52 protein-coding genes, 4 tRNA genes and 2 pseudogenes (2 of these 58 only partly in view) are annotated in these 56,923 nt (G+C 57.2%); 31 read left to right on the forward strand and 27 right to left on the reverse strand.

Translation table 11 applies throughout. The features are described from left to right. Positions 1-546, reverse strand: a pseudogene (locus D8779_RS21085) (PDC sensor domain-containing protein) (its annotated part extends 741 nt beyond the left edge of the window); the annotation flags it as partial. A 278-nt stretch (positions 547-824) separates the two neighbouring features. Here D8779_RS21085 and D8779_RS11460 point away from each other — a divergent pair. The 4 genes and pseudogenes from D8779_RS11460 (at position 825) to D8779_RS11470 (ending at position 5,709) form a co-directional block, all read left to right on the forward strand. Then, on the forward strand, positions 825-2,144 hold the full coding sequence (locus D8779_RS11460) for a Na+/H+ antiporter family protein (RefSeq protein WP_136664617.1): 1,320 nt from the start codon (positions 825-827) through the stop codon (positions 2,142-2,144). Between the two features lie 118 nt (positions 2,145-2,262). Beyond that, positions 2,263-3,039: pseudogene (locus D8779_RS21090) on the forward strand (cache domain-containing protein); the annotation flags it as partial. A gap of 201 nt (positions 3,040-3,240) precedes the next feature. Then, positions 3,241-3,945: a methyl-accepting chemotaxis protein gene (locus D8779_RS21095; RefSeq protein ID WP_420875605.1), complete on the forward strand. Its 705-nt coding sequence runs from the start codon at positions 3,241-3,243 to the stop codon at positions 3,943-3,945. A 369-nt stretch (positions 3,946-4,314) separates the two neighbouring features. Then, the gene (locus D8779_RS11470) at positions 4,315-5,709 is read left to right on the forward strand and encodes a pectin acetylesterase-family hydrolase (RefSeq protein ID WP_136664619.1); all 1,395 of its coding nucleotides are present in this window, start codon (positions 4,315-4,317) and stop codon (positions 5,707-5,709) included. A 36-nt stretch (positions 5,710-5,745) separates the two neighbouring features. On the opposite strand, the gene D8779_RS11475 is transcribed toward D8779_RS11470, so the two are convergent. From D8779_RS11475 to D8779_RS11495, 4 genes are all read right to left on the reverse strand, one after another. After that, complete coding sequence (locus D8779_RS11475; RefSeq protein ID WP_136664620.1) at positions 5,746-6,384, reverse strand: hypothetical protein; 639 nt, start codon at positions 6,382-6,384, stop codon at positions 5,746-5,748. Between the two features lie 83 nt (positions 6,385-6,467). Then, the gene (locus D8779_RS11480; RefSeq protein ID WP_136664621.1) at positions 6,468-6,956 is read right to left on the reverse strand and encodes a DUF4442 domain-containing protein; all 489 of its coding nucleotides are present in this window, start codon (positions 6,954-6,956) and stop codon (positions 6,468-6,470) included. Positions 6,957-7,047: 91 nt separating this feature from the next. After that, complete coding sequence (locus D8779_RS11485) at positions 7,048-9,048, reverse strand: PhoX family protein (protein WP_136664622.1); 2,001 nt, start codon at positions 9,046-9,048, stop codon at positions 7,048-7,050. Between the two features lie 265 nt (positions 9,049-9,313). Then, positions 9,314-10,909, reverse strand: coding sequence for an isocitrate lyase (locus D8779_RS11495; protein WP_136664623.1), 1,596 nt, complete (start codon positions 10,907-10,909; stop codon positions 9,314-9,316). A gap of 171 nt (positions 10,910-11,080) precedes the next feature. On the opposite strand from D8779_RS11495, the gene D8779_RS11500 reads away from it, so the two are divergent. Continuing rightward, on the forward strand, positions 11,081-11,365 hold the full coding sequence (locus D8779_RS11500; RefSeq protein ID WP_136664624.1) for a hypothetical protein: 285 nt from the start codon (positions 11,081-11,083) through the stop codon (positions 11,363-11,365). A 178-nt stretch (positions 11,366-11,543) separates the two neighbouring features. Here D8779_RS11500 and D8779_RS11505 read toward each other — a convergent pair whose 3' ends face one another. The 9 genes from D8779_RS11505 to D8779_RS11545 form a co-directional block, all read right to left on the reverse strand. Next, positions 11,544-12,353: a secretin N-terminal domain-containing protein gene (locus D8779_RS11505; RefSeq protein WP_136664625.1), complete on the reverse strand. Its 810-nt coding sequence runs from the start codon at positions 12,351-12,353 to the stop codon at positions 11,544-11,546. After that, positions 12,350-12,991 (reverse strand): DUF7931 domain-containing protein, encoded by a 642-nt coding sequence (locus tag D8779_RS11510; RefSeq protein WP_136664626.1) that lies wholly within the window; start codon positions 12,989-12,991, stop codon positions 12,350-12,352. The genes D8779_RS11505 and D8779_RS11510 overlap by 4 nt, the downstream gene beginning before the upstream one ends. An 8-nt stretch (positions 12,992-12,999) precedes the next feature. Beyond that, positions 13,000-13,425 (reverse strand): GNAT family N-acetyltransferase, encoded by a 426-nt coding sequence (locus D8779_RS11515; RefSeq protein WP_136664627.1) that lies wholly within the window; start codon positions 13,423-13,425, stop codon positions 13,000-13,002. Then, complete coding sequence (locus tag D8779_RS11520) at positions 13,418-14,584, reverse strand: ribosomal protein uL16 3-hydroxylase (RefSeq protein ID WP_136664628.1); 1,167 nt, start codon at positions 14,582-14,584, stop codon at positions 13,418-13,420. The genes D8779_RS11515 and D8779_RS11520 overlap by 8 nt, the downstream gene beginning before the upstream one ends. Positions 14,585-14,662: 78 nt before the next feature. Then, entirely contained in the window at positions 14,663-16,033 is a 1,371-nt protein-coding gene (gene purB, locus D8779_RS11525) for an adenylosuccinate lyase (protein ID WP_136664629.1), read from the reverse strand. A gap of 86 nt (positions 16,034-16,119) precedes the next feature. Further along, entirely contained in the window at positions 16,120-16,980 is an 861-nt protein-coding gene (locus D8779_RS11530; RefSeq protein WP_136664630.1) for a DMT family transporter, read from the reverse strand. A 3-nt stretch (positions 16,981-16,983) separates the two neighbouring features. Further along, a complete protein-coding gene (gene hflD / locus D8779_RS11535; protein ID WP_136664631.1) occupies positions 16,984-17,604 on the reverse strand; it encodes a high frequency lysogenization protein HflD in 621 nt (206 codons plus the stop codon). Beyond that, positions 17,601-18,719 (reverse strand): tRNA 2-thiouridine(34) synthase MnmA, encoded by a 1,119-nt coding sequence (mnmA, locus tag D8779_RS11540; protein ID WP_136664632.1) that lies wholly within the window; start codon positions 18,717-18,719, stop codon positions 17,601-17,603. The genes hflD and mnmA overlap by 4 nt, the downstream gene beginning before the upstream one ends. Before the next feature lie 60 nt (positions 18,720-18,779). Beyond that, positions 18,780-19,220, reverse strand: coding sequence for an NUDIX hydrolase (locus D8779_RS11545; RefSeq protein ID WP_136664633.1), 441 nt, complete (start codon positions 19,218-19,220; stop codon positions 18,780-18,782). A gap of 321 nt (positions 19,221-19,541) precedes the next feature. Between D8779_RS11545 and icd the strand changes: the two genes are divergently transcribed. Then, positions 19,542-20,798, forward strand: a complete 1,257-nt coding sequence (gene icd / locus D8779_RS11550) for an NADP-dependent isocitrate dehydrogenase (protein ID WP_136664634.1) — start codon at positions 19,542-19,544, stop codon at positions 20,796-20,798. Positions 20,799-20,872: 74 nt separating this feature from the next. Here the strand turns inward: icd and cspD are convergent, their stop codons facing one another. Further along, complete coding sequence (gene cspD, locus D8779_RS11555) at positions 20,873-21,136, reverse strand: cold shock domain-containing protein CspD (protein WP_136664635.1); 264 nt, start codon at positions 21,134-21,136, stop codon at positions 20,873-20,875. Between the two features lie 227 nt (positions 21,137-21,363). Between cspD and clpS the strand changes: the two genes are divergently transcribed. After that, the gene (clpS, locus tag D8779_RS11560; RefSeq protein ID WP_136664636.1) at positions 21,364-21,726 is read left to right on the forward strand and encodes an ATP-dependent Clp protease adapter ClpS; all 363 of its coding nucleotides are present in this window, start codon (positions 21,364-21,366) and stop codon (positions 21,724-21,726) included. A 29-nt stretch (positions 21,727-21,755) separates the two neighbouring features. Beyond that, positions 21,756-24,026, forward strand: a complete 2,271-nt coding sequence (clpA, locus tag D8779_RS11565; protein ID WP_136664637.1) for an ATP-dependent Clp protease ATP-binding subunit ClpA — start codon at positions 21,756-21,758, stop codon at positions 24,024-24,026. Positions 24,027-24,126: 100 nt separating this feature from the next. Here the strand turns inward: clpA and infA are convergent, their stop codons facing one another. The 4 genes from infA to trxB all read right to left on the reverse strand — a co-directional run bounded on the left by infA (position 24,127) and on the right by trxB (position 26,904). Next, the gene (gene infA, locus D8779_RS11570) at positions 24,127-24,345 is read right to left on the reverse strand and encodes a translation initiation factor IF-1 (RefSeq protein ID WP_002553999.1); all 219 of its coding nucleotides are present in this window, start codon (positions 24,343-24,345) and stop codon (positions 24,127-24,129) included. Positions 24,346-24,445: 100 nt separating this feature from the next. Next, positions 24,446-25,153, reverse strand: a complete 708-nt coding sequence (locus tag D8779_RS11575) for an arginyltransferase (protein ID WP_136664638.1) — start codon at positions 25,151-25,153, stop codon at positions 24,446-24,448. 56 nt (positions 25,154-25,209) lie between these two features. Beyond that, positions 25,210-25,890: a leucyl/phenylalanyl-tRNA--protein transferase gene (gene aat / locus D8779_RS11580; RefSeq protein ID WP_136664639.1), complete on the reverse strand. Its 681-nt coding sequence runs from the start codon at positions 25,888-25,890 to the stop codon at positions 25,210-25,212. 63 nt (positions 25,891-25,953) lie between these two features. Next, positions 25,954-26,904: a thioredoxin-disulfide reductase gene (trxB, locus tag D8779_RS11585; protein WP_136664640.1), complete on the reverse strand. Its 951-nt coding sequence runs from the start codon at positions 26,902-26,904 to the stop codon at positions 25,954-25,956. A gap of 229 nt (positions 26,905-27,133) precedes the next feature. Between trxB and ftsK the strand changes: the two genes are divergently transcribed. The 6 genes from ftsK to cysG all read left to right on the forward strand — a co-directional run bounded on the left by ftsK (position 27,134) and on the right by cysG (position 34,787). Continuing rightward, the gene (gene ftsK / locus D8779_RS11590) at positions 27,134-29,536 is read left to right on the forward strand and encodes a DNA translocase FtsK (protein WP_136664641.1); all 2,403 of its coding nucleotides are present in this window, start codon (positions 27,134-27,136) and stop codon (positions 29,534-29,536) included. A gap of 28 nt (positions 29,537-29,564) precedes the next feature. After that, positions 29,565-30,191 (forward strand): outer membrane lipoprotein periplasmic chaperone LolA, encoded by a 627-nt coding sequence (gene lolA / locus D8779_RS11595; RefSeq protein ID WP_136664642.1) that lies wholly within the window; start codon positions 29,565-29,567, stop codon positions 30,189-30,191. A gap of 32 nt (positions 30,192-30,223) precedes the next feature. After that, a complete protein-coding gene (locus D8779_RS11600; RefSeq protein WP_136664643.1) occupies positions 30,224-31,549 on the forward strand; it encodes a replication-associated recombination protein A in 1,326 nt (441 codons plus the stop codon). Continuing rightward, positions 31,546-31,920, forward strand: coding sequence for a fluoride efflux transporter CrcB (gene crcB / locus D8779_RS11605; RefSeq protein WP_136664644.1), 375 nt, complete (start codon positions 31,546-31,548; stop codon positions 31,918-31,920). The genes D8779_RS11600 and crcB overlap by 4 nt, the downstream gene beginning before the upstream one ends. Before the next feature lie 119 nt (positions 31,921-32,039). Beyond that, positions 32,040-33,320, forward strand: coding sequence for a serine--tRNA ligase (gene serS, locus D8779_RS11610; protein ID WP_136664645.1), 1,281 nt, complete (start codon positions 32,040-32,042; stop codon positions 33,318-33,320). Positions 33,321-33,392: 72 nt separating this feature from the next. After that, positions 33,393-34,787: a siroheme synthase CysG gene (gene cysG, locus D8779_RS11615; protein ID WP_136664646.1), complete on the forward strand. Its 1,395-nt coding sequence runs from the start codon at positions 33,393-33,395 to the stop codon at positions 34,785-34,787. Here the strand turns inward: cysG and D8779_RS11620 are convergent. From D8779_RS11620 to D8779_RS11645, 6 genes are all read right to left on the reverse strand, one after another. Further along, a complete protein-coding gene (locus tag D8779_RS11620) occupies positions 34,772-35,758 on the reverse strand; it encodes a glycosyl transferase family protein (RefSeq protein ID WP_136664647.1) in 987 nt (328 codons plus the stop codon). The two genes, cysG and D8779_RS11620, sit on opposite strands and share 16 nt — an antisense overlap. Further along, complete coding sequence (locus D8779_RS11625) at positions 35,755-36,090, reverse strand: TusE/DsrC/DsvC family sulfur relay protein (protein ID WP_136664648.1); 336 nt, start codon at positions 36,088-36,090, stop codon at positions 35,755-35,757. Before D8779_RS11625 ends, D8779_RS11620 begins: the two co-directional genes overlap by 4 nt. Further along, the gene (gene tusB / locus D8779_RS11630) at positions 36,087-36,386 is read right to left on the reverse strand and encodes a sulfurtransferase complex subunit TusB (RefSeq protein WP_136664649.1); all 300 of its coding nucleotides are present in this window, start codon (positions 36,384-36,386) and stop codon (positions 36,087-36,089) included. Before tusB ends, D8779_RS11625 begins: the two co-directional genes overlap by 4 nt. Further along, positions 36,386-36,745, reverse strand: a complete 360-nt coding sequence (gene tusC / locus D8779_RS11635) for a sulfurtransferase complex subunit TusC (protein ID WP_136664650.1) — start codon at positions 36,743-36,745, stop codon at positions 36,386-36,388. Before tusC ends, tusB begins: the two co-directional genes overlap by 1 nt. A 1-nt stretch (position 36,746) precedes the next feature. Next, on the reverse strand, positions 36,747-37,139 hold the full coding sequence (tusD, locus tag D8779_RS11640) for a sulfurtransferase complex subunit TusD (RefSeq protein ID WP_136664651.1): 393 nt from the start codon (positions 37,137-37,139) through the stop codon (positions 36,747-36,749). A 180-nt stretch (positions 37,140-37,319) separates the two neighbouring features. Then, positions 37,320-37,988, reverse strand: coding sequence for a Bax inhibitor-1/YccA family protein (locus tag D8779_RS11645; RefSeq protein WP_136664652.1), 669 nt, complete (start codon positions 37,986-37,988; stop codon positions 37,320-37,322). A 232-nt stretch (positions 37,989-38,220) separates the two neighbouring features. On the opposite strand from D8779_RS11645, the gene D8779_RS11650 reads away from it, so the two are divergent. The 9 genes from D8779_RS11650 to galU all read left to right on the forward strand — a co-directional run bounded on the left by D8779_RS11650 (position 38,221) and on the right by galU (position 44,587). Continuing rightward, positions 38,221-38,311 (forward strand) — tRNA-Ser (locus tag D8779_RS11650). Between the two features lie 325 nt (positions 38,312-38,636). After that, a complete protein-coding gene (gene gacA / locus D8779_RS11655; RefSeq protein WP_136664653.1) occupies positions 38,637-39,281 on the forward strand; it encodes a response regulator transcription factor GacA in 645 nt (214 codons plus the stop codon). Beyond that, positions 39,268-41,109, forward strand: a complete 1,842-nt coding sequence (gene uvrC / locus D8779_RS11660; protein ID WP_136664654.1) for an excinuclease ABC subunit UvrC — start codon at positions 39,268-39,270, stop codon at positions 41,107-41,109. The genes gacA and uvrC overlap by 14 nt, the downstream gene beginning before the upstream one ends. 33 nt (positions 41,110-41,142) lie before the next feature. After that, positions 41,143-41,703, forward strand: coding sequence for a CDP-diacylglycerol--glycerol-3-phosphate 3-phosphatidyltransferase (gene pgsA, locus D8779_RS11665; RefSeq protein WP_136664655.1), 561 nt, complete (start codon positions 41,143-41,145; stop codon positions 41,701-41,703). Positions 41,704-41,770: 67 nt separating this feature from the next. Continuing rightward, positions 41,771-41,846, forward strand: a tRNA-Gly gene (locus tag D8779_RS11670). A gap of 39 nt (positions 41,847-41,885) precedes the next feature. After that, a tRNA-Cys gene (locus D8779_RS11675) sits at positions 41,886-41,959 on the forward strand. 112 nt (positions 41,960-42,071) lie between these two features. After that, a tRNA-Leu gene (locus D8779_RS11680) sits at positions 42,072-42,158 on the forward strand. A gap of 184 nt (positions 42,159-42,342) precedes the next feature. Next, complete coding sequence (locus D8779_RS11685) at positions 42,343-43,704, forward strand: UDP-glucose dehydrogenase family protein (RefSeq protein WP_136664656.1); 1,362 nt, start codon at positions 42,343-42,345, stop codon at positions 43,702-43,704. A gap of 43 nt (positions 43,705-43,747) precedes the next feature. Further along, positions 43,748-44,587 (forward strand): UTP--glucose-1-phosphate uridylyltransferase GalU, encoded by an 840-nt coding sequence (gene galU / locus D8779_RS11690; RefSeq protein WP_136664657.1) that lies wholly within the window; start codon positions 43,748-43,750, stop codon positions 44,585-44,587. A 49-nt stretch (positions 44,588-44,636) separates the two neighbouring features. On the opposite strand, the gene D8779_RS11695 is transcribed toward galU, so the two are convergent. Beyond that, positions 44,637-45,059 (reverse strand): VOC family protein, encoded by a 423-nt coding sequence (locus tag D8779_RS11695; RefSeq protein ID WP_136664658.1) that lies wholly within the window; start codon positions 45,057-45,059, stop codon positions 44,637-44,639. Between the two features lie 82 nt (positions 45,060-45,141). Here D8779_RS11695 and gorA point away from each other — a divergent pair, with 82 nt between their 5' ends. From gorA to D8779_RS11710, 3 genes are read left to right on the forward strand one after another with little or no spacing between them, the layout of a single operon-like run. Then, a complete protein-coding gene (gene gorA, locus D8779_RS11700) occupies positions 45,142-46,500 on the forward strand; it encodes a glutathione-disulfide reductase (RefSeq protein ID WP_136664659.1) in 1,359 nt (452 codons plus the stop codon). Positions 46,501-46,507: 7 nt separating this feature from the next. Further along, positions 46,508-47,131 carry a trimeric intracellular cation channel family protein gene (locus D8779_RS11705; RefSeq protein WP_136664660.1) on the forward strand — a complete coding sequence of 208 codons (624 nt, stop codon included), beginning with the start codon at positions 46,508-46,510 and terminating at the stop codon, positions 47,129-47,131. A 5-nt stretch (positions 47,132-47,136) separates the two neighbouring features. Beyond that, the gene (locus tag D8779_RS11710) at positions 47,137-47,514 is read left to right on the forward strand and encodes a VOC family protein (protein WP_136665149.1); all 378 of its coding nucleotides are present in this window, start codon (positions 47,137-47,139) and stop codon (positions 47,512-47,514) included. Positions 47,515-47,703: 189 nt separating this feature from the next. Here D8779_RS11710 and D8779_RS11715 read toward each other — a convergent pair whose 3' ends face one another. Then, positions 47,704-48,726 carry a zinc-dependent alcohol dehydrogenase family protein gene (locus D8779_RS11715; protein ID WP_136664661.1) on the reverse strand — a complete coding sequence of 341 codons (1,023 nt, stop codon included), beginning with the start codon at positions 48,724-48,726 and terminating at the stop codon, positions 47,704-47,706. Positions 48,727-48,987: 261 nt separating this feature from the next. Here D8779_RS11715 and D8779_RS11720 point away from each other — a divergent pair, with 261 nt between their 5' ends. From D8779_RS11720 to D8779_RS11740, 5 genes are all read left to right on the forward strand, one after another. Beyond that, positions 48,988-49,905: a LysR family transcriptional regulator gene (locus D8779_RS11720; protein ID WP_136664662.1), complete on the forward strand. Its 918-nt coding sequence runs from the start codon at positions 48,988-48,990 to the stop codon at positions 49,903-49,905. Between the two features lie 174 nt (positions 49,906-50,079). Next, positions 50,080-51,321 carry a multidrug efflux RND transporter periplasmic adaptor subunit MexE gene (gene mexE / locus D8779_RS11725; RefSeq protein WP_136664663.1) on the forward strand — a complete coding sequence of 414 codons (1,242 nt, stop codon included), beginning with the start codon at positions 50,080-50,082 and terminating at the stop codon, positions 51,319-51,321. Positions 51,322-51,346: 25 nt separating this feature from the next. Further along, positions 51,347-54,526 (forward strand): efflux RND transporter permease subunit, encoded by a 3,180-nt coding sequence (locus D8779_RS11730; protein ID WP_136664664.1) that lies wholly within the window; start codon positions 51,347-51,349, stop codon positions 54,524-54,526. Continuing rightward, a complete protein-coding gene (locus D8779_RS11735) occupies positions 54,523-55,911 on the forward strand; it encodes an efflux transporter outer membrane subunit (RefSeq protein ID WP_136664665.1) in 1,389 nt (462 codons plus the stop codon). The genes D8779_RS11730 and D8779_RS11735 overlap by 4 nt, the downstream gene beginning before the upstream one ends. A gap of 221 nt (positions 55,912-56,132) precedes the next feature. Next, positions 56,133-56,923, forward strand: partial view of a putative bifunctional diguanylate cyclase/phosphodiesterase gene (locus D8779_RS11740; protein ID WP_136664666.1) — the beginning only. 931 nt of this gene lie beyond the right edge of the window; only the first 791 of its 1,722 coding nucleotides appear in the window; its start codon is at positions 56,133-56,135; its stop codon lies off the right edge, out of view.

Genomic DNA, 56,923 nt, shown 5'->3' on the forward strand with positions numbered 1-56,923 from the left:
TGGGGTTGTGTCATTAAGGTTTTCTTCGGTCATGGCTTCGGAGCTGAGCTCGCCGTTATTACCTTGTGACCAGTAAATCGAGAAGCGGCCATTGCTGTTGCTACCCAGGTTTTCCTGGTCGGCAAACAGTTCATCTTTACCATCCAGCGCATTGGGTTCGAATGCCACATAAATACCGAGCAAGCTGCGGTTGGCTTCCAGCGCGCTACGCACCTGGCGGGTCAGGTCTTCACGCAGGTCGAAAGCGTCAAGAAAACGTTTTTCCGCCTGCTCGCGAATAAACAGTACTTGGGTGGCTGCGCCGCGGCCGTACTGATAGGCGTCCATGAAATAGCGCTGGATTTGCAGCGCCTGGGATTCGCCGCGTGCCGACATTCGCAGTTGTGCGGATTCTTGCAGCATGGTCGAACTGGCCTGTTTAACCAGGCTGGCACTGCGCGAGGCCTGGATCACAGAGGCCGAAACCAGCACGGCAACAATCGCCAGCAAGCACAGGCCTGCCAGTAAGGTGATCTTCAACTGGATCGAGAGTCGGCTGAACAACATTTTTCAGGACCTTTTTATGGCAGAGGCTTAGAGCGCCTATCGGCGCTTGGGCGCTTTTCTTTAAGTGTCAGGCTAAGTAAAGCAGAGCAAATTACAGACCAGCAGAAGCTTGTAAAACGCAGGGTAGTCGAAATTAGTTACGCCTTGTACAAAATAATTTACAGGTGTTTTGACAGGTCGGTCAGCATTGTGCAGAGTACGCGCCCTTCGCCGAGCCGGCGCAGTCTCCGGGGAGGGGTTTAACCTTCACGGATCTATTAAATCGCGGGAGTAAATTGATGAACGCAGTCGTTGCGGCAGTGGGGATCATGCTGATTCTCAGCTTGTGCCGTGTGCATGTGGTGGTGGCCTTGATAGTCGGTGCATTGGCCGGCGGTCTGCTGGGTGGCCTGGGTATTGAAGGCTCGCTGGCTGCATTCAATAAAGGCCTGGGTGGCGGCGCGACGGTGGCGTTGTCTTATGCGCTGCTGGGTGCATTTGCGGTGGCGATTGCCAAATCGGGCCTGGCCCATGCGTTGGCTGATAAAGCCTTAGCCATGGTCGGCAAACAGGACGCCAAAGGTGCAGGCCTGCTCAAGTGGCTGTTGATTGCGCTGTTGCTGGTGGTGGCGATTTCATCGCAAAACATTTTGCCGATTCATATTGCGTTCATCCCGTTGCTGGTGCCGCCGCTGCTGTATGTATTGAGCAAGCTACAGCTTGATCGGCGGTTGATTGCCTGCGTGCTGACCTTCGGCCTGATTACGCCGTACATGTTCTTGCCGGTGGGCTTTGGCGGGATTTTCCTGAATGACATCCTGCTGGCGAATGTGGCCAGTGGTGGCGTCGACACCACTGGCCTGGACGTGACCAAGGCCATGGCAATTCCGGCGCTGGGCATGCTCTGTGGGTTACTGGTGGCGGTGTTGTTCAGCTATCGCAAGAAGCGCGTGTACGACCTGAGCAAGATCGAGCAGGTTGAGCGCGTGGATGTGGCCTACAACCCGCTGAGCCTGCTGGTGGCGGGCGTGGCGATTGGTGCGGCGTTTGTTGTGCAGCTGTGGTTGGACTCGATGATCATCGGTGCTTTGGCCGGTTTTATCATCTTCTCGGTATCGGGCGTGGTGCGCTGGAAAGAAGCCGACGGCCTATTTACCGAAGGCATGAAAATGATGGCCATGATCGGCTTCATCATGATCGCCGCCGCAGGCTTTGCCGAAGTAATGAAAGCCACGGGCGAAGTGAAAACCCTGGTCGATAGCGCCGCCGAGTTGATTGGCCATGACAAAGCCCTTGGCGCATTACTGATGCTACTGGTTGGTTTGCTGGTGACCATGGGCATTGGTTCGTCGTTTTCTACGGTACCGATTATCGCGGCGATATTTGTGCCGCTGGGGATGCAACTGGGTTTTAGCCCCCTGGCCATTCTGTGCATCGTCGGCACCGCCGGCGCGTTGGGCGATGCGGGGTCGCCTGCATCAGACTCGACCCTGGGGCCAACCTCCGGTCTTAACGTCGACGGCCAGCACAACCATATATGGGACAGCGTGGTACCGACCTTCCTGCACTACAACCTGCCATTGCTGGTATTCGGTTGGGCAGCCGCTATGGTGATTTGACCGTGGCATTGCTCGTCAGCAACGCGATACGCCAGACGACTCAACCTTTCAGCGGGGCTACCGATATACCGGTAGTCCCGTTTTCATTTCGCTGTAGTGCTAAGCAAGGATCTGCCCAATGCGTCTTACCTTGAAATCCAAAGTCGTGCTGTTGGCACTGATTCCAGTGGTGTTGTTTGCCTTGGTACTCAGTGGCGCCGCTGCCAAGGTGCTGCAGAATTTGGCTGCCCAGGAAGTCGAGGAAACCCGCGAACGTTTACTGCAGGAAAGTCGCAACGAGTTGCAGCATTACGTGCAGATCGCCCTGGGTTCGGTGCAAACCCTGTATGACAGTGCTGCGCAAGGCGATATGGCCAGCCGTGAGCAGGCTGTTGCGATCTTGTCGAAGATTAAGTTCGGCAAGGACGGCTACTTCTTTGGCCACGACTCGAATGTGGTGCGCCTGTTCCGTGGCGACAGCCCGGTGGATGTTGGTAAAAGCCTGGCCGACCGGCGCGACCCAAATGGCGTGTACATCAACCGCGAGCTGGTAAACGTCGCCAAGAACAACAGCTACTACGTTAATTACAGCTCGCCATTGCCGACTAATGATTCGATGCTGGTGCCGAAAATGGCTTACAGCTACTACCTGCCGAAATGGGATATGGCCCTGGGCACGGCGATCAACCTCGACGGCGTCGAGGCGCAGATCGTTCAGGTACAAGTTGAAATCGACGAGCGCATTAGCACCCTCATCACCAGCATCATGGTGATTGCGGCTGTGCTACTGCTGGTCTTCGGCATTGTCGGCGTAGTGCTGAGCAATACTTTCCTACGCCCGTTGCAGCAGATTAAGGACAACCTCGATGACATCGCCGCCGGTGAAGGCGACCTGACTCGCCGCTTGCCGATCAGTGGCGATGACGAGCTTGGCCAGCTGGCCGGCTCCTTCAACCGTTTTGTCGAGAAAATTCATGGTCTGGTTAGTCAGATCGTCGACATGACCGGCCAGCTGACCGAGTTGGTCGGCCAGGTGTCCACGCAAGCTCAACGTTCGGAAGAGGCCATGGAGCGTCAGCGTCATGAAACCGATCAGGTCGCTACTGCGATCAATGAAATGTCGGCAGCTGCCCATGAAGTTGCGCAAAGCGCCCAAGGCGCAGCAGAGGCGGCGCAGAAAACCGACACCGAAGGCCAGGCCGCCAAGCAGGTGGTCGATGGCAGCATCGAGCGTATTCACACCCTGGTGCAGGACATCCGTAGCAGTGGCGCGTCGCTGGATACGCTGCAGAAGGACGTGTCATCGATTGTTAGTGTGCTTGATGTGATTCGCTCCATCGCCGATCAAACCAACCTGCTGGCCCTTAACGCGGCCATCGAAGCAGCGCGGGCCGGTGAAGCAGGGCGCGGCTTTGCCGTGGTGGCTGATGAGGTCCGGGCGCTGGCCAGCCGCACTCAGCAGAGTACCCAGGAAATCCAGGGCATGATCGACCGTTTGCAGAAGGGCACGCAGGATGCAGTGACTTCTATGCGTCGTTCCAGCGATGCCGGTGATGTGACCAGCGAGCAGGCCAACCGCGCCGGCTCTTCACTGGATGCAATTGCTCAACTAATCGGCACCATCAACGCGATGAACGCACAAATCGCCAGTGCTGCCGAGGAACAAACTGCTGTGGCTGAGGAGATCAACCGCAGCGTGCACAAGATCGCTGTGGCAGTGGACAGCGTGGCCGACGAAACCCAGCAGGGTGCACAAACAGCACGCAACCTGGCTGGCTTGGGTGAGCGACTGGGTGCATTGGTGCGCCAGTTCCGCATCTAAAACCTGCGCAGCAACATTGGAAGGGAAGCTCGGCTTCCCTTTTTTATTGCGCTGGGTATTCGCGCCTAGAGATTCGCTTTCGTGCCGCAACGATAACCACAGCAGCTTAAAAACCGCAGCGCTATATCCAATAGGTATGCAGTTCTGTGGTTTACCGGAGTTTCTTGTACTAGCGTGCATAAACCGCCAGGCCAGGTTGAACCTTGAGCGATGGCGATACGTTTGGGTGCGCGCAGTTACTGCTGCTTCAGCGCGGTGTATGAGCAGTCTCCAGTAGGAAGTGAGCTAGTTTCGGGTGACAACTGGAGAGATTCGTACAGCGGCTCGGGTATGTGAACCCATCGATAACAACAAGATGAGGGACTCACCATGTCTGTTGCGATAACACTTCGGCGCTATGCCGCGCCGCTTATAGTCTCTGCTCTGGCGATGCCAGTGCAGGCCGAGCAGGGCGATTACAATTTCTGGCAAACCCTGAGCAACCTGGTAGTGGCACCGACGGCGGATAGCAAGGTCACGCCGGCGCAGCGCCTTGGACCGTACCCACTGCTGGCGAACCCCACAGGTTTCAACAGCGGCTTTAAACCGACCAATTACTACGCCTGGCAAACGGTGCAAATGGCTCCGCAAACCGGTGCTGTGTGCGGTAACGGATCGCCGTACAAGTTTTTCGTCAATCGCGTGCCTAATACGCGCAACACCATCATTTATCTGGAAGGCGGTGGTGCCTGTTGGGACTACGCCAGCTGTACAGGCCAAAGCGGTATTCGCGGAGCGCGCAACCCTGACGGGATTCCCAATGACTACATGAGTTTGCTCAATCCTGGATCAAGCCTGGTCAGCCCCTTTGTCGTGCGCCTGCATCCCTGGACGCGGGTAAAAACCCAGAATTGGAACATGATCTATGTGCCGTATTGCACGGGTGATATCTATTCGGGTGACAAGGTCGCGGTGTATGAGGACCCACAAAGTCAGCAGGCACCTTTGGTCTGGCACCACAACGGTCTGCGCAATATGCGTGCGGTGGTGGGCTGGCTGAAAGACAACCTGCCGCGCCCAACACAGATGCTGACCACCGGTTGCAGCGCCGGTGGTGCTGGCAGCCTGACCAACTACGCACCGACCCGGCAGGACATCGCGCCCACACGTAGTTTCCTGATCAATGATTCCGGCCCGGTGTTCTCGGCAGTCAGTGGCGGCGGCAATGAGGCGTATCCATCCTTACCGCTGCAAGGCTTTATTCGTAATGCCTGGGGGCTCGATGCTGGGCCATTGCCTTACCTGCAGTCGCGTTTGCCAGGGCTTAACCTGAATAACCTCGGCAGTCTCTACCCCGCGTTGTCGAGCAATTTGGCGGGCGATCGTATGGGCCACACGCACTTCTGGAAGGATCTGAATTACTCGTCTTACTCCTACGAGCGCTTCTACCCAGAGATCATCAATGCACCTAATCAGGCGGCCAAAGAGGCGCTGATTCATGCTAAGTGGAATGTCGATACCAGCAGGTTGCGTAACGAACTGGCCAACTTACCGAATGTTGGTGGTTACTTCCCGCAGTACCGCGCGGTCAATGAAAGTCATTGCACCAGCATCATCGAGTTTGCCAACGCGGATATTCAGGAGCAAAACCTGCAACTGGATGACTTCGTTAATAACGTGATGAATGGCAGCGGCCCAGTCCTCGATGCCTCCGAGCAAAGCGACACCGCCGACCGTAATAAACCCTTCAACCTGCTGTACTACGCGCTCGACCAACTGCTGTAACGCGATACCCGACCTGAGCAGCCTGCTCAGGTCGGGTTATTGATAGTGCTGCTCGCGCGCCTGTTGCAGACGTTGGCGCAGGTATTCATCGCGGCTCATGCCATCGGGAAAGCTGTCCATGCCCAGGACTTCCTCAACGATGCGTTTCTCATCAGTCTTGTAACGGCGGAATTCGGCGCTGGGCGTCGCGGCTTTGGCTTCGCGCTCGGCACTGATCGCCTGGTAGCGGGCGACCAGTGCAGCAGCTTGCTCCTTCTGCGCTTGCTCATCGCCGGTGGTGAGCTGAATCAAGCCCAATTGCAGTAACAGCGACTCGCTCATGGCCAGTTCGTTGCGCTGCTCGTAGGTCTCGATTTGCTCACGTAAGGCCTGAGCCTGGTTTTCGCGTTGCGCGGGCGACAGCTCGGCTGCGCCGCTCACAAAGCTGCGGTAAGCCTGATGGAATGCCAGGCGCTGCTCCTGGTTTTTTACGGCGGGGTTTTGCAGCAGTTCCTGTAGTTGCGCCTCACTGGGCATCGGTGTTGCTGGGTTATCACCCGCGAGCACGCTTGCGGTGCTATCAGTCTGGCTGGCCAGCGCAATCACTTGCGGCTCGCTGTGCAGGCGCCAGTACAGCGTGCCGAAGGCGGCAATGACTACCAGCCCAGCACCGATTAGAAGAGGTTTTCTCTGCACCGGCCATCTCCTGAATGACGCCGCACAGTGCGGCGTTTTCAGCTTAGCAGGTTGTTTTTTCTACACCCCGTTAGTTAATTCACTCAGCGCTTTTTACTCACCCAGGCCCAGAGCATTTCGCACTGGATCGGCTGGATCCCGGCTTCATCGGTCACTGTTACGGCAACCAGTACTTCACCTTTTTCCTGGGTGTGAATGGCTTGAATCTGCTCGGGTGTCAGGCTCGCTTCAGCACGCAGGCTGCCGGTGGCGCGCTTGAGGTAGTCGACCTTGAGGCTTTTGATCAGCGGCAGTTTGTCATCCGGCACGTTCATGCCGACCAGAAAGCCTGTGGCGGACTCAGCCAGCAACGCCATGGCGGCGGCATGCACGCCTTTGATGTGGTTTTGCACGCGACGCTTGTTGGCGATGCTCATCACCGCCTGTTGTTGGATCAGCGTATGCACGCGCACCTTGGCGGTGCCGGCGAATTTCACCTGAGAGCCAAATAGCAGCGACAGTGCGGGGCTTTGCAGGGCACTGGGCAGTTGTTGGATTTTGCCGACGATACGACTCAAGCGGTTGCTGGACATGCTTATGCTCTTTGCGCAGAGGGAAGAGCTTGAGTCTGTCACAGCGAAATGTGACCGGCCAGGGCTGGCTGGTCACATAGTTGCCAGCCCGTTAGAGCAGCCGACGGCCGTCTTCGCGGGTGATGATCACGGTGGCCGAACGCGGACGCTGAGCGGGGCCATCGGGCCAGGTGCTGAGCAGGTTGGCCGCCGTTGAGCCTTCGCCCGGGTGCTGGATATTGACGAACAGCGTGCGGAAGTCCGGAGTCGCGGTGATGCCGGTTACCTCGGCGCCCACAGGCCCCACCAGAAAACGTTTCAGCTCACCGGTGCGTGGCTCGGCAATCAACATTTGGTTGTTGCCAAAGGGACCACTGCTCAGTTGGCTGCCGCTCATGTCGGTCTGAATCCACAGACGGCCTTCTTCGTCGAACCACAGCCCGTCGGGGCTGGCCAGGCGGTTATCGGCAGTCAGCGGTTTGCCATTCGGGCCGATGCTGTCGGTCTCAGGCCCGGCCAGCATAAACAGGCTCCAGGCAAACTGCCGGCCGGCGTAATCCTTGCTCAGCTCACGCCAACGGATGATATGGCCGAACGCGTTAGCTGGGCGCGGGTTGGCGGCATCGGCGCTGGTCCGGGCAGTGTTGTTGGTCAGGGTGAAATACACCTCGCCGTTGTCCGGATTGACCGCCCCCCATTCCGGCCGGTCCATCTTGGTCGCACCGACTACGTCAGCGGCCAGACGGGTATTGATCAACACTTCGCCCTGGTCGGCAAAACTCACCCCGGCGGCCATGCAAGCTTTCTGGAATTTCTTGTCGTTGATATCCAGCGCCAGCCATTCACCCTTGCCGCTGGCATCGAAACGCGCGACATACAGCGTGCCTTCATCCAGCAAACGGCCATTACTGCGCCCGGGACGGTACTTGTCGCGGCTGACGTATTTATAGATGTACTCGTTCTGCGAGTCATCGCCGGAGTAGCACACCACTGGGCGACCGGATTTTACCGGGGCAAACACCAGGCCTTCGTGGGCGAAGCGACCGAGCGCCGTGCGCTTGACGGGCACCGATTCTGGCGCGAACGGATCAATTTCGACAATCCAGCCAAAGTGATTCGGCTCGTTGCGATAGTCCGCGCTGGCAGCGGTGGTGGTACGCGTGGCATCGAAACGCTCAAACTCATCACCCTTGAGGTGATCCCAGCCGTAGCGGCTGCTGCTACGCAGGCCGTAGCGGTTTAATTCGCGCGGCAGGTCAGCATCGCGGCTGGCAAAGTAACCGGCCCAATTTTCTTCGCAGGTCAGGTAGGTACCCCATGGGGTAAAACCGTTGGAACAATTGTTCAGGGTGCCGCGTGTTGCCGTGCCTGTCGGGCTGTAACGGGTTTTCAGCAGCACATGGCCGCGCGCCGGGCCGCTGATCTGCATGGGTGTAGCCCCGGTAATGCGGCGATTTCTGGCGCTTGGTAACACTGCCCACTCGCCATTCAGGCCGCGGCGTACTTCCACCACTGAAACGCCGTGGGCGTTGATTTCCTTGCGTACTTCCTCGGCGCTGCTGCGTTTTCCGGCTACCAGCGTCGGGCCATCAGGGTGCAGCAGTGGTGCATCAATGTATTCGTGGTTGAGTACCAGCAATCCGTGATCGCTTTTCTTGCCGCCGCGCTGCGCGTCGATTGGAAAAAAGTGCATGCCATCATGGTGCATGCCTAATTGTTCGGCCTGATCCTGGGCGCTGTTGCTGCCATCGCTCAGGTAAGCCGGGTAGTTACCGGTTATCGGCGTACCCCAGGGAATAAAGGGTGTCGCGCGGTAACCCGCCGGCACACTGATGCTGTCTGAGCGGTTGGTCGCAATAGCCGTGAAGGGCAGTTTGCTGCGCGGTTTAAAGTGCAGTTTTTCCAGACCCTTGGCAGCGGGCTCTGCCGCCACTGCAGCGCCGGGCATAACACTGCCGAGAAACGCCAAGGTACCGAGCGCGGCCCCGGCGGCCAGCACTTGCCGACGGCCAACGCCGTCGATCAGTTGATTGATATGCGGGTTGCTGGAGGCATTGCTGGGCAATTCATCGCCATTGCCGAACAGTACTGAGTGGTCATTATCGTGGCTCATGCAGGCTCCTTGGATTAATCGACGGGTGCCTGACCCTATCCAAGGTAATTGACGTAAACATGACAGCCGCTGTGCGAGCGCGCACAAAACTCAAAAATGCGATTTCAGGCAAAAATGGTCAGGAGCCATTTTTAACGTCGCACAGCGACGGCCAGAAGGGTGGCCGCTATGGATGGCAGGCCATAAAAAAACCCCAGCATTTCTGCTGGGGTTTCTCTTCAACACACTCAACCTTGATCGTGGCCTCGGTTGAGTGAACCGGTTCTTAGCTGAACTGGTTCATGGTGTTGTCCTTGCCGCCGGCTTTCAGAGCAGCTTCGCCAGCGAAGTACTCTTTGTGCGCGTCGCCAAGGTCCGAGCCGGACATGTTCTGGTGCTTAACGCAGGCGATACCTTGACGGATCTCCTCGCGCTGAACGCCTTTCACGTAGGCCAGCATGCCTTGGTCTGCGAAGTAACCTTTGGCCAGGTTGTCGGTAGACAGCGCAGCGGTGTGGTAGGTCGGCAGGGTGATCAGGTGGTGGAAGATACCGGCCTGAGCAGAAGCGTCGCGCTGGAAGGTGCGGATGCTTTCGTCAGCGATCTGAGCCAGTTCGGTGGTGTCATAATCAACACTCATCAGCTTGGCGCGGTCGTAGGCGGAAACGTCTTTACCGGCGGCAACGAGGTTGTCGTAAGCCTGCTGACGGAAGTTCAGGGTCCAGTTGAACGATGGGCTGTTGTTGTAAACCAGCTTGGCGTTCGGGATGGTTTTACGGATTTCGTTAACCATTTCTGCGATCTGGCCGACGTGTGGCTTCTCGGTTTCGATCCACAGCATGTCAGCGCCGTTCTGCAGCGAGGTGATGCTGTCCAGTACGCAGCGCGCTTCGCCGGTGCCAGCACGGAACTGGAACAGGTTGGAAGGCAGACGCTTAGGACGCAGCAGCTTGCCGCCACGGTTGATCACAACGTCGCCGTTCTGCATGTCGGCAGCGGAAACTTCTTCGCAATCCAAGAAGGAGTTGTACTGGTCGCCCAGGTCGCCCGGCTCTTTGGTTACGGCGATTTGCTTGGTCAGGCCAGCACCCAGGGAGTCGGTACGAGCAACGATCACGCCGTTGTCGATGCCCAGCTCAAGGAACGCGTAACGAACGGCGTTGATCTTGGCGATAAAGTCGGCGTGAGGAACGGTTACTTTACCGTCCTGGTGACCGCACTGCTTCTCGTCAGACACCTGGTTTTCGATCTGGATGCAGCAAGCGCCTGCTTCGATCATGCGCTTGGCCAACAGATAGGTGGCTTCTGGGTTACCGAAACCAGCGTCGATGTCGGCGATGATTGGCACTACGTGAGTTTCGTAGTTGTCGATCTGGTTCTGCAGGTCAGCGGCTTTGGCGTTGTCGCCAGCAGCGCGGGCAGCGTCCAGAGCGGAGAACAGCAGGTCCAGTTCGCGGGCATCAGCCTGGCGCAGGAAGGTGTACAGCTCTTCGATCAGGCCGGAAACCGAAGTTTTCTCGTGCATGGACTGGTCTGGCAGCGGACCGAAATCCGAACGCAGAGCAGCAACCATCCAGCCCGACAGGTAGAGGTAGCGCTTGTTGGTGGTCTTCAGGTGCTTCTTGATCGAAATCAGCTTCTGCTGACCGATGAAGCCGTGCCAGCAACCCAGCGACTGGGTGTAGACGGAGGAGTCAGCGTCGTACTCGACCATGTCTTTGCGCATGATGTCAGCAGTGTACTGAGCGATTTCCAGACCGGTTTTGAAGCGGTTCTGAGCGCGCATACGGGCCACGGACTCAGGGTCAATGGCGCTCCAGCTGCTGCCTGCAGCTGCTTTAAGGGCGGCAACGGCTTTGATGTCGTTTTGATAAGCTGACATGGTCAATCCTTCAAAGTATGTGTTTGGTTGAGCACCGACTTCCCCCACTGAAACCTGTGTTGCTGGAGGTTGTTGTAGCCAACTGCAGAACGCCGAGACATCGACTTGAGACGGAATTGATCCGGGAGGAGGGTGACGAGCTAAACAGTTCGCGGGCTTCAGCTGTTGCAAATGAGCGGATCATTTGGCGTTTACCGGATCAGAGATGCGGTTGGACGACTCAACTTGCTGTGCGTGATGCGCGCTGTTGCTAAACGCTTCCCCGTCCCTCAGGACAACTTCGTTCCAGTCGCAATCTCATCGAACGGCCTTGTGGGCTTTACAACGCAAATCGGCTCTGACGGTAAGCTGGAGCACGATTCGGAGGGCTTTTCAGCACCTCTGATTAGCGGGAGCGGGGCCATGATGCCTCTGCTCAAAGTGTTCGTCAATTATTTTGTAGTGCTTTTTGAGTGACTACTACATAAATCCATAGGCGACTGGCAAGTCAGCTTCTGTGGCTCTATTCGGCGTATTACGGCGGCTGGCTTAGATGGCGCGCAGGTACAGACTCGCTCGGACGCCGCAGTACGTTCGCGCAAAGCGATGAATGGTTAGGCGACCGTCAGACAAGTGGGTGAATCGATGGGCAGGCTCAGTTCACCACATCGACTTTGACACGCATGCTCATGTCTTCGCGCCCCTGGGTCGAGCGGTGCTGCAGGAAATCACCGTGTTCACCTTGGCTCTGTTCGCTGACGCCGCCAATGCTGATCCATTCGCCGAGCCGCCCGCTGACCCGCGTATCAGTGCTTTGCACATCGATAGCACCGGGCTGCGATTGGCTTAGACGGTCATTGTTACTGCTGATACTGATATGCACCCGCTCGCCACTGAGGCTGGCCGTTACATAGAAGCCGCGGGTGACGTTGCGATACTGGGTATTGCTGTAGGGCTGGCCATAGGCATCGCGACCACGGGTGGTCAGCGGCACGCTCTGGCCGACCTGAATCAGCGCGGGATAACCTTCAGTGGCTTGCACTTGCTGCGTGCCGCCACTGCGGCTGTCGGTGTTACGGCGGATAATACGGACTTGGTCGCGGCCATTGATTTCGCCCTGGCCGATTTGCACTTCAGCATCACCGGTGCTGATCGAGCCATCGACACGGTAGCCACGATCCGATTGAAACCCCGATTCATTGGTGTCAACGCTGATCAGCAGTCGACGTGGCTCGGTGTCGAGTTGCTGCAGCAGCGCACGCACCTCGGCAATCTTCGCCGGTTCGGCATTGACGATCAGCTGATTGCCATAAGCATTGACCTTGCCCTCATGGCCAAGCACTGACTGCACCACAGCTAGCACTTCATCTGAGGTGCGGAAATTCAGCGGGATCACCTCGGTAGCGGCGCTGACAAACAGGCTGTAACTAAACAGCGTAGCGACGAGCAGGGCGCGAACCTTCATAGCAGAAAACTCCGTAAATCAGGGTCGATGATGCTGGTGTCCCAGGCTTGATCAAATTGTGCGCGGCGCTGGCGGTTGCGGCCCGGGTCTTGGTAAAGGGCATAGCCGCTGGTTTGGCCAATTTCGGGCAACAACAACATGCCGCGGTCATCGGCCAGCAGAAACGCCAGTTCCTCATTAGGGTAGTCGGGGTGCAACTTGCGGATCTTCAGGTTGCTCGACAGTCGGCGTGAAAGGCTGAGCAGGCGGTGGCCTTCTTTAACCGCCCGACCAGGGTCGCGCAGCAGAATACGCAGCTGATTGCGTGGGCTGGCCAGAAGAAACTGGGTGCAGGCGTCTTGTACGCTGCTGTGATGGTAGAGCCAAGGCTCCAGGTCGTGGCTGTAAATGCACAAACTGCGCTGCGCTTGCTGCATAAGCGCCAGCGCGTGGGCGCGGGCCTGTTCGGGCTGGCTAAAACGTTCCAGCGCCGTGTGTGCGCCAAGCGTGAATGGGGCTGGCTCGGCGCGTGGGCTGTCCGGGCCGGGGCTGCCAGGGTTATGCACAGTAAAACGCCCCGGTGATTCGAACTCGATGGCCGCAAGCTCGGTGGGCTCAGGGCGTTCGGTGGGTTCACTCGGGGCGTTTTCGTCGTTCATTTCAGCCTCTAGGCGCTGCTGCGCACCATGTCCACATGGGGGATGCCGGCGTCCAGGTATTCCCCGCTGACGATGGCAAACCCGAGCTTTTCATAAAAGGCGGTAGCCTGCACCTGGGCGCTGAGCATTTGCTGGGTCAGGTTGCGTTTTTCCGCTTCTGCGATCACCGCCTGGATCAGCGCGACACCTACATTCAAACCGCGCCAGTCCTTGAGTACCGATACCCGGCCGATATGCCCATCGGGCAACAGGCGCGCGGTGCCGATCGGGTAGTCGCCTTCCAATGCAAGAAAATGCACAGCATCAGCGTCCTCGGCATCCCATTCGAGTTCCGGCGGCACCGCTTGTTCCGCGATAAACACGGTTTCACGAATGCGTCGCAGGTCAGCGTTGTCCTTCTGCCAGTCGGCCAGGCGAACGTGTATCTCACTCATCAGCAAACTCCAGGCTGCCTTGCTTGACCAGTTCAACCACTAGGTTACGCCCTTCGTCATCCGCGAGCCATGGACCGAGGTTGTCGATGTGCAGGGCATCCGCCGCGCAGACCAGCTTCAACAATTCACGCAGGCTGGCTGACAGCAGACGGCTTTGGCCGCTGGCAAATAACACCAGGTCTTCCCCCACTTCAGACCAGGCCAGGCGCGCGCTGGGGTTGCGGATCAAAACGGCGCCGTCCTCCAGGCTTGCAAGGAGGTTATCTTCATCAATTTCGGTGCCGGCGATCAGCTCCGGGTAACGCGGCTCGGTCATAAACTGGCCGAACCAGGTCATCAGCAGGCGCTCATCGCTCATGTGTTCGGTGAGCAGGGCTTTGAGGCGGTCCAGCGAATCACGCTGGATCTGCGTCGGGTCGCTGGTTGGCTGCGCGTCGGCGTCGCTGTAGCGTTCTTCATCGGGCAGAAACTGGCCGAGAAAGTCGGTGAAATGGGTCAGAACTTCAGCGGCGCTTGGCGCACGGAAGCCTACGGAATACGTCATACAGTCATCCTCAGCGGTACCACAGTGGGCCAGAAGCGGCGGCAGGTAGAGCATGTCGCCAGGTTCCAGAACCCATTCTTCAGTTTTAACGAATTCGGCGAGGATCTTTAGATCCGCGTGTTGCAGCGTCGGGCTGTCGGAGTCGCACATTTGGCCAATCTGCCAGCGGCGCGAGCCGAAACCTTGCAGCAGGAATACATCGTAATTATCGAAATGCGGGCCCACGCCGCCGCCCGGTGCGGCGAAGCTGACCATCACATCGTCAATGCGCCACTTGGGCAGAAATTTGAACTCTTCCAGCAGTTCGGCGACTTCCGGTACGAACTGGTCGACGGCCTGCACCAGCAAGGTCCAGTCACGCTCTGGCAGCTCGGCGAAGGCGTCTTCGGCGAACGGGCCGCGACGCAGTTCCCAAGGGCGTTCACCATGTTCGATGACCAAGCGTGATTCGATCTCTTCTTCGAGGGCCAGGCCTGCCAGCTCATCAGGGGAAATCGGGCTCTCGAAACCGGGAATGGCCTGGCGCACCAGCAAGGGTTTTTTCTGCCAGTAATCGCGCATGAACTCGCGCGCGGTAATACCACCCAGCAGTTGTAGCGGAGTATCAGGATTCATCGCTAAGCCCTTGAAATAAATAAATACCCATAAATAAAAACGCCCGGCGCAGCCGGGCGTCTGGGTGGCTGTTACCGTTTAGATACGCTTGGCCTGGGCGACCGCGTTGCCAATGTAGTTGGCCGGGGTCAGTAGCTTGAGCTCGGCCTTGGCGGCGGCGGGCATGTCCAAGCCGTCAATAAAGGTTTGCAGCGCTTCTGGGCTAATGCCTTTGCCACGGGTCAGCTCTTTGAGCTTCTCGTAGGGGTTCTCGATGGCGTAGCGACGCATGACGGTCTGGATCGGCTCGGCGAGCACTTCCCAGCAGGCATCCAGATCAGCGGCAATGCGCGCTTCGTTCAGCTCCAACTTGCTAATGCCTTTGAGGCTGGCTTCATAAGCAATCACGCTGTGAGCAAAACCAACACCCAGGTTACGCAGCACGGTGGAGTCGGTCAGGTCGCGCTGCCAGCGCGAAATCGGCAGCTTGCTGGCCAGGTGCTGGAACAGTGCGTTGGCGATACCCAGGTTGCCTTCGGAGTTCTCGAAGTCGATCGGGTTGACCTTGTGCGGCATGGTCGAGGAGCCGATTTCTCCCGCGATGGTGCGCTGTTTGAAATAGCCCAGGGAGATATAGCCCCAGATGTCGCGGTCGAAGTCGATCAGGATGGTGTTGAAGCGTGCGATGCCATCGAACAGCTCGGCGATGTAGTCGTGCGGTTCGATCTGCGTGGTGTAGGGGTTGAACTGCAAGCCCAGGTCACCTTCGATGAACTGCTTGGCGTTGGCCTCCCAGTCGATCTGTGGGTAAGCCGACAGGTGGGCGTTGTAGTTGCCCACTGCGCCGTTGATTTTGCCGAGCAGCGGAACGGCTGCAACTTGAGCGATTTGCCGCTCTAGGCGGTAAACCACGTTGGCCAGTTCTTTACCCAGGGTAGTCGGCGAAGCCGGCTGGCCGTGGGTGCGCGAGAGCATCGGTACGTCGGCGAATTTGATCGCCAGCTCGCGGATCGCTTCGGCAGTTTGACGCATTAGCGGCAGCAGTACGTCATCACGGCCGGCGCGCAGCATCAGGGCGTGGGACAGGTTGTTGATGTCCTCACTGGTGCAGGCGAAGTGGATGAACTCGCTGACCTTGTCCAGCTCAGGCAGCTTGGCCGCTTGTTCCTTGAGCAGGTACTCCACGGCTTTAACGTCGTGGTTGGTGGTGCGCTCGATTTCTTTGACGCGCTCGGCGTGCTCGACGGCGAAGTTCTCCGCCAGCTCATTCAAGATGGCCTGAGCTTCGGCGGAGAAGGGCGCAACTTCTGTAACACCTTCATGGGCGGCGAGGCGTTGTAGCCAGCGCACTTCAACCATGACGCGAAAACGGATTAAGCCGTATTCGCTGAAAATTGGGCGCAGAGCGCTGGTTTTGCCGGCGTAACGGCCATCAACGGGGGAAACCGCGGTGAGCGAAGAAAGCTGCATGGGAGGCGTTCTCGGACAATCGGGCATTGAAAAGGGCGCGTATCATACATGAAATCGGTGGCTGAATTGTGCTTGCTTGCTACCGTTCAGCTGCGCTTGCTTCGTGTAATGGAAAACAGGCTGGCGCTGAAAATCAGTGCAGCGCCTAACAGTGAGGTCAGGTCAGGGGTTTCTCCCCAGCGCAGCCAGGCAATCAGCCCGGCAAATACAATCGCCAAGTAGGCAAAAGGCCCTATTAAACCCGGCGGCGCCAGGCCGTAGGCCTTGGACATAATGATCTGGCTGGCGGTAGCCAGCAGGCCGATCACCAACAACAGCCCCAACTCATGTTGCGTCATAGGCTGCCAAGCCCACGCCATGGGAATGGCCGAGATCAGGGCGCTGAACATGGAGAAATAGAACACGATTCGATACGCCGGCTCGGTATCGCTCATTTCTCTAATTGAGACAAAGGCAAAAGCAGCCATCACGCTGGCTGCGAGGCCAATCAACGCCTGGCTGTCGAGCAGCGCCGCCGATGGCTTGGCCACCAGCAGCACGCCGACCAGGCCGATAGCGCTGGTACTTAGCATGCGCTTGCTCAGTGGCTCTTTTAGCCACCACCAGGCAATCAGCGGGGTAAAAAGCGGAGCTGAGTAGGTGAACAGCATGGCGTCGGCCAAAGGCAGGTGGGCAATGGCGTAAAAGAAGCAGTACATCGCTGCCAGGCCATAGGTGGTGCGCCACATGTGCGACTTCACGCGTGTGGTCTTCAGCGGCTGCACGCCCCTGAGCAGGATCAGCGGCAGAAAGAACAGCACGCCAACCAGGTTGCGAAAGAACACCACCGACTCGTTGTTGACGCTGGCTGAGACTTCGCGGATGCCAACCCCCATCAACGAAAACAGCAGCGCAGAGAGCGCCAGCAATGCTGCACCGTGCAGGGGTTTGACCGAGCGCGTGGTCATGGCTCAGCCCCGCAGTAGTGGGTAAAGCTCTTTGAGCAGCTTGCTTCGACTGAATAACATCTGCCAGCGGTGACCACCCAGTTGGCGCCACAGGCGTGCAGAGCGAATGCCAGCAAGGAGCAGTGCGCGAATCTTCGCTGCGTTGTTGGCCTGCTGCAGGTGGCGCATATCGCCTTGCACCTGAATACGCTGACGGAAGGTGCTGATAGTGTCCTGATACAGGCTGCCGCAGTTGGCAATCACGTTCTCATGGGTCGGGCCGAAGTGTTCGACCTGTTGTTGAACCTGGTCGAGGCGGCTGCCCATCACCTGGAGCATATCGTCGCGCTTGTTCAGTTGACGCTCCAGTGAGGTCAAAGCCAGTGCGTAGCGTAACGGGTCTCTCTGCAGGCTGCCTGGGTCGCGTTCCAAGGCACTCACCAGTGCGCGGTAGCCGTCACGCAGATTGAGGTCATCGCCGCCGTATACATCCAGCGTGCTTTTCGGATCGCGCACCAACAGGCTGTTGATCAGGCACGCCACCGCAGGCTCACTCACTTGACCCGTTCGCGCCAGTTTGTCGACTAACACCGCCGATTCAAACACCGCGCCGAGTGCAATTAATTGTTCCTGAATCGGGCTCATGGGCGTTGATCCCGCTTGGTCCAAGGCTCGGCCACTTCAATTACGCCACCACCGAGGCAGATTTCACCGTCGTAAAACACCACAGATTGGCCTGGGGTGACGGCGCGCTGCGGTTCAACGAAGGTGGCGCGGTAGCCAGTGGCGGTTTGCTCCAGCGTGCAATGCTGGTCAGCCTGTCGATAGCGCACCTTGGCTGTCAGCTGGCGTGGAGCACTCAGATCAATCGGGTTGACCCAGTAAATTTCCGAGGCGATCAGGGCGCGGCTGAACAACCAAGGATGCTCATTACCCTGGCCGACCACCAATACGTTGCGCTCAAGGTCTTTGTGCAAGACATACCAAGGCTCGTCGCTGGCATCTTTCAAGCCGCCAATGCCCAAGCCCTGCCGCTGGCCCATGGTGTGATACATCAAGCCATGGTGGCGGCCAATAACTTCGCCGTTTGTGGTTTCGATATTGCCCGGCTGAGCAGGCAGGTACTGCTTGAGGAAGTCGCTGAAACGGCGCTCGCCGATAAAGCAGATGCCGGTGGAGTCTTTCTTCTTAGCCGTGGCCAGCTCGTATTTCTCGGCAATCGCGCGCACCGCTGGTTTTTCCAGCTCACCGACCGGGAACAATGTTTTTGCAATCTGCTCGCCGCCAACGGCGTGGAGGAAGTAGCTCTGATCTTTATTCGGATCAAGGCCCTTGAGCAGTTCGGTGCGCCCGTCGACGTCACGGCGGCGCACGTAATGGCCGGTGGCGATGAGGTCTGCACCGAGCATCAAGGCGTAGTCGAGGAAGGCTTTGAACTTGATCTCACGGTTACACAGAATGTCCGGATTCGGCGTGCGCCCGGCTTTGTACTCCGCCAGGAAATGCTCGAACACGTTGTCCCAGTACTCGGCGGCGAAGTTGGCGGTGTGCAGCTTAATGCCAATTTTATCGCACACCGCCTGAGCATCGGCCAGGTCATCCATGGCCGTGCAATAGTCGGTGCCGTCATCCTCGTCCCAGTTTTTCATGAACAGGCCTTCGACCTGATAACCCTGCTCAAGCAACAGGAGGGCTGAAACGGAGGAGTCTACGCCGCCGGACATGCCGACGATGACGCGCTGGGTGCTTGGCTCATGCATGAGAATACGGGACACGGCTTGGAAAAGAGGGCGATTCTAGCAGGCCGGTGCGCTCGGCCGTTAATCGCGGATCAGGGACAACGGAAAACACTCGCCACTCAGGTAGTCATCAATACAACGCAACACCAATTCGCTACGCCAGCGCTCGGGCTGCGCGGCCAGTTCGTCGCGGGTCAGCCAGCGCGGGCCGATGATGCCCTCATCCAAAGGATGGTTGGCGCGCTGTTGCAGAGGTTTGCCGGCGAAACATACCCGTTGATAGGTGATGCCATTGCTCGGAGCCGTATACAGGTAGATGCCGGTTACACCGGTTAACTCGACATCCCAGCCGGTTTCTTCAAGGGTTTCACGCAGTGCGGCTTGTATGAGACTTTCGTCGGCTTCCAAGTGGCCGGCAGGCTGATTAAATACGGCGCGGTTATCGGCCATTTCTTCAACCAATAGGAAGCGTCCTTGATCCTCAATAATGCTTGCGACAGTTACATGCGGGATAAAACGCATCAGACATCCTCGAGTCTTTTGGGTTTGTGGCGTGACCATTTAGGTCGGGGAATGACCTAAAGCAATTGCTTGCCGAGCTGCTAGGCTCAAGTCGTTTTAATGGATGCAATGTGTAGCGCTCTTGTAGTTTGACTACAAGGTGTCGATTTGGTCTAGTCGTAGACCTGTAATAGCCGGTATATGTAGTGTTTTCAATGGATAAAGTGCGTGACTTTCTGTAGAAAAACTACAAAAATGCATCGCCTTCCGAGACCGAAAAAGACCTATTCAGCACGTCATCTACGTGACTGAATGCCTGACCACGAAAAAGCGGAGTCCAGCATGGGATACCAAAAGATCCAGGTGCCAGCCACCGGTGACAAAATCACCGTTAATGCCGATACATCCCTGAACGTACCGAACAATCCAATCATCCCTTTTATTGAAGGTGATGGTATCGGTATCGATATCAGCCCAGTCATGATCAAAGTCGTTGATGCTGCCGTACAGAAAGCTTACGGCGGCGAGCGCAAGATCTCCTGGATGGAAGTTTACGCGGGCGAAAAAGCCACTCAGGTTTACGATCAAGACACGTGGCTGCCTCAGGAAACCCTGGACGCGGTCAAAGATTACGTCGTTTCCATCAAAGGCCCGTTGACCACTCCAGTGGGCGGCGGCATTCGTTCTCTGAACGTTGCTCTGCGTCAGCAGCTCGACCTGTATGTCTGCCTGCGCCCGGTGCGTTGGTTCGAAGGCGTACCAAGCCCGGTTAAAAAGCCTGGCGACGTCGACATGACCATCTTCCGTGAGAACTCGGAAGACATCTACGCCGGTATCGAGTGGAAAGCCGGTTCGCCTGAGGCGATCAAGGTCATCAAATTCCTCAAGGAAGAGATGGGTGTTACTAAAATCCGTTTCGACCAAGACTGCGGTATCGGCGTTAAGCCTGTTTCCAAAGAAGGCACTAAGCGTCTGGCACGCAAGGCTCTGCAGTATGTGGTCGATAACGACCGCGACTCGCTGACCATCGTGCACAAAGGCAACATCATGAAGTTCACCGAAGGTGCCTTCAAAGAGTGGGCCTACGAGATTGCAGCCGAAGAGTTTGGCGCAACCCTGCTTGATGGCGGTCCTTGGATGCAGTTCAAGAATCCGAAAACCGGCAAGAACGTTATTGTCAAAGATGCCATTGCCGACGCCATGCTGCAGCAGATCCTGCTGCGTCCAGCTGAGTACGATGTAATCGCCACCCTGAACCTCAATGGCGACTACCTGTCTGACGCCCTGGCGGCTGAAGTGGGCGGTATCGGTATCGCGCCAGGTGCGAACCTGTCCGACACCATTGCCATGTTCGAGGCTACTCACGGTACTGCACCTAAGTACGCGGGCAAGGACCAGGTGAACCCAGGCTCACTGATCCTTTCTGCTGAAATGATGCTGCGTCATATGGGTTGGGTCGAAGCAGCTGACCTGATCATCAAGGGCACCAATGGCGCTATCTCGGCCAAAACCGTGACCTATGACTTCGAGCGACTGATGGACGGCGCTAAGCTCCTGTCTTGCTCGGCGTTTGGTGATGCGCTGATTTCGCACATGTAAGCGAAGCGGCAATGCAAAAAGAAAGGCCGGTCAAATGACCGGCCTTTTTTGTGGGCGATTAATTGCCCAGGTAATCAGACTTCAACCGTTGCATCCTGGTGCTGCTTGATAGCAGTGGGCGCTTCACTGGCGGCAATCGCCGCGCTGATGTTTACGGCGTGGAGTCCTTTTGGACCTTGAATAATATCGAAGCTCACCGGCTGGCCAGCCTTCAGCGTTTTATAGCCGTCCATCTGGATAGCCGAGTAGTGGGCGAACAGGTCCTCATCTCGACCATCGGCCAGGATGAATCCATAGCCTTTGGCGTTGTTGAACCACTTGACCTTACCGCTAACCATGCTGATATCCCTCTGCAAAGGACTCCATCACTGGAGTATCATCCACTTCAATTTCACGCATTGCTTGACGTGAGCCCGCAAAGCTGTGAAACCCCTTAATACCCACACTGGGTATTCATTGTTTGTAACACCGTTTTGCCGATAGTCAAGGCAATGCTGTAACTGGCTGAGAAGCCGTTCAAACTCTGTCTAGCACAGACTATTCGCCCATCAACGAAGCTTTCAGCATGCATGCACGTAGCCAGATTCGACTAACATTCAATCAGGATCGCCCGGCAGAGCATGAGGACGATTCCTTCGGCTTAGCCGTTCAGGAATCCAAGCCCGCTCTGCAGGCTCCTCCTATGTATAAAGTGATCTTGTTTAATGATGACTACACACCAATGGATTTTGTGGTCGAGATTCTCGAGGTGTTTTTTAGCCTGAATCGAGAAATGGCGACCAAAGTCATGCTGGCCGTCCATACAGAAGGGCGGGCAGTGTGTGGAGTGTTTACCCGCGATATTGCTGAAACCAAAGCGACACAGGTGAATCAATATGCGAGAGAGAGCCAGCATCCGCTACTCTGTGAAATAGAGAAGGACGGTTAACGCCGGCCACTTGGGCATGAGGTGAAGCTATGTTAAATCGAGAGCTCGAAGTCACCCTCAATCTGGCTTTCAAGGAGGCTCGTACCAAGCGTCATGAATTTATGACGGTTGAGCACTTGCTGCTGGCCCTGTTGGATAATGAGGCTGCCGCGAGTGTATTGCGCGCGTGCGGGTCCAACCTGGACAAACTGCGGAATGATCTGCAGGAGTTTATAGACTCCACCACGCCGCTGATCCCTCAGCATGATGAAGAACGCGAGACCCAGCCTACGCTGGGCTTTCAGCGTGTTCTGCAGCGCGCAGTGTTTCACGTACAGAGTTCTGGCAAGCGTGAAGTGACTGGCGCCAATGTTCTGGTTGCGATTTTCAGTGAACAAGAAAGCCAGGCTGTGTTTCTGCTTAAACAGCAAAGTGTTGCGCGCATTGATGTAGTCAATTTTATTGCGCACGGCATTTCCAAGGTGCCGGGTCACGGTGGTCACTCCGAAGCCGAGCAGGAAATGCAGGATGAGGAGGGTGGTGAGTCTGCTAGCTCCAGCAATCCGTTGGATGCCTATGCCAGCAACCTGAATGAGCTAGCTCGCCAAGGACGTATTGATCCGTTGGTAGGTCGTGAGCTTGAGGTTGAGCGCGTGGCGCAGATTCTCGCGCGTCGACGCAAGAATAACCCGCTGCTGGTTGGCGAAGCTGGGGTTGGTAAAACCGCTATCGCCGAAGGTTTAGCCAAGCGCATTGTCGACAACCAGGTGCCTGATCTGCTGGCGGATAGCGTGGTCTACTCACTGGATCTTGGCGCATTGCTGGCGGGCACTAAGTACCGGGGCGATTTCGAGAAGCGCTTGAAAGCTCTGCTCAATGAGTTGCGCAAACGTCCTCATGCCATTTTATTTATTGATGAAATCCACACGATCATTGGTGCGGGTGCTGCGTCTGGCGGGGTTATGGATGCGTCCAACCTGCTAAAACCTATGTTGTCCTCGGGTGAAATTCGCTGCATCGGCTCGACGACCTTCCAAGAGTTTCGCGGCATCTTTGAGAAAGATCGGGCTCTGGCGCGACGCTTCCAGAAAGTTGATGTGGTTGAGCCCTCAGTCGAAGACACCATCGGTATCCTGCGTGGGTTGAGAAGCCGCTTTGAGCAGCACCACAGCATTGAGTACAGCGATGAGGCGTTGCGCGCAGCTGCCGAACTGGCCTCGCGCTATATCAATGACCGGCATATGCCAGACAAGGCCATCGATGTGATTGACGAAGCGGGTGCCTATCAGCGCTTGCAGCCTCTGGATAAGCGTTTGACCCGTATCGATGTGGCGCAGGTTGAAGATATCGTGGCGAAAATTGCCCGTATTCCCCCTAAGCGCGTCAGCAGTTCGGATAAAGAGCTGCTGCGTAGCCTTGAGCGTGACCTTAAGCTCACGGTGTTTGGTCAGGATGCCGCAATTGATTCGCTGTCGACCGCAATCAAGCTGTCGCGCGCAGGGCTTAAAGCGCCTGACAAGCCTGTAGGCTCTTTCCTGTTCGCCGGGCCCACTGGAGTCGGCAAGACCGAAGCTGCACGCCAGTTGGCCAAGGCCTTGGGCGTTGAGCTGATTCGCTTTGACATGTCCGAATATATGGAGCGACACACTGTGTCGCGCCTGATCGGTGCACCGCCAGGCTATGTCGGCTTTGATCAGGGCGGTTTATTAACTGAGGCAATTACCAAAACACCGCATTGCGTGCTGCTGCTCGATGAGATCGAAAAGGCTCACCCGGAAGTCTTTAACTTGCTGTTGCAGGTTATGGATCATGGCACCCTGACCGATAACAACGGCCGCAAGGCGGACTTCCGTAACGTGATTGTGATCATGACCACCAACGCCGGCGCTGAAGTGGCGGCGCGCGCATCCATTGGCTTCACCCATCAGGACCACTCGTCCGATGCCATGGAGGCAATCAAGAAGAGCTTCACGCCGGAGTTCCGCAACCGTCTGGATACCATTATTCAGTTCGGCCGCCTGAGCCATGAGGTGATCAAGAGCATCGTCGACAAGTTCCTCACCGAACTGCAGGCGCAGCTCGAGGATAAGCGCGTCACGCTGGAGGTCAGCGATGCAGCGCGCAGCTGGTTGGCAGAAAGTGGTTATGACGTACAAATGGGCGCTCGGCCTATGGCGCGCTTGATCCAAGATAAGATCAAGCGTCCATTGGCGGAAGAAATCCTGTTTGGTGAGCTGGCTGAGCATGGTGGTGTGGTGCACATCGATATCGAAGGTGGTGAGTTGACCTTTGATTTCGAAACCACGGCAGAAATGGCCTAAGTGTAGTTTTCTTACGCCCACAAAAACGCCCGGCAATGCCGGGCGTTTTTACTGGAGCTTGGTGTAACAGATGCCGGAAAACTAAGTTTTCACAGGCCTGTTAACGGGCGCGATACGTAATGCGACCTTTGCTCAAGTCATAAGGCGTAAGCTCAACACGAACTTTGTCGCCAGTCAGAATGCGGATGTAATTTTTGCGCATCTTTCCGGAGATGTGCGCAGTAACGACGTGCCCATTTTCCAACTCCACACGGAACATGGTGTTGGGCAGGGTGTCGACGACAGTGCCTTCCATTTCGAAGCTGTCTTCTTTCGACATGCAGTAAAGCCCTCGGTATCCAATGAATGGCCCGGTGCAACTGGCGCCAGGCAAAAGCGGCGTGCATTGTGCCCGAATTTTGAGGTTTGCGCCAAGGGCTTCAGTTAAGACTGACCCAACGTTGATTGACGAACAGCTCTATGGGGCGGTATTGAGTCTTATAACTCATCTTGCGGCAGTTCTTGATCCAGTAGCCCAGATAGACAGCATGCAGCCCGAGACGCGTCGCTTCAGCAATTTGCCAGAGGATGGCAAAGCGCCCCAGGCTGCGCCGTTCCTCGCTTGGCTCATAAAACGTGTAGACCGCGGACAACCCATTGGGCAGTACATCAGTCACGGCAATTGCGAGGAGGCGGTTGTTGTGGCGGAACTCATAGAAGCGCGAAAAAGCTAGATCGCGCACTAAAAATGTTGCGAATTGCTCGCGGTTGGGCGGGTACATATCGCCATCGGCATGCCGCTGCTCAATGTAGCGAACGTACAGCGCGTAATATTCTTCGGTAAATGCCGGGCGCACCAGGCGCACCTGGATACCCTGGTTGCGTTTGAAAATGCGTCTTTGCTGGCGATTGGGGCTGAACTGCCCCACAGGTATGCGCGCAGGTACACAGGCGGTGCAGCGCTGGCAATGGGGGCGATAGAGGTGGTCGCCGCTGCGGCGAAAGCCCATTTCCGATAATTCAGCGTAAACATCCGCATCCATGGGCTGACTGGGGTCGAGGAACAGGGTTGTGGCTTGTTCATCGGGCAGGTAGCTGCAGGTATGCGGTTGAGTGGCATAAAACTTCAAGCGGGCCAGCTCAGTCATTATCGACTCTCGGAATCAGTCTTCATCCCAGTGTAAGCCAGGCTGACAAACTCCGCCTAGACGGTCCAGTCAGCCTGGCTGGGCTGATCAAGATGAATGCTCAGGTAGCGAGAGAACTCAGCGCGTGAAATTGTCTGGGCCCCGAGGCTAAGCAAGTGTTCGGTCGGCATCTGGCAATCAATCAGAACAAAGCCCCATGCTCGCAAACGCTCAATCAGCGTGACAAACCCCACCTTAGACGCATTGTCCGCACGACTAAACATCGACTCACCAAAAAATAGCTGCCCCATTGCCAGGCCATAAAGGCCGCCAACCAGTTCGTTGTCACGCCAGACTTCGACTGAATGCGCCACGCCACGCTCATGCAGCGCCAGGTAAGCCTCCTGCATCGGGCTGGTGATCCAAGTCTCAGTCGCATAGCTGCGCGGTGCTGCGCAGGCGCAAATGACCGCGGAAAAAGCCTGATCAAAGGTCACTTGGTATCGTCCCTGGCGCAGCACCTTGGCTAGGCTGCGTGAGATATGCAGCGCATCAGGAAGTAGAACCGTACGTGGATCGGGCGACCACCATAGGATCGGCTGACCATCCTGAAACCAGGGGAAACAGCCATGACGATAAGCTTGGATTAAACGCTCGGGGCGTAAGTCACCACCAGCGGCCAGCAGGCCGTTGGGCTCACGCAGCGCTTTATTGAGGGGAGGGAAGTCCAGTGAGTCGCGTTGCAGCCATGTGAGCATGCGCAGAGCCGGGGTTGAATCGAGAAGAGGGCAGGGCGGACTGTATGTCCGCCCCTGGATGGATCAATTGTCGTCGAGGAACTTCTCGACATCCAGCGCAGCCATACAGCCGGCCCCTGCCGAGGTGATGGCTTGTCGATAGACATGGTCGGCTACGTCGCCAGCGGCGAATACACCTTCAATGCTGGTGGCTGTCGCATTGCCTTCATTGCCACCTTTGATCAACAGGTAGCCATCACGCATTTCCAGTTGACCGTGGAACAAATCGGTATTGGGTTTGTGACCAATGGCGATAAATACACCCGCGAGTGGCAGGTCCGTGGTTACGCCGGTCTGCGCATCCTTCAGGCGTGCTCCGGTGACCCCGGTGTTATCGCCCAGCACTTCTTCCAGTGAGTGGTTCCAATGCAGTACGACGTTACCATTGGCAGCTTTGTCGAACAGCTTGTCCTGAAGAATTTTCTCCGCGCGCAGCTTGTCGCGACGGTGTACTAGGTGAACTTCCTTGGCGATATTCGACAGATACAACGCTTCTTCGACTGCGGTGTTGCCGCCGCCAATCACTGCAACGACCTGGTTGCGATAGAAGAAGCCATCGCAGGTGGCGCACGCCGACACACCCTTGCCGGCAAATGCTTCTTCCGACGGCAGGCCTAGGTATTGAGCCGATGCACCCGTGGCGATAATCAGCGCATCACAGGTGTAGGTGGCACTGTCGCCTTGCAGTGTGAAGGGGCGTGACTGCAGCTCAGCAGTATGAATGTGGTCGTAGACGATCTCGGTTTCAAAGCGCTCGGCATGCTTTTGCATACGTTCCATCAGCGCTGGGCCGGTCAGGCCTTCAACGTCGCCCGGCCAGTTATCCACTTCAGTGGTGGTCGTCAGCTGACCTCCGGGTTGGATGCCGGTAATGATCACGGGCTTGAGGTTGGCGCGGGCAGCGTAAACGGCAGCGCTATAACCGGCAGGGCCGGAGCCCAGGATGATCAAGCGTGAATGCTTGACTTCGCTCATAAAAACACCTCATAAGCCTTTGTCACAAAAGAGAATGCATGCTCCAATTGAGCAGCACGGAAGATGTTGGCGGATATGCTACACCGAAGCGGGTAAAGAGCGGGAGTCAAGCATAAGGCTGTTTATTCATACAGTTCGGCCTGGTATCGTTTGGCCAAACCCGTACAATCGCTGCATCTTTTGCCGTTAACCAATTATTCGGCGCCTGTGGCGCAGGAACAGATGCGTTTTGAAGAAATCTAGCCCAACCGCACAAGCACCTCTCTGGCGCCAGCAGCTGCCTTATCGACTGAAAGAAGGCGCTTTGATTGGCCTGGGTGCACTTTGCCTTTACTTATGGATGGCTCTGCTCACTTACGATGCGGCCGATCCAGGCTGGACTCACACCAGCAATGTCGAGCAGGTACAGAACGCCGCCGGCCGCGCCGGTGCCTGGTTTGCCGACATCCTGTTTATGGCGTTGGGCTACTTCGCCTATCTATTCCCGTTACTGCTGGCGGTTAAAACCTTCCAAGTTTTCCGTGCCCGGCATCAGCCTTGGCAATGGAGCGGTTGGTTATTCTCCTGGCGGCTGATTGGTCTGGTGTTTTTAGTGCTGTCGGGCGCGGCGTTGGCTTACATCCATTTTCATGCCAGCGCCAGCATGCCGGCCTCTGCGGGCGGTGCGCTGGGGGAAAGCCTCGGCCAATTGGCGATCAACGCACTAAATGTGCAGGGCAGCACGCTGTTACTGATTGCGTTGTTCCTGTTTGGTTTGACAGTGTTTACCGACCTTTCCTGGTTCAAGGTGATGGACCTGACTGGCAAGATCACGCTGGATCTGTTTGAACTGATCCAGGGGTTGGCTAACCGTTGGTGGAGCGCGCGTGCGGAGCGCAAGCAGCTGGTGGCACAACTGCGTGAGGTCGATGAGCGAGTCAGCGAGGTATCAGCGCCGATCGTGCTTAATCGCCGCGAGCAGGCCAAGGTCAAGGAACGACTGATCGAGCGTGAAGATGCGCTGAGCAAACATATGACGGAGCGAGTTAATCGCCCAGCGCCTGTCATCACGCCACCGGCAGCGCCGAAAGCGGCGGAATCTAGCAAGCGCGTGCAGAAAGAAAAGCAAGTGCCGCTATTCGTTGACAGTGCTATCGAAGGCACACTGCCTCCTATCTCTATCCTTGATCCGGCAGAGGTCAAGAAAGTCGCCTATTCCCCAGAGTCGTTGGCTGCGGTTGGCCACCTGCTGGAAATAAAACTCAAGGAGTTTGGTGTCGAGGTGTCGGTTGACTCGATCCATCCTGGCCCGGTGATTACCCGTTACGAGATTCAACCGGCGGCCGGGGTCAAGGTCAGCCGTATTTCCAATTTGGCCAAAGACCTGGCTCGCTCGCTCGCTGTGACCAGTGTGCGTGTGGTTGAAGTGATCCCAGGTAAAACCACGGTCGGTATCGAGATACCCAACGAAGATCGTCAGATCGTACGTTTTTCCGAGGTGCTGTCATCCCCTGAGTATGACGATGCCAAATCCCCCGTGACCTTGGCGCTGGGCCACGACATTGCCGGCAAACCAATTATTACCGACTTGGCGCGGATGCCACACTTGCTGGTGGCGGGCACCACGGGTTCCGGTAAGTCGGTTGGGGTCAACGCGATGATCCTGTCGATTTTGTTCAAGTCCACGCCGGAAGAGGCGCGCTTGATCATGATCGACCCGAAAATGCTCGAACTGTCGATTTATGAAGGTATTCCGCACCTGTTGTGCCCGGTGGTGACCGACATGAAAGAAGCCGCCAACGCCTTGCGTTGGTCGGTGGCTGAAATGGAACGCCGCTACAAGCTGATGTCGAAGATGGGCGTGCGTAACCTGGCCGGTTTCAACCGCAAGGTCAAAGATGCCATTGAGGCAGGTGAGCCGCTGTCTGACCCGCTGTATAAGCGCGAAAGCATGCACGACGAGGCGCCGTTGCTGAAAACCCTGCCAACCATCGTGGTGGTGGTCGACGAGTTTGCCGACATGATGATGATTGTTGGCAAGAAGGTCGAAGAGCTCATTGCGCGCATCGCACAGAAGGCGCGTGCCGCCGGGATCCACCTGATTCTTGCAACCCAGCGGCCGTCGGTGGATGTAATCACCGGCCTGATTAAAGCCAACATCCCGACACGCATGGCTTTTCAGGTGTCGAGCAAGATCGATTCGCGCACCATCATTGACCAGGGTGGGGCTGAGCAGTTGCTGGGGCATGGTGACATGCTCTATATGCCGCCGGGCACCAGTCTACCGATCCGTGTGCACGGTGCCTTTGTTTCTGATGAAGAGGTTCATCGCGTAGTTGAAGCCTGGAAGCAGCGCGGCACGCCTGACTACATCGAAGAAATCCTTAATGGTGCTGAAGAGGCCGGTAGCGGTTTTGACGGAGGCAGCGGCGAGGGTGGTGACGACAGCGAGACGGACGCGCTCTACGATGAGGCGGTCAATTTTGTCTTAGAAAGTCGCCGCGCCTCTATTTCCGCTGTCCAGCGTAAATTAAAAATTGGCTACAACCGAGCTGCTCGGATGATCGAAGCCATGGAAATGGCCGGTGTGGTCACCTCAATGAACACCAATGGCTCTCGCGAGGTCATAGCACCAAGCCCTGTTCGCGATTAATACCTCGCCCTAATTGATAAGGAGTCCCATGCGCCTGATTCGCATGCTGTTGCTGACCATTTTGAGTGTTACCAGTGTTGCCGCCATGGCCGACGATGAAGTCGCGGTGCAGCGCTTGACCGTGCTGCTCAACCAAGCCCAAACCATTACTGCGCGTTTTTCCCAGCTGACGCTGGACGGCAGCGGTACCCAGCTCCAGGAAACCGCCGGCCAGCTCTCGCTCAAACGGCCGGGTTTATTTCGCTGGCATACTGATGCCCCTATGGAGCAATTACTGGTCTCCAACGGTGAGAAGGTCTGGCTGTATGATCCGGATCTCCAGCAAGTCACCATCCAGACTCTCGACCAACGCCTGACTCACACCCCAGCATTGTTGCTTTCGGGTGATGTGTCGAAAATCCGCGAGAACTTCGAAATCAGCCACAAAGAAAGTGGCGATGTGGTCGATTTCATCCTTAAGCCGAAATCCAAGGACACCCTGTTTGACAGCCTGCGGTTGTCGTTTCGCAACAAGGTGCTCAACGATATGCAGTTGATCGATAGCATCGGTCAGCGCACTAACATTCTTTTTCTCAACGTGAAGATGAATGAACCCCAGGACGATGCACAGTTCACTTTTGAGGTCCCGGCCGGCGCGGACGTAATTCAAGAGTAGAAAGCTCAAAAGCAGAGGCGTTTAGCGCAGTCATGGACCTGTTTCGCAAAGCTCCCATCGCTCAACCCCTGGCTGCCCGACTGCGTGCAGCCAGCCTGGATGAGTACGTCGGCCAGGAGCACTTGCTGGCACGCGGCAAACCTCTGCGTGAAGCGCTGGAGCAGGGCGCGCTGCATTCGATGATTTTCTGGGGGCCTCCGGGCGTCGGCAAAACCACCCTTGCGCGGCTCTTGGCTCAGGTTTCCGACGCACACTTCGAGACGATTTCCGCCGTGCTCTCCGGGGTCAAGGAAATTCGCCAGGCCGTCGAAGTGGCACAGCAACACGCCGCGCAATATGGCCGCCAGACCATTCTGTTTGTCGATGAAGTCCACCGTTTCAACAAGTCGCAGCAGGATGCCTTCCTGCCCTACGTGGAAGACGGCACCCTGATTTTTATCGGTGCTACCACGGAAAATCCCTCGTTCGAGCTGAACAACGCTTTGCTCTCACGGGCCCGCGTTTATGTGCTGAAAAGCCTGGATGAAAGTGCGCTGCGCAAGCTGGTTGAGCGCGCCTTGAGTGACCCAAAAGGTCTGGGTGAGCGCCAGTTGAGCCTGCCCGAGGAGAGTTTCAAAATTCTTCAGGCTGCGGCCGACGGCGATGGTCGGCGGTTACTCAATTTTTTGGAAAACGCCGCCGACCTGGCCGAAGACGGCAGCGAGATTGGTAGTGAGCTGCTGCTCAACCTGCTAGGTGACACTCGCCGGCGTTTCGACAAGGGCGGCGAAGCCTTTTACGACCAGATATCGGCGCTGCACAAATCGGTGCGCGGCTCCAGCCCGGACGGCGCGCTGTATTGGTTTGCTCGCATGCTCGATGGCGGCTGTGATCCGCTGTATATCGCCCGCCGGGTGGTGCGTATGGCCAGTGAGGACATCGGTAATGCCGATCCGCGCGCACTGACTCTGTGCCTGAATGCCTGGGATGTGCAGGAGCGCCTCGGCAGCCCAGAAGGTGAGCTGGCCGTGGCGCAGGCGATTGTTTACCTGGCCTGCGCGCCGAAGAGTAATGCGGTGTACAACGCTTTCAAAGCGGCCATGCGCGATGCCGCTGAGCATGGCTCGCAGGAAGTACCGCTGCACCTGCGTAATGCGCCGACCAAGCTGATGAAAGAGTTGGGCTACGGCGACGAATATCGCTACGCCCATGACGAGCCGGATGCTTATGCGGCGGGGGAGGATTACTTTCCCGAAACTTTCGAGCCGCGCGAGTATTACCAGCCGGTGCCGCGCGGTCTTGAGCTAAAAATTCGCGATAAATTGCAGCATTTGAAAAACCAAGATCGCAACAGCCCTCGCCAGCGGAGAGCGCCATGATTCGTGTGGCGCTGGCCGTTGCGCTTGGTGGAGCGGTAGGCTCTGTGCTGCGTTTTCTTACGTTCAGCTGGGTTGCAGCGCAGTGGCCTAGGCATTTCTACCTGAGCACCTTCGCTGTCAATATCCTGGGTTGCTTACTAATCGGCCTGCTTTCCGGCTTGTTTTTACTGCGCAGCGACCTGCCCATCGAGTTGCGCAGCGGCCTGATTATTGGGCTGCTTGGCGGCTTCACTACCTTTTCCTCATTCAGCTTGGAGTTGCTCAAGCTGTTTGAAAGTGGCCGCCACAATGAGGCCTTCGCCTATCTACTGTGTAGCGTAATCGGCGGTGTACTTGCTGTATGGGCTGGTTTTGCCCTGGCGCGCTTCTAGCTGCGGCCACGCCGGCTCGCTCGCGGTGTGGCTCCAACCCGGTTAAAGCCTTAAACTGCGCGGCATTGCGCGCCATGGCCACGGCCATGCAAACCCTTGTGATGTGTTGAGACCCGAACATGCTTGATTCCAAACTCGTCCGTACCCAGCTCCATGAAGTGGCCGAGCGCCTGGCTGCCCGTGGTTTTGTCCTTGATGTAGCCCGTTTTGAAGCGCTTGAAGCCCAGCGCAAGACGCTGCAGACCCGCACCGAGCAGCTGCAAGCCGAACGTAACAGTCGCTCCAAATCCATTGGCCAGGCTAAGCAGCGCGGTGAAGACATTACGCCGTTGCTGGCCGAAGTGGACCAGATGGGCAGCGACCTGGAGCAGGGCAAACGTGAACTCGATGGCATTCAAGCTGAGCTCGACAATCTGCTGCTGAGTATTCCCAACCTGCCGCATGAGTCGGTACCGGTCGGCGCCGACGAAGAGGGCAACGTTGAGGTTTCGCGCTGGGGTACTCCGCGCAGCTTCGACTTTCCAATTCAGGACCACGTCGCCTTGGGCGAGCAGCATGGCTGGTTGGATTTTGAAACCGCCGCCAAGCTGTCGGGTGCACGCTTTGCCGTACTGCGTGGCCCGATTGCGCGCATGCACCGCGCACTTGCACAATTTATGATCAACCTGCACACCGGCGAGCATGGCTACGAAGAAGCCTACACGCCTTATCTGGTGCAAGCTCCGGCGCTGCAAGGGACCGGTCAGCTGCCGAAGTTCGAAGAAGACCTGTTCAAGATCAGTCGTGAAGGCGAAGCCGATCTGTACCTGATCCCAACGGCCGAAGTGTCGCTGACCAATATCGTTGCAGGTGAAATTCTTGACCTTAAGCAACTGCCGCTGAAGCTCGTTGCGCACACGCCGTGCTTTCGCAGCGAAGCGGGGGCATCCGGTCGTGATACCCGCGGCATGATCCGCCAGCATCAGTTCGATAAGGTCGAAATGGTGCAGATCGTCGAGCCGAGCCAGTCCTTGGAAGCGTTGGAAAGCCTGACCGGCAATGCTGAACGTGTGCTGCAGCTGCTTGAGTTGCCATATCGAAAGTTGGCGCTGTGCACCGGCGACATGGGCTTCAGCGCAGTGAAGACCTACGACCTAGAGGTCTGGGTGCCGAGCCAGGATAAATACCGCGAGATTTCATCCTGTTCCAACTGCGGTGACTTCCAGGCGCGCCGCATGCAGGCGCGCTACCGCAACCCGGAAACCGGTAAGCCAGAACTGCTGCACACCCTTAATGGCTCAGGCCTTGCGGTGGGGCGCACCCTAGTGGCTGTGCTGGAAAACTACCAGCAGGCCGACGGCAGCATACGCGTGCCGGATGTACTGAAGCCTTACATGGGCGGCATCGAGATGATCGGCTAAGCCGGCTTCAGTTGCGCGCAACGGGGCGGCCAGTGCCGCCCCGTTTTGTTTACCCGATAGAGAGCATGCGTCATGGATTTTCTGCCCCTGTTCCACAAACTGCAGGATCGCCTGGTACTGGTGGTCGGTGGCGGCGAAGTTGCCGTGCGCAAGGCGCGCTTGCTCAGTGATGCAGGGGCAACGCTGCGGGTCGTAGCGCCGGACATCCGTGAGGAGTTGCGCGAAATGGCCGCCGCTCGCAATGGCGAGGTGCTGTTGCGAGATTACCAGCCGACTGATCTGCAAGGCGTAGCGTTGGTCATTGCCGCTACCGATGATGAGCCGTTGTACGCGCAGATATCGGCCCAGGCTCAGGCCCTGGGTATCCCGGTTAATGTGGTGGATGCACCTAAGCTGTGCAGCGTGATTTTCCCCGCTATCGTCGACCGTTCACCGCTGATTGTGGCAATTACCAGTGGCGGCGATGCACCGGTGTTGGCCCGGCTGATTCGCGCCAAGATCGAGACCTGGATTCCGGCCGCTTATGGCCAATTGGCCGGTTTGGCCAAGCGCTTTCGTGCCCAGGTCAAAGGACTGTTTCCCGATGTACAGCAGCGCCGGGTGTTCTGGGAGGATGTGTTCCAGGGCCAGGTCGCCGAAAGTGTCTTCGCCGGCAAACTGCAAGAAGGTCAGCGTCTGCTGGAAGAGAAGATTGCCGGGATTGCTCCGCGTACCTTGGGTGAGGTGTATCTGGTTGGGGCTGGGCCGGGTGATCCTGATCTATTGACCTTCCGCGCCCTGCGCTTGATGCAGCAAGCTGACGTGGTGCTGTATGACCGCCTGGTGGCGCCGGCGATCATCGAGCTGTGCCGCCGCGATGCCGAGCGTATCTATGTGGGTAAGCAGCGCGCCGAGCATGCCGTGCCGCAGCAACAGATCAATCAGCGTTTGGTCAGCCTAGCCAAAGAAGGCAAACGCGTGCTGCGCCTAAAGGGCGGTGACCCGTTTATTTTCGGTCGTGGTGGCGAAGAAATTGAAGAGCTGGCCGCCCACGGCATTCCCTTTCAGGTGGTGCCTGGGATTACGGCTGCTTCAGGCTGCGCGGCTTATGCCGGGATTCCACTGACCCACCGTGACCATGCGCAGTCCGTGCGTTTTGTCACCGGCCACCTGAAAGATGGCAGCAGCGATCTGCCCTGGAGCGAGCTCACCGCAAGCAGCCAGACCTTGGTGTTTTATATGGGTTTAGTGGGGCTGCCGATGATCTGCCAGCAACTGATTGCTCACGGCCGGGCCGCTACAACTCCGGCGGCATTGATCCAGCAGGGCACTACGCAGAACCAGCGGGTGTTTACCGGTACTCTGGCCAACTTGGCCGAACTGGTTGCGGAGCATGAAGTGCATGCGCCGACCCTGGTAATCGTCGGCGAAGTGGTGCAGCTACGGGAGAAACTGGCTTGGTTCGAAGGGGCTCAGGCCAGTGTCTGATTGCGCGCAGCCCATAGCTGGGTCGCGCGCTCCAGGGCTTGTTCACGCGGTTCGCCGAGGGCGCGCAAGGCCAGTGCCATGGTGCTGATTACGGCAAGCTGGCCGTAATCATCGGCCACTTCACCGCGCCAGAATGCGCTCAGGTGGGTCGGTTGCAATGAGCTGGGTTTGACGTGACGTAATGCGGAAAGCGCCGGCCATTCCTCATCCCAGTTCGCGCCGTTGGCCGTGCCATACAGGTGGCTGGTGGCGTCCGGATTGATCTCGATTTCACCGCCTTCACCCTTGATCACCACCGCGCTATCACCGAGCAACTGGCTGGCTTCGCGGTGCACCGCCTGATAACCCGGATGAAAGATGCTCTGCAGGCCGCAACGCGCGCCCAGTGGGTTGAGGATGCGTGCCAGAGAATGAATCGGTGAGCGCAGGCCGAGAATATTGCGCAGGTCAATCATCCGTTGTAGCTGCGGCATCCAGTCGCCCAGTGGAATAAACGCCAGCTGCTGTTGTGCCAAGGCCTGCTCGACACTGCTCCAGTTGCGGCACAGCGGAATATGCAGGGCTTCGAGTAGCTGTTCGCTGTACATGCGCCCGGCAGTATGCGGGCCGCCGCCGTGCAGCAGGATGCGAATACCGCTGCCTGCCAGGGCTTTGGCAGCCAACAAAAACCAAGGCAGGTGACGTTTTTTCCCGGCGTAGCTCGGCCAGTCAAGGTCGACCTGGATTGCAGGCGCCTGCAAACGCGCCCTCACGGCTTCGGCAAAGCCGGCCATTTCTTCGGCGCTCTCTTCCTTGTGCCGCAGCAACATCAGGAATGCACCCAACTGGCTTTCCTCTGCCTGGCCATCGAGGAGCATGCCCATGGCGTCGCGGGCTTCCTCACGGGTCAGGTTGCGCGCACCGCGCTTACCCTTGCCGAGAATGCGCACAAATTGAGCGAAGGGATGTTCCGGCGGAGTCACAAGGTTCATAGGCAATTGGTCGGCTTGGGCAGGCCCGCCAGCTTGGCGGCGAGTTTGGCAGGAGTGCCATTGAACAGGCGATTTAGGTTCAGGCTATTGCCTTTCTCGGGGCCGAGTTTGACGGCAATAAATTTAATCAGCGGACGATTGGCCGGCGACAATTGAAATTCGTCGTAAAAGCTGCGCACCAGCCAGAGAATTTCCCAATGATCGGCGCTCAGGTTGATGCCTTCACGTTCTGCCAGGGCGTGCGCAGCGGCCTCGGACCAGTCGGCCAGGTCGAGCAAATAGCCGTCCTTGTCGAGCGCAAGACGACAACCTTCAACATTCAATGCCGTCATAGCCAGGTGTTTACCTTGCTGTATTGGCAGCTCAGCGCAACGAAAGCGGGGTAATCGACCAGTGTGAGGCGGGCAGGTAGCTCAAGGCCACGAGCCTGGACATCTTCATCCAGGGCGTACAGAGCGATGGCTTCTGGCATCAATTCCAGCGCCTGGAGCTGTGCGCTGCCGGCCTGTAAGGCATAGACGGCATCACCACACAGCAGCAAGGCATCCTGGCTGCCGAGTAGGCGCAGGCAACTGCTCAGACGGCTATCGGTAAAGGGCGAGTGCGAGAGTACGTGCAAAGTAGCCATCAGAGCGTAATCACCTGGTCGTAACGGTCAATCAGAGCGCTTAGCCCGGCATCATCCAAGCGCTCGACCGCGAGGGTCTCGGGGTGGTCGTGCAGGCCGCGTTCTTCCAGGCTGCGCTGGGCAACATAGAGTGCTTCGACACCGAACATCGGCAAGGCCTGCAAATTGGCGCCGAGGTCTTTCTGCTGCAAGCTGGCGGGTTGCTGTGCACCGCTCAGCTGGAATACCCCGTCATCGAGAAACAGCATGCCAATCGGCAAATCGAAGGCTCCGCCGGCTAGGGCAATATCCAGCGCTTCGCGCGCTCCGGGGCCGGACCAGGGCGCTTGACGGCTGATGATCAACAGCGACTTGCTCATCTCAAGGCCCTCCGAAACATACCAATCGATCCGCCAACTGCGCCGCTTCGTGCAGCTGCCCAAGCCCGGAAAGCTCCCAGGGCGCATCCAGGTTGGCAGCGGTGCGCGAGTAACGTTGCGCCTCGTCGTCATTCAATACGCCACGACGTAGAGCAGCGGCGATACACACCACAGCATCCAGTTGCTGCGCTTGCACGAACTCACGCCATTCGCGTGGCAGATCCACTTCATCCTGCGCGCAGATCACATTGCTCGACGCGCTGTGAACGCCGTCCTGATAGAAGAACAGCCGCACAATTTCATGTCCACCCGCCAATACCGCCTGAGCAAAGCGCAGCGCTCGACGTGAGGAGGGCGCATGAGGAGGGGAGAACAAGGCGATGGCGAACTTCATAGCAAACCTGGCAAGCCAATTTGCCGGAATGATAAAGCCTGAGGCGCCAAGATGCGCGCAGCAGGCATAAAAAATCACCGGGAGTCATTTTTAGCGTCGTTAGCGACGGCCCGAAGGGTGTCAGCCATGGATGGCTGGCATAAAAAAGCCCGCCGAAGCGGGCTTTTCACAGCAATTGAATCAGTCGTCGCTGCCCATGATGCCGAAAATCTGCAGCAGGCTGACGAACAGGTTGTAGATCGACACATACAGACTGATGGTCGCCATGATGTAGTTGCGCTCACCGCCGTGGATGATTGCGCTGGTTTGGAACAGAATGCAGGCCGAAGAGAACAGTACGAAACCTGCACTGATCGCCAGCTGTAGGCCACTAATCTGGAAGAAATAGCCGGCAACCATCGCGCCAATCAGCACAAAGAAACCTGCAGTGATAAAGCCACTGAGGAAGCTCATGTCCTTGCGGGTGGTCAGCACGTAGGCCGACAGGCCGCAAAATACCAGAGCGGTCATGGCGAAGGCCGAGCTGACAACTTCAGCACCGTTGGCCATGCCCATGTAGCGATTGAGGATCGGGCCGAGGGTGTAGCCCATAAAGCCGGTCAGGGCGAGGGTCGAAACCAGGCCCCAGGCCGAGTTGCGCAGTTTGGCGGTGAGGAAGAACAGGCCGTAAAAGCCGATCAGCACCACGAAGATGTTTGGATAAGGCACATTGGCGCGCTGCGCGATGTACGCGACCAGGCCACTGAAGGCCAGGGTTATGGCCAGCAGGCCATAAGTGTTGCGCAGGACGCGGCTAACTTCTTGCTGCTCAACCTGCGTGTGGTCAAGGGCATAATTGTGTTCGTTCATGGCGACACTCCTGAAAAGGCTGATGGTTCCGTGACCAAAGTCAGCCCCGATCATAGCAGAGGCAGATAAAGAGCCAATACGCAGAGTTTGACAGCGTGTTGCGTTCGGGTAAGATTGCCGCCCGCAAATGCCAGAAGCATGGCAGAGCGGTTGGATGTTCAGTCATGTGGTCGTTGTGGAAAGATGTTCTTTCATGACTACTTCTGTTGGGGACTGGCATTCAGTGAAAATTGGAGGGTTGGCAGAGTGGTTGAATGCACCGGTCTTGAAAACCGGCGAATGTTAATAGCGTTCCCAGGGTTCGAATCCCTGGCCCTCCACCAAATCAGTAAAAAGAGCCTATGCCATCCATAGGCTCTTTTTTTTGCCTGAAACTCCTTGTAGGTGTGCGGTTTAGGTTGCCTTGGCGACTGGCAACTTTTGCTGGGCGTTAGCGGGTTTTTACTGGCTCAGCATTTGTAGCTTCCAGTAGAATTATGCCGGCCCAAGGCAGGGCGTTACTTTGGCCTAATGCCTTAGGATTTCGCAGTGCACACGGCTTTGTTGACGCTTGCATTTTGACGCTTATGCGCCAAGCTGGGGTGTAGCAAACTTACAGTTTTCCAACCAAGCCAGCTGTTTACGCGGCTGACACAACCGGGGTGGCGCTTGATCAGGGTACTAGTTGTTGATGACCACGACTTGGTGCGTACTGGCATCACCCGTATGCTGGCCGACATCGACGGTTTGCACGTGGTTGGTCAAGCCGAGTCTGGCGAAGAATCCCTCAAGAAAGCCCGCGAGCTGAAGCCTGATGTTGTTCTCATGGACATCAAAATGCCGGGCATTGGAGGGCTGGAAGCCACACGCAAGCTGATTCGCAGTCACCCTGATCTTAAAGTCGTTGCCGTGACCGCCTGCGAGGAAGACCCATTTCCCACGCGCCTTTTGCAAGCCGGTGCCGCCGGTTACCTGACTAAAGGCGCAGCCTTGGAAGAAATGGTGCAAGCCATTCGCATGGTATTCAGCGGTCAGCGCTATATCAGCCCACAGATTGCTCAGCAGTTGGCACTCAAGTCGTTCCAGCCGCAAAGCAGCAATTCGCCCTTCGATCTGCTGTCTGAGCGCGAAATCCAGATTGCCCTGATGATCACGGGTTGCCAGAAGGTTCAGGCAATCTCTGACAAGCTGTGCTTGTCGCCGAAAACCGTAAATACCTACCGCTATCGCATCTTCGAGAAGCTGTCGATTACCAGCGATGTCGAGCTAGCTTTGCTGGCCGTACGTCACGGCATGATTGATGCCAGCAGCTGACGACAACAACGCGTCCTTTGACCCCAGCGCGTTTCTCTCTACCTGCAGCGGTCGCCCTGGCGTGTACCGTATGTTCGATGCGGATGCCAAGCTGCTCTATGTGGGCAAAGCCAAGAACCTGAAAAAGCGCTTGGCCAGTTACTTTCGCCAAAACGGTTTGGCGCCTAAGACCGCCGCGCTGGTGGGTAGAATCGCCCAGATTGAAACAACCATCACCGCGAATGAAACCGAAGCGCTTCTGCTTGAGCAGACGCTGATCAAAGAATGGCGGCCGCCCTACAACATTCTGTTGCGCGACGATAAGTCCTACCCCTATGTGTTTCTTTCCGATGGTGACTTCCCGCGACTGAGTATTCACCGTGGGGCAAAAAAGCAAAAAGGACGCTACTTCGGTCCTTATCCGAGCGCAGGTGCCATTCGCGAAAGTCTCAACCTGCTACAAAAGACCTTTTTTGTGCGCCAGTGCGAGGATAGCTTCTACAAGAACCGCACACGACCTTGCCTGCAGTACCAAATCAAACGTTGCAAAGCACCCTGTGTTGGCTTGGTCGAGCCCGCCGAATACGCCGATGACGTACGCCACTCAGTCATGTTTCTGGAGGGGCGCAGCAATGCCCTGACCGATGAGTTGTCGAGCGGCATGCAAGCCGCGGCCATGACGCTCGACTTTGAGCGAGCGGCCGGGCTGCGTGACCAAATATCGCTGCTGCGCCGCGTGCAGGACCAACAAAGCATGGAAGGCGGTACGGGCGACGTGGACATTGTCGCGGCCATGGTCAACCCCGGTGGTGCGTGCGTGCACTTGATTAGCGTGCGCGGTGGGCGAGTGTTGGGCAGCAAGAATTTCTTTCCACAAGTCGCCATTGAAGAAGAGGGCAGCGGCGTATTGCTGGCTTTCCTGGCGCAGTACTACTTGAGCAGCCAGGAGCGCGATTTGCCGAGCGAGCTTATTGTCAATGCTCAGCATGAAGACTTCCCCACTCTAATTGCGGCAATTGATGAGCTACGCGGCCGCGAGTTGAGCATCAGTTACCGCGTGCGGGGCACTCGTGCACGCTGGCAGCAGCTGGCCGTAACCAATGCCGAGCAGGCATTGGCGGCGCGGCTGGCCAACCGACAGCATGTCGCCGCGCGTTTTGACGCCCTGGCCCTGGCATTAAACATGGATGAAGTGCCGCAGCGTTTGGAGTGTTTTGATATCAGTCACTCCAGTGGGGAGGCGACCGTTGCCTCCTGCGTGGTGTTTGGTCCTGAAGGCCCACTGAAGTCGGATTACCGTCGTTACAACATTGAAGGCGTGACGCCAGGTGATGACTACGCCGCCATGTATCAGGCCTTGATCCGGCGGTTCAGTAAAATAAAAGACGGTGAGGGCAAGCTGCCAGACATTCTGCTGGTCGACGGTGGTAAAGGTCAGCTGGCCATGGCCCGCGAGGTTCTGGAAGAGCTGGCTGTGCCAGATCTGATTTTGCTTGGCGTAGCCAAGGGCGCGACCCGCAAGCCTGGTTTAGAGACCCTGTACCTGAATGATGCGGCCCATGAGTTCACCTTGCCGGGAAACTCACCGGCCTTGCACCTGATTCAGCAGATCCGCGATGAGTCGCACCGCTTTGCCATCACCGGGCACCGCGCTCGTCGCGGCAAAACCCGTCGTACCTCAACACTTGAAGAGGTTGCGGGGGTAGGCCCTAAGCGCCGACGCGAGCTGCTCAATCACTTTGGCGGGCTGCAAGAGCTGTCTCGTGCCAGCGTCGAAGAAATCGCCAAAGCGCCGGGTATCAGTAAAAAGCTTGCCGAGTTGATTTATGCCGCACTGCACAGCGAGTAGAATGCCCACTCTCTTTACCGCCAAGTTGTGTCGATGAATATCCCCAACCTGCTTACCGTACTCCGTGTATTGCTGATACCGGTGTTTATCCTGCTGTTCTATCTGCCTTTCAGCTGGAGTTATTGGGCTGCCAGCGCAGTGTTCTCGATAGCTGCGGCCACCGATTGGTTGGATGGCTATCTGGCGCGTCGCTGGGAGCAAAGCACGCCGTTTGGCGCGTTTCTCGACCCAGTTGCCGACAAACTGATGGTCGCCGTTGCGCTGGTCTTGCTTGTGGATGAGCACTCCAATCTCTGGCTGACGCTGCCTGCCGCAATTATTATCGGTCGCGAAATTGTAGTTTCGGCGTTGCGTGAATGGATGGCAGAGCTGGGCGCGCGCGCGCATGTTGCTGTATCCAACCTAGCCAAATGGAAAACTGCTGCGCAGATGGTGGCACTGGTGATTCTGCTGGCTAATCCACCCACGTTCACTGCCTGGGTAGTGTTTGGCTATGCCCTATTGATCATTGCTGCAGTGCTCACACTGTGGTCGATGGTGCAGTACCTCTTGGCCGCATGGCCACATCTGCGGATTACCACCGAAGAGAAATAAGCTTTTTTGAATCAAGGGGTTGACGGGCTGCTCTGAAGATATAGAATGTCGCCCGTCAACACGACAAGCGGGAATAGCTCAGTTGGTAGAGCACGACCTTGCCAAGGTCGGGGTCGCGAGTTCGAGTCTCGTTTCCCGCTCCAGTTTCAACGGGCCGTTTAATACGGCCCGTTTAGTTTCAAGGCTGAGTAGCAGAGTGGTTATGCACCGGATTGCAAATCCGTGAACGCCGGTTCGATTCCGACCTCAGCCTCCAATTAGGAAAGCCTCGTAGATCACTGATCTACGAGGCTTTTTCATATAGATTTGAAACCTTGCGAGGCATGCAAGGGCTGTATATAGTCCAAGCCTCGCAACGCAGCGCTACCGCCCGAATGGCGAAATCGGTAGACGCAAGGGACTTAAAATCCCTCGAGGGTAACCTCGTGCCGGTTCGATTCCGGCTTCGGGCACCATTACAATGATTTCAGATGTTCCTGCATGAACCTGAAACCCACTAAAACCGGCCGTGAGCCGGTTTTTTTGTGCCCGATAATTGTCTTACACGGAAGCGCGCTGTCACCCGCATGCCTTATTAACGTCATACGCCTGCCATCTGCTTTAGCTGCAATCGCTGTAACTTAGTTTGAGGTGCAGACAATGCGGATTTGTGTAGTGGGTGCGGGTTATGTGGGGTTGGTATCGGCAGCCTGCTTTGCCGAAATGGGCAATCGAGTTATCTGCATTGAGCGCGATGCGCAACGCGTGGCCATCCTGGCTCGTGGGCGGGCGCCGATTTACGAGCCAGGGCTTGAGGTCATGTTGCAGAACCACCTGGCCAGCGGCCAACTAAATTTTAGTCAGCACCTTGGCGAAGGAATTAAGCAGGCCGACGTTATCTTTATCGCCGTCGGTACGCCAAGCGGCGAAGATGGTTCGGCAGATTTGTCACATGTACTGGCTGTGGCTGATGAGCTCGGTCTGTTACTTGAGCAGAGTTGTGTGGTCGTGAACAAATCAACGGTGCCTGTAGGCACTGCAGAGCGTGTTGCACAGCGCATCAAGGGGCAGCTGGCGAAGCGTGGTAAGCATTTCGGTGTGACATTGGCCAGTAACCCCGAATTTCTCAAGGAAGGCTCAGCAATCGATGACTTTATGCGCCCAGATCGGGTGATTGTCGGCTGCGATGATCCCCTTGGTCATGAAGTATTACGCCGGTTGTATGCGCCGTTTCTACGCAATCACGAGCGGTTACTCTGCATGGGATTGCGGGCTGCAGAGTTCAGCAAATACGCGGCCAATGCTTTTTTGGCGACCAAGATTTCTTTTATCAACGAAATGGCCACTTTGTGCGCTCGCCTGGACGTGGATATTGAGGATGTACGTCGCGGTATTGGAAGCGACAAGCGCATTGGTACTCACTTTATCTATGCTGGTTGCGGATATGGCGGCTCGTGTTTCCCTAAAGATGTGCGGGCTTTGATTCGTTGCGCTGAACAGGAAGGTATCGAACCTGGCATTTTGCGTGCGGTAGAGGCCCGCAACGCGCTGCAGAAAACCTTATTGTTCCAGGCGCTGCGTGAGCATTTTTCGGGTTACTGGCAAGGGCGCGTGGTGGCGCTTTGGGGCTTGGCTTTCAAACCAGGTACTGATGATCTGCGTGAAGCCCCAAGTTTAGTGCTGCTTGATGCGTTGCTGGCAGTAGGGGCTACCGTTCAGGCGTGCGACCCAGTCGCTACAATGGCGCTGGCAGAGCGCTATAGCCAGGCGATCGACAATGGCCAGCTGAGGCTGAGTACGTCGCCTTATAGCGTTGTAGAGGGGGCGGATGCGTTGGTGTTGGTCACCGAATGGAAGCAATTTCGCCAGCCCGACTTCCTGCGCATTCGTGGTTTGATGCGCATGCCCATCGTGTTTGATGGGCGCAATATTTACGATGCGGCGCAGTTAGTTGAACTGGGTTTTCTCTACAGAGGCATTGGCCGGCCTGCGCAGGGGCATTGTAAGGCCAGTGCAGCCTGATAGACTGCGTGCGCACTTTACACATCACAGCTCAAGGTTCCCCATGATCAAAAAATGTTTGTTCCCCGCAGCCGGTTACGGCACCCGTTTTCTGCCAGCCACCAAGGCGATGCCCAAGGAAATGCTGCCGATTGTGAACAAACCATTGATCCAGTACGGCGTCGAAGAGGCGCTGGAAGCCGGTTTGACTGAGATTGCAATGATTACCGGCCGCGGCAAACGTTCGCTGGAAGATCACTTCGACATCAGCTACGAGCTGGAGCATCAGATCCGCGACACTGACAAGGAAAAATACCTGGTTGGTATCCGTCGCCTGATCGATGAGTGCACGTTCTCCTACACCCGTCAGGTCGAAATGAAAGGCCTGGGTCACGCCATTCTCTGTGGTCGCCCGCTGATTGGTGATGAGCCGTTTGCCGTGGTTTTGGCCGATGATCTATGCCTGAACCTGGACGGTGATGCCGTGCTGACGCAGATGGTCAAACTGTACAACCAGTTCCGCTGCTCGATCGTGGCTATTCAGGAAGTACCGCCAGAAGAAACCCATAAATATGGCGTGATCTCCGGCGAGATGATTCGTGATGACATCTACCGGGTTAACAGCATGGTAGAGAAACCCAAGCCAGAAGATGCGCCATCGAACCTGGCGATCATCGGCCGCTACATCCTGACCCCGGATATCTTCGACCTGATCGAGCAGACCGAGCCTGGCAAGGGTGGGGAAATCCAGATCACCGACGCGCTGATGAAGCAGGCGCAGAACGGCTGCGTGATGGCCTACAAATTCAAGGGCAAACGCTTCGACTGCGGCGGCGCAGAGGGCTATATCGAGGCCACCAACTTCTGCTACGAAAACATCTACAAAACGGGCAAAGCTTACTAATCCCGCTTACCGATGTAGCACACAGCCACCTGCGGGTGGCTGTGTGCATTCAGGCTAAAGCCATGTGCTCGGAGCCCGGCCCCAACGGCTGCCCGTAGCTGAACTCTACATAATGACCCGCCGGGTCGCGTAAGCCGCAGTAATAGCCAACCGGGTAAGGCTCATCACGTGGCTCCCAAACCAGACACCCTGCAGTCCTTGCCCGCGCTGCAATGCTATCGACTTGTTCTCGACTCTCTAGGGCAAAGCCGAAGTGGCTGTAATCATCCGCCGCCAACTGCCGATCCTGCCCACCGGGCATGATCACAAAAATAAAGCTGTGCTCCTTTCCGGCTTCGGCCATCCAGACAATTCTTGAGCCTTTGCCCGCGCGCTGGTGGATGACCTGCATCGCACAGAACTGCTGATAAAAGGTCACGCACGCCTCCAGATCAGGTACATGCATCGCAACATGGGTAAGGGTAGGGCGCATCGCTGTTCTCCTATTACGCGTGCTTCAAGTTTAGGCACGGGCGCGCCTTGGGGTATGCTGACGGCCTGCTCAGGAGGCTGAAATGACCTACGACTTCGACCTGTTTGTAATCGGTGCCGGTTCCGGTGGTGTAAGAGCTGCGCGCTTTGCGGCTAGCTATGGCGCGCGTGTAGCGGTCGCCGAAAGCCGCTACTTGGGTGGCACCTGCGTCAACGTTGGCTGCGTGCCCAAAAAACTCTTGGTTTATGGTGCCCACTTTGCCGATGACTTTGAGCAGGCTCAGGGGTTTGGTTGGTCGTTAGAGCAAGCCAACTTTAACTGGGGCACCTTGATTGCCAACAAAAACCGCGAAATCGACCGCCTCAATGGCATCTACCGTAACCTGCTGGTCAACAGTGGTGTAACCCTGCTTGAGGGTCACGCACGGATTGTCGATGACCACAGCGTCGAACTCGACGGTAAACGCTACAGCGCTAAAAACATCCTGATTGCGACCGGCGGCTGGCCACATATCCCCGAAGTGCCCGGGCATGAGCATGCTATCGGTTCTAACGAAGTCTTCTTTCTTGAACAGTTACCCAAGCGGGTGCTGGTGATCGGCGGTGGTTATATCGCTGTTGAGTTTGCTTCAATTTTTAACGGCCTCGGCGCAAAAACCTCATTGTTATATCGAGGCGAACTGTTCCTGCGCGGCTTCGACAACGCGGTACGCGTGCACCTGCAGGAGGAGCTCAGTAAGCGTGGCCTTGATCTGCAGTTCAACAGCGATATTGCCCGTATTGATAAGCAAGCTGATGGCAGTCTGCAGGCCACACTCAAAGATGGCCGAGTACTGGACGCTGATTGTATTTTCTACGCCACCGGACGCCGGCCGATGTTGGACAACCTCGGCTTGGAGAACACACAGGTAGAACTCGATGAGCGCGGTTATATCCACGTCGATGAGCAATACCAAACCAGTACACCCTCGATTCTCGCTATTGGCGATGTGATCGGCCGTGTACAGCTAACGCCGGTAGCGCTTGCTGAAGGTATGGCAGTAGCCAAACGGCTGTTCAAACCAGAGCAATACCGCAAGGTCGATTACCAGATGATCCCTACAGCGGTTTTCAGCTTGCCTAATATCGGTACGGTTGGGCTCAGTGAAGAGCAAGCGAAAAAAGACGGTTACAGCGTTAGCGTCTTCGAGAGCCGTTTTAAACCGATGAAATTGACCATGACGGAAAGCCAAGAGCGCACCCTGATGAAGCTTGTGGTCGACACGGCGACAGACCGCGTATTGGGTTGCCATATAGTTGGCCCCGAGGCTGGCGAAATCGTTCAGGGCTTGGCCGTGGCGCTTAAAGCCGGCGCGACCAAGCAGCATTTCGATGAAACCATCGGCGTACACCCGACGGCTGCTGAAGAGTTCGTCACCATGCGTACTCCCGTGTCTTCCTGAGGTCAGCATGGCTCAACTGTTCTACCTGGCCGACTTGCTCGGCGTCGCAGTATTCGCCATTACCGGGGCGCTGATGGCGGGGCGCAAATCCATGGATCTGTTTGGCGTACTGGTAATTGCCATTGTCACCGCTTTAGGCGGTGGCACCTTACGCGACGTGATCCTAGACAATCATCCGGTCAGCTGGATTCGTAACGACCTCTATATTGTCGTTGCTTCGCTGGCAGCAGTGGGCACGGTGGTCTGGGTGCGTTTGACCCAGCCAATCCATGAGAAAGGTTTGTTGCTGGCAGATGCTTTCGGTTTGGCAGTTTTCACCGTGATCGGCACCGAAGTCGCGATGCAGCACAACGTTCCGCACAGTACAGCAGTGATCATGGGCGTGATGACAGGCGTGGCGGGTGGGGTAATGCGCGATGTGATTTGCAATGAAATCCCGCTGATATTCCAGAAAGAAATCTACGCCACGGCCTGTATTGTCGGCGCACTGGTATTTATCGCCATGCGTGCTCTGGATACGCCGCACTGGCTGGATACCAGCATAGCCATGCTCAGCGTATTGCTGATTCGCCTTGCCGCCATTCATTGGCATATTGCCTTGCCCAGCTTCCACTTATTGGATCGTGACTGATGGCGATGATTGAGCGTTTGGATCATCTGGTGCTGACGGTGGCCGACATCGAGCGCACTGTGGCGTTTTATGAGCGCGTGCTAGGCATGCAGCGTGAAATCTTTGGTCAAGGACGCAGTGCGCTGGTATTCGGTCAACAGAAGTTCAATTTGCATCAACAAGGGAATGAGTTCGAGCCAAAGGCGGCGCGACCCACACCAGGCGCCATTGACTTGTGCCTGGTGAGTGTTTGGACTATGCCTGCAATAATTCAGCACTTAAACGAGCAGCAGGTCGTCATCGAAGAAGGACCTGTTGCACGCACCGGTGCGATGGGGCCCATTGATTCTGTGTACTTTCGCGATCCCGATGACAACCTGATTGAAGTCAGTCGTTATCGTTGAGCAACGTCAATTAGATTGGCAAAACGGCAGTGAGCAGGCGAGTGCACAGCAGCTGAATGCTTAGAGCGAGTTATAGGCGTCGTATACTTCATTTAACATAATATACATTATGCGAAGTAGCATGGCGTGAGCCTAGGACCTGAGGATCGGGTATTAGACTCACAGCACTACGCACAATGTGCCGTATGTTCAGTGATCGCCTAGCTCTAACAGTACGCGGCCACGGCTTGGGCAGGTTTCCATATAGCGATGCGCTTCGACCACATCGTCGAAGCTGAACACCTTGTCGATCAGCGGCTTGAGCAAACCATCTGCCGTCAGCTGATTGATACCTTGCACAGCCTTAGCCACTGCAACCTGGTCTTGCGGGATGTTCAGTTCTTCCTTGCCCGTAAAGTTACCTATGCAGTGCACGAAGAACTGAATGTTCTTTTGAAACGCTGCGCACGCTGGGAATGGCGTTTCATTGCCGCCTTGCAGATCAAACAGGATCAGCCGGCCACGTGGCGCGATGGCGTCACCCAGTAGGCACATTTGCGGGCCGCCCAGCGCATCCATCACCACATTCACGCCACGCCCATCAGTGAGCTTGCTGACACGGCTGACCAGGTCCTGTTCCTCTGTGAGGATGATGTGGTCAGCCCCCAGCTGCTTGAGAAACTCGCTGTCCTCAGCAAAGGCTGTCGCGGCGATGACTGTCGCGCCCAAGGCTTTGCCCATCTGTACGATATAGGGCCCCCAACACCGGCTTGCAGCGGTTACCAGCACGGTTTCGCCGGGCTGCAAGCGTGCCAGTTCGACAAAACCAAACCAGCCCACCATGGATGGCAGGTAATGTACGGCGGCTTGCTGCGCGCTCAGATTGTCTGGGTAACGGGCCACCGAGCTGCGTGGTAATACCACCTGCTCGGCATAGCTGGGATAACGGTTGGCGCTGTGCCCCGGAAAGCTGGCAACCCGGTCACCCACGGCTACATCATTGACACCGTCACCAACAGCCAGCACCACGCCGGCCAGTTCGTGGCCAAGCCCGGCGGGCAATTGCGCCAGTGTATTCGCCAGGTTCTGTCGCCACAGCACGTCGTACCAACTGACGCCCACAGCCTCAACACCGATCAGCACTTCACCTGCAGCTGGCGCTGGGCTTATACGCTCTTCGATCTTGAGGACATCGGCCTCACCAAACTCATGGAAACGAACTATGCGGGACATCGCAAACCTCTTCGGTTGACCCATTCAGATCGTGGCAGCTGACTGGTGGATATAAACAGTGCAATTGCTAGACGACCTCTTATGGCAACGGACTTTATCCGGGCTTTGCCAGCAATTCCACCGCTCAGGGCTGATATTCACCATGCTTGTCGATGATGATTGATCGCAAACACATCATTTTCCCGCACATGTTGCCTGCCGACCACATTCGGCATTAGCCTGAGTCGCGCCAAACCGCAGCCACTCCAGAATGGACACCGGATGAACCGTAACGATCTTCGCCGCGTCGATCTCAACCTGCTGATCGTCTTCGAAACGTTGATGCATGAACGCAGTGTGACCCGTGCGGCGGAAAAGCTGTTTCTCGGTCAGCCTGCGATTAGCGCTGCCCTCGCCCGTTTGCGCAGCCTATTTGATGATCCATTGTTTGTGCGCACCGGCCGCAGCATGGAGCCTACGGCGCGGGCCATGGAGATCTTCGCCCTGCTCTCGCCTGCGCTGGATTCGATTTCCACTGCCGTCAGCCGCGCGGCTGAATTCCACCCGGCGACCAGCAATGCCGTGTTTCGCATCGGCCTGTCAGATGACGTCGAGTTCGGCTTGTTACCGCCACTGATTAAGCGTTTACGTGCTGAGGCCCCTGGCGTGGTGCTGGTGATTCGGCGCACCAATTACCTGCTGATGCCGGCCCTGCTCGCCTCTGGCGAGATTTCCGTAGGTGTCGCCTATACCGAAGAGTTACCGGCCAACGCTAAGCGTAAGGTGCTGCGCCGCAGCAAACCCAAACTGCTGCGTGCCGATGCAGCTCCTGGGCCTTTGAGCCTGGATGATTACTGCGCGCGGCCCCATGCCTTGGTGTCCTTTGCGGGTGACCTCAGTGGGTTTATTGACACGGAGTTGGAAAAGCTTGGGCGCAAGCGCCGGGTTGTGCTGGCCCTGCCCCAATTCAATGGTCTGGGCACCCTACTCTCCGGCACAGATATTCTGGCCACCGTCCCGGACTATACCGCTGCAGCGCTCAGCTCAGCAGGCGGCGTGCGCGCCGAGGATTTACCCATTGAGGCCCAAACATTTGAGCTGCACATGGCCTGGCGTGGCGCTCAGGACAATGATCCTGCTGAACGCTGGTTACGTTCGCGCATCCAAATGTTCTGTGGGGATCCAGACAGCCTGGATTAACGCGTGCAGCGCCCAACCCATCCTGCAGAGCACTTTGTTCACAGTAGCGATTATCGATACAAGCCTCTAAACCATCACTCGCAGTGATACTCATCTTCGCGTCGTTCGATTCGTCGCCATGGCCCCGCCGCCGCAGACTCCGCCGCATCACAACACCCTTTGGCGGAAGCACACATGGAACAGTCGAATAAAAACCTCTGGAATTTCCCCCTGGCTCTGGCAGCCGCTCTGGTATTGAGTGGCTGTGGTAACGCACCGGAAAGTGCGCAGCCAATGCCCGCAGCCCAGGTCAGCGTCGCAGAAGTCATCGAGCAGCCCATCAATGAGTGGGATGAGTTTACCGGGCGTCTGGAAGCGCCTGAGTCGGTGGATATCCGCCCACGGGTGTCCGGCTTTGTTGACCACGTAGCCTTCACCGAGGGCAGCTTGGTGAAAAAAGGCGACGTGCTGTTTCAGATCGACCCGCGTCCTTTCCAAACTGAAGTCAAACGCCTTGAAGCTCAGTTGCAACAAGCCCGCGCCAGTCAGGCTCGCACTCAAAGCGAAACCAGTCGTGGCGAACGCTTGCGCAAAAGCAATGCGATTTCCGCAGAACTCGCCGATGCCCGCGTCAGTGCAGCCGCAGAAGCCAAGGCAGCAGTCGCCGGCATCCAGGCCGAACTGGATAACGCCCGCCTCAACCTAAGTTTTACTCGCGTCACCGCACCGATTAATGGCCGCGTCAGCCGCGCGGAAATCACCGAAGGCAACCTGGTCAATGCCGGAGAAAGCCACCTAACCACCGTGGTTAGCACCGACAAGGTCTATGCCTATTTCGATGCCGACGAGCGTGTGTTCCTCAAGTATGTCGAGCTGGCACGTCAGGCCGGTGTTCAAACCCGTGATGCCAGTCCGGTGTACCTGGGACTGTCCAGCGAGGAAGGCCACCCGCATTTGGGTCAACTGGATTTCATCGACAACCAGGTCAACCCACAGACCGGCACTATTCGGGGACGCGCGGTATTCGACAATGCCGATGGACGCTTCACCCCGGGGCTGTATGCACGCTTGAAACTGGTGGGCAGCAGTCAGTACGCCGCGGCGTTGATCAAGGATGAAGCGGTCGGCACCGACCTCGGCAAGAAGTACGTGCTGGTGCTCGATAAGGACAACGCCGTGCAGTACCGCGCCATCGAACTGGGACCAAAGTTGGCAGGCCTGCGCATCGTGCGTAGCGGCCTGGCCAAGGGCGAGAAGATCGTGGTCAACGGGTTGCAGCGCGCCTTCCCCGGCTCCACGGTGGATCCACAAAGCGTGCCCATGGCTGATGAGAAGACCCAGGCACTGCTGACCGAGCAACGTCAGGCCATTGAGCGCCATAGCAATCGCGGTCTCGCTGTGAAGAACAGCCCTGCCACCACCGCGCCTCGCGGTTAACACGCGGTTATCTAGGTAAACGACGATGAATTTCTCGCAATTCTTTATTCAGCGGCCAATCTTCGCCGCCGTGCTCTCGCTGCTGATCCTGATCAGCGGGGCCATCTCGCTGTTCCAGTTGCCGATCAGTGAATACCCGGAAGTGGTGCCGCCCACCGTGGTGGTGCGCGCCACCTTCCCCGGCGCCAACCCCAAGGTGATAGGTGAAACCGTCGCCTCGCCGTTGGAGCAGGCGATTACCGGTGTGGAAGGCATGTTGTATATGTCCTCTCAGGGTACGGCCGACGGCAAGATGACCCTGACGCTGACATTCGCCCTCGGCACCGATCTGGACAAAGCCCAGGTGCAGGTGCAGAACCGCGTGACCCGCACCATGCCGACCCTGCCTACTGAAGTGCAGCGCCTCGGCGTAACAGTGGACAAGGCCTCGCCCGACCTGACCATGGTCGTGCACTTGACCTCGCCGGACGACCGTTACGACATGCTGTATCTGTCCAATTACGCCGCGCTGAATATCAAGGATGAGCTGGCGCGTTTGGATGGCATCGGTGATGTGCAACTGTTCGGACTGGGCAACTATTCGCTGCGTGTGTGGCTGGACCCGAACAAAGTGGCTTCGCGCAACCTGACCGCAACTGATGTGGTTAACGCCATCCGCGAGCAGAACCGTCAGGTCGCTGCCGGCTCGCTCGGTGCGCCGCCATCGGATGCCGGCAACAGCTTCCAGTTGTCGATCAACACTCAGGGCCGTCTGGTTACTGAGGAAGAGTTCGAAAACATCATCATCCGCGCCGGCGAAAACGGCGAAATCACGCGCCTGAGAGATATCGCACGGATCGAACTGGGCTCCAGCCAGTACGCCCTGCGCTCCTTGCTGAACAACAAACCCGCAGTCGCCATTCCGGTATTCCAGCGCCCCGGCTCCAACGCCATCGAGATTTCCGATGCGGTGCGTGAGCGCATGGCCGAGCTGAAGCAGAGTTTCCCCCAGGGCGTGGACTACGAAATCGTTTATGACCCGACCATCTTCGTGCGTGGTTCCATCGAGGCAGTGGTACACACCCTGCTCGAAGCCATCATCCTGGTGGTGCTGGTGGTGATTCTGTTCCTGCAAACCTGGCGCGCCTCGATCATTCCGCTGGCCGCCGTGCCGGTGTCCTTGATCGGCACCTTCGCCGTAATGCACATGTTTGGCTTCTCGCTCAACGCGCTGTCGCTGTTCGGCCTGGTGCTGGCCATCGGCATCGTGGTCGACGACGCCATCGTTGTGGTGGAAAACGTCGAACGCAATATCGGCCTGGGCAAAACCCCGGTGGAAGCCACCAAGCAGGCGATGAAAGAAGTCACCGGCCCCATCGTCGCCACGGCCCTGGTGCTCTGCGCGGTGTTTATCCCCACGGCCTTTATCTCCGGGTTGAGCGGACAGTTCTATCAACAGTTCGCGTTGACTATTGCCATCTCCACGGTGATCTCGGCGATCAACTCGCTGACGCTGTCCCCTGCCCTGGCCGCCGTATTGCTGAAAAGCCACGACGCGCCGAAGGACCGCTTCTCCAAGCTGCTCGACAAGCTGTTCGGTGGCTGGTTATTCAAACCATTCAACCGCGCGTTCGACCGCGCCAGCCATGGTTATGTCGGCACCGTGAAGCGCGTGCTACGCGGCAGCGGCATCGCCCTGTTCGTTTATGCCGGGCTGATGGGCCTGACCTACCTGGGCTTTGCCACGACACCAAGTGGTTTCGTACCGGCGCAGGACAAACAATACCTGGTGGCCTTTGCTCAGCTGCCGGACGCCGCGACCCTGGACCGCACCGAAGATGTGATGAAACAGATGTCAGACATCGCCGGCAAGCATCCAGGCGTGGCCAATACCATTGCCTTCCCTGGCCTGTCGATCAACGGCTTCACCAACAGCCCGAACAGCGGCATCGTCTTCGTCGCCCTGAAAGATTTCGATCAGCGCAAAGATGAAAGCATGTCCGCCGGGGCCATTGCCGCTGAGCTTAACGGTCAGTTCTCGGGTATTCAGGAAGCCTACCTTGCGATCTTCCCGCCACCACCGGTACAAGGCCTGGGCACCATCGGCGGCTTCCGCCTGCAGGTGCAGGACCGGGGCAACCTGGGTTATGACGAGCTGTACGTGCAAACCCAGAATGTCATCGCCAAAGCCCGCCAGCTGCCAGAATTGGACCCGATGTCGGTGTTCACCAGCTACCAGGTGAATGTGCCGCAGATCGATGCTGCCATCGACCGCGAAAAAGCCAAGACCCACGGCGTGGCGATCAGCGACATTTTTGACACCATGCAGATTTACCTGGGCTCGCTGTACGCCAACGACTTCAACCGTTTTGGCCGTACCTATCAGGTCAACGTGCAGGCCGAGCAGCAGTTCCGCCTGGAGCCGGAGCAGATCGGCCAGCTCAAGGTCCGCAACAACCGTGGCGAGATGGTTCCGCTGTCGGCCTTCCTCAAGGTCAGCGCCAGCTCCGGTCCGGATCGGGTGATGCACTACAACGGTTTTCTCACGGCTGAAATCAACGGTGCGGCAGCCCCTGGCTACAGCTCCGGCCAGGCTGAGGCGGCGATGGCAAAACTACTGAAAGATGAGCTGCCCAACGGCATGAGCTTCGAGTGGACCGACCTGACCTACCAGCAGATTCTCGCCGGTAACAGCGCGATCTTCGTCTTCCCGCTCTGCGTCCTGCTGGCCTTCCTGGTGCTGGCTGCTCAGTACGAAAGCTGGAGCCTGCCGCTGGCGGTGATCCTGATCGTGCCAATGACTCTACTGTCGGCTATAACCGGGGTGATCCTGGCCGGTGGCGACAACAACATCTTCACCCAGATCGGACTGATCGTACTGGTGGGGCTGGCCTGTAAGAACGCCATCCTGATCGTCGAGTTCGCCAAGGAAAAACAGGAAGAAGGCATGGACCGCGTCAGCGCGGTGCTGGAAGCCTGCCGCCTGCGTCTGCGGCCGATTCTGATGACCAGCTTCGCCTTTATCATGGGCGTGGTGCCGCTGGTGTTGTCCTCCGGCGCCGGTGCAGAAATGCGCCACGCCATGGGCGTGGCGGTATTTAGCGGCATGCTCGGCGTGACCTTCTTCGGCTTGCTGTTGACCCCGCTGTTTTACGTATTGATTCGCGGCTTCGTGGAAAAGCGTGAAGCCAAGAAAGTAGCCCGGTTACAGGAGGCGCAGGCATGAAAACATTCGCCCCCGCCCTCCTCGTATTAGCCCTGAGCGCTTGCGCTGTCGGCCCGGACTACCAAACGCCAGAGACTGCAGCGGCTCAGCTGAACAGCGCCGCGACTGATCGATACGACCGCTCGCGTTTTGAAGCCCAATGGTGGCAACAGTTCGACGATCCAACCCTGAATCAGTTGGTCGAGCAATCGCTGCAAGACAACCGTCAACTGCGCGTGGTCTTTGCCCGCCTGCGCGCGGCCCAGGCCATCCGTGACGATTTGGGCAACGATCAGTTACCGACTATTACCAGTCGTGCCAATGGTGAGTTCGGCAAGGCCCAGCAACCGGGCGTGACCGAGCAACGGGTACGCGGTGAACGTTACGACCTGGGCCTGGACATGCTCTGGGAGCTGGATCTGTTTGGTCGCATTCAGCGCCAACTGGAAGCCAGCGACGCAGAATTGGACGTGGCCGAAGCCGATTATCAGCAACTGCAAGTCAGTCTGATTGCCGAGCTGGTGGATGCCTACGGCAGCTTGCGTGGTGCCCAACTGCGTGAACAGATTGCCCGCGACAACCTGAGTAACCAGCACAAATCACGCGCCATCACCGAGCAACTGCGCGAGGCCGGTATTGGCAGCCAGCTTGACGTGCTGCGCAGCGATGCCCGCCTAGCTGGAACTGAAGCCAGCTTGCCGCAATTACAGGCTGAGCAGATCCGGGCCGAAAACCGTATCGCCACCCTGCTTGGCAAACGACCGGAACAGCTCAATATCGACCTGTCAGCTAAGGCCTTGCCTGCCATCGCTAAGGCTCTGCCGATTGGCGACCCTGCTGAACTGCTGCGCCGCCGTCCGGATATTCGCGCCGCCGAACGCCAGTTGGCCGCGGCCACCGCCAACATTGGAGTGGCCACTGCCGACCTGTTCCCGCGCGTCAGCCTGTCTGGCTTCCTTGGCTTTACCGCCGGGCGTGGCTCGCAACTGGGCTCGTCTGCTGCCAATGCCTGGAACATCGCACCGACTATCAGTTGGGTGGCCTTTGATCTGGGCAGCGTGCGCGCCCGTATGCGCGGCGCAGAAGCCGAAGCCGAGGGTGCGCTGGCGAATTATGAGCAGCAGGTGCTGCTGGCTTTGGAGGAATCGGCGAATGCCTTTAGCGGCTATGGCAAACGCCAACAGCGCTTGCTGGCCCTGCTGCGCCAGTCCGAAGCCAGCCGCAGCGCTGCGGAACAAGCGGCTGTGCGCTACCGCGAAGGTGAAGTGGACTTTCTCGTGCTGCTGGATGCCGAACGCGAACGCCTAAGCGCCGAAGACGCCCAAGCCCAGGCTGAAGTCGAGCTGTATCGCGGCATCGTCGCCATCTACAAGGCTCTGGGCGGCGGGTGGCAGCCTAACGCCTAAACCAGTTTGCAAACGCTCCCCCCGGTTGGCTTGCCAACCCCTTCGCGCCCCACGGCAGTTGCTCCTTGCCGTGGGGCTTTTTTATGGCGGCGGCTGTGCGGACGTATCGACAGTTGTTATAACTGTGTAAACGCTTGATGGATTCAATCTAGGGGTTAACCAAATGGGGTGTAAATCCTCAACTAGTCTCTCAGGTTGAAAGGATTCTTCTGGAGCACGTCATGATTCAGGCTGCGGTCACACACACCATTCTTATCGTCGATGATCAACCAAGCGACCTGCTCATCCTCAATGAGGCGGTACACGACCTGGGAAATGTGCATATCGCCAGTAACGGCAATATGGCCCTGGAAATTGCACGGCAGTGCCGGCCGGATCTGATATTGCTCGATATTCAGATGCCCGACATGGACGGTTTTCAACTCTGTCGTGCGATCAAAGCTGACCCCAAACTCTGTGATGCAGCCATTCTGTTCGTAACCGCGCAAAACCAGACAGAAAACGAAATCAAGGCGCTGGAATACGGCGGCATCGACTTTATCGACAAACCCCTGAATATTCCGGTGATCCGTGGGCACGTACGCGCCCATCTGAACTTGCGCCTGGCGGCCAAACGCCTGGCTTATTACGATGATCTAACCGGACTGCCGAACCGCAGCCTGCTGCAGGATCGTGCGGAACAGGCGTTACAGACCGCGCACCGTAATCAAAGTAAGGTTGCCTTACTGTTACTGGATCTGGACAACTTCAAAATCATCAATGACTCAGTTGACCACTCGGTCGGCGATGCCGTGTTAGCAGAGATCGGCAGCCGTTTAACCCAGTTCTCAAGGGGTATTGATACGGTAAGCCGGCAAGGCGGTGACGAATTCGTCATATTGCTGCCGGAGGTAAAACGCCTTGATGCAATCGGCGACTTGGTTGAACGCATGCTGGCCGTTATCGCCACGCCCATGTACATCAATAAAAAGCGCTATGACCTGACTGCTAGTGCGGGGGTAGGTGTATTTCC

Origin of the sequence: Pseudomonas leptonychotis, from assembly GCF_004920405.1 — a bacterium.
In the GTDB taxonomy this organism is placed as follows: domain Bacteria; phylum Pseudomonadota; class Gammaproteobacteria; order Pseudomonadales; family Pseudomonadaceae; genus Aquipseudomonas; species Aquipseudomonas leptonychotis.

Coding starts and splice junctions, on each gene's coding strand:
- D8779_RS11460 (WP_136664617.1), top strand. CDS start 825: ATGAACGCAGTCGTTGCGGCAGTGGGGATCATGCTGATTCTCAGCTTG.
- D8779_RS11695 (WP_136664658.1), bottom strand. CDS start 45,059: ATGCGCCCTACCCTTACCCATGTTGCGATGCATGTACCTGATCTGGAG.
- D8779_RS11730 (WP_136664664.1), top strand. CDS start 51,347: ATGAATTTCTCGCAATTCTTTATTCAGCGGCCAATCTTCGCCGCCGTG.
- pgsA (WP_136664655.1), top strand. CDS start 41,143: ATGAATATCCCCAACCTGCTTACCGTACTCCGTGTATTGCTGATACCG.
- D8779_RS11505 (WP_136664625.1), bottom strand. CDS start 12,353: ATGAAGGTTCGCGCCCTGCTCGTCGCTACGCTGTTTAGTTACAGCCTG.
- gorA (WP_136664659.1), top strand. CDS start 45,142: ATGACCTACGACTTCGACCTGTTTGTAATCGGTGCCGGTTCCGGTGGT.
- uvrC (WP_136664654.1), top strand. CDS start 39,268: ATGCCAGCAGCTGACGACAACAACGCGTCCTTTGACCCCAGCGCGTTT.
- D8779_RS11720 (WP_136664662.1), top strand. CDS start 48,988: ATGAACCGTAACGATCTTCGCCGCGTCGATCTCAACCTGCTGATCGTC.
- D8779_RS11575 (WP_136664638.1), bottom strand. CDS start 25,153: ATGACTGAGCTGGCCCGCTTGAAGTTTTATGCCACTCAACCGCATACC.
- D8779_RS11600 (WP_136664643.1), top strand. CDS start 30,224: ATGGACCTGTTTCGCAAAGCTCCCATCGCTCAACCCCTGGCTGCCCGA.
- aat (WP_136664639.1), bottom strand. CDS start 25,890: ATGCTCACATGGCTGCAACGCGACTCACTGGACTTCCCTCCCCTCAAT.
- hflD (WP_136664631.1), bottom strand. CDS start 17,604: ATGAGCCCGATTCAGGAACAATTAATTGCACTCGGCGCGGTGTTTGAA.
- D8779_RS11735 (WP_136664665.1), top strand. CDS start 54,523: ATGAAAACATTCGCCCCCGCCCTCCTCGTATTAGCCCTGAGCGCTTGC.
- D8779_RS11470 (WP_136664619.1), top strand. CDS start 4,315: ATGTCTGTTGCGATAACACTTCGGCGCTATGCCGCGCCGCTTATAGTC.
- cysG (WP_136664646.1), top strand. CDS start 33,393: ATGGATTTTCTGCCCCTGTTCCACAAACTGCAGGATCGCCTGGTACTG.
- crcB (WP_136664644.1), top strand. CDS start 31,546: ATGATTCGTGTGGCGCTGGCCGTTGCGCTTGGTGGAGCGGTAGGCTCT.
- D8779_RS11625 (WP_136664648.1), bottom strand. CDS start 36,090: ATGACGGCATTGAATGTTGAAGGTTGTCGTCTTGCGCTCGACAAGGAC.
- D8779_RS11520 (WP_136664628.1), bottom strand. CDS start 14,584: ATGAATCCTGATACTCCGCTACAACTGCTGGGTGGTATTACCGCGCGC.
- D8779_RS11685 (WP_136664656.1), top strand. CDS start 42,343: ATGCGGATTTGTGTAGTGGGTGCGGGTTATGTGGGGTTGGTATCGGCA.
- trxB (WP_136664640.1), bottom strand. CDS start 26,904: ATGAGCGAAGTCAAGCATTCACGCTTGATCATCCTGGGCTCCGGCCCT.
- serS (WP_136664645.1), top strand. CDS start 32,040: ATGCTTGATTCCAAACTCGTCCGTACCCAGCTCCATGAAGTGGCCGAG.
- D8779_RS11705 (WP_136664660.1), top strand. CDS start 46,508: ATGGCTCAACTGTTCTACCTGGCCGACTTGCTCGGCGTCGCAGTATTC.
- D8779_RS11515 (WP_136664627.1), bottom strand. CDS start 13,425: ATGAGTGAGATACACGTTCGCCTGGCCGACTGGCAGAAGGACAACGCT.
- D8779_RS11530 (WP_136664630.1), bottom strand. CDS start 16,980: ATGACCACGCGCTCGGTCAAACCCCTGCACGGTGCAGCATTGCTGGCG.
- D8779_RS11485 (WP_136664622.1), bottom strand. CDS start 9,048: ATGAGCCACGATAATGACCACTCAGTACTGTTCGGCAATGGCGATGAA.
- mexE (WP_136664663.1), top strand. CDS start 50,080: ATGGAACAGTCGAATAAAAACCTCTGGAATTTCCCCCTGGCTCTGGCA.
- infA (WP_002553999.1), bottom strand. CDS start 24,345: ATGTCGAAAGAAGACAGCTTCGAAATGGAAGGCACTGTCGTCGACACC.
- D8779_RS11620 (WP_136664647.1), bottom strand. CDS start 35,758: ATGAACCTTGTGACTCCGCCGGAACATCCCTTCGCTCAATTTGTGCGC.
- galU (WP_136664657.1), top strand. CDS start 43,748: ATGATCAAAAAATGTTTGTTCCCCGCAGCCGGTTACGGCACCCGTTTT.
- purB (WP_136664629.1), bottom strand. CDS start 16,033: ATGCAGCTTTCTTCGCTCACCGCGGTTTCCCCCGTTGATGGCCGTTAC.
- D8779_RS11545 (WP_136664633.1), bottom strand. CDS start 19,220: ATGCGTTTTATCCCGCATGTAACTGTCGCAAGCATTATTGAGGATCAA.
- clpS (WP_136664636.1), top strand. CDS start 21,364: ATGCATGCACGTAGCCAGATTCGACTAACATTCAATCAGGATCGCCCG.
- D8779_RS11500 (WP_136664624.1), top strand. CDS start 11,081: ATGAGCGGATCATTTGGCGTTTACCGGATCAGAGATGCGGTTGGACGA.
- D8779_RS11495 (WP_136664623.1), bottom strand. CDS start 10,909: ATGTCAGCTTATCAAAACGACATCAAAGCCGTTGCCGCCCTTAAAGCA.
- tusB (WP_136664649.1), bottom strand. CDS start 36,386: ATGGCTACTTTGCACGTACTCTCGCACTCGCCCTTTACCGATAGCCGT.
- D8779_RS11645 (WP_136664652.1), bottom strand. CDS start 37,988: ATGAACGAACACAATTATGCCCTTGACCACACGCAGGTTGAGCAGCAA.
- D8779_RS11715 (WP_136664661.1), bottom strand. CDS start 48,726: ATGTCCCGCATAGTTCGTTTCCATGAGTTTGGTGAGGCCGATGTCCTC.
- D8779_RS21095 (WP_420875605.1), top strand. CDS start 3,241: ATGTCGGCAGCTGCCCATGAAGTTGCGCAAAGCGCCCAAGGCGCAGCA.
- clpA (WP_136664637.1), top strand. CDS start 21,756: ATGTTAAATCGAGAGCTCGAAGTCACCCTCAATCTGGCTTTCAAGGAG.
- cspD (WP_136664635.1), bottom strand. CDS start 21,136: ATGGTTAGCGGTAAGGTCAAGTGGTTCAACAACGCCAAAGGCTATGGA.
- lolA (WP_136664642.1), top strand. CDS start 29,565: ATGCGCCTGATTCGCATGCTGTTGCTGACCATTTTGAGTGTTACCAGT.
- tusC (WP_136664650.1), bottom strand. CDS start 36,745: ATGAGCAAGTCGCTGTTGATCATCAGCCGTCAAGCGCCCTGGTCCGGC.
- mnmA (WP_136664632.1), bottom strand. CDS start 18,719: ATGCATGAGCCAAGCACCCAGCGCGTCATCGTCGGCATGTCCGGCGGC.
- D8779_RS11480 (WP_136664621.1), bottom strand. CDS start 6,956: ATGTCCAGCAACCGCTTGAGTCGTATCGTCGGCAAAATCCAACAACTG.
- D8779_RS11510 (WP_136664626.1), bottom strand. CDS start 12,991: ATGAACGACGAAAACGCCCCGAGTGAACCCACCGAACGCCCTGAGCCC.
- tusD (WP_136664651.1), bottom strand. CDS start 37,139: ATGAAGTTCGCCATCGCCTTGTTCTCCCCTCCTCATGCGCCCTCCTCA.
- D8779_RS11710 (WP_136665149.1), top strand. CDS start 47,137: ATGATTGAGCGTTTGGATCATCTGGTGCTGACGGTGGCCGACATCGAG.
- icd (WP_136664634.1), top strand. CDS start 19,542: ATGGGATACCAAAAGATCCAGGTGCCAGCCACCGGTGACAAAATCACC.